Source organism: Streptomyces sp. PsTaAH-137, from assembly GCF_003259365.1.
Taxonomy (GTDB): Bacteria; Actinomycetota; Actinomycetes; order Streptomycetales; family Streptomycetaceae; genus Streptomyces.
This window is the reverse complement of the sequence record NZ_QLLY01000009.1, coordinates 235994-289672: the sequence shown is the minus strand read 5'-3', so window position 1 is coordinate 289672 and position 53679 is coordinate 235994. Positions and strand designations below refer to the sequence as shown.

Sequence of the window (53679 nt, the reverse complement as noted above, 5' to 3'; positions counted from 1 at the left end):
ACGACGGGATCTTCGGACTGTCGACCTCGGAGGCGGCGGAGCTGACGGGCAAGGTCCGCGGCGAGCTGCGGGTCGCCGGATGACGCTCGCGCCGTCCCGTCGTCCGTGCGCGCTCCGGAGATCCCGATCCTAATCGTCAACAAAAATGTTTCCACGATCGCTGTGCAGATTGTTAACAGTCTCGTAGCGTGTGCGACGCCGCGGTCCTGAGGCCTCGGCCACACAACTCGGCACGCGATGAGGAGACTTCATGCAGCGACTCTCTGCGCCCACGGGACGTCCCGCCCCCAGACATCTGCTGCGAGGTCTGGCGCTCGTCGGCTCGCTCGCCCTGACGGCGATCGCGACGCCGGTGTCCTTCGCGGTCGCGTCCACCTCGTCCTTGGAGCGGGGTCGGGGCGCGGATCCGCAGGACGCGGCGCTGGCGTTCGACCGGAGCGCCTACACGACGATCACCGTCACGGTCGACGGACAGCCCGTGAACGTGCGCTGGTACAAGGAGATCTGCTACGTCGCCGACCCGGTCGCCGCCGCGCCCCAGCAGACCGGGATCGGTGGGAGCACCACCATCGACAACACCCGTTGCGGCTACCAGAGCATGAACGTGTTCGTGCCCGAGAGCGCCTTCGGCGATCAGCGCGCGCCCGTCTATTTCGCGGTGAACAACGGCGGCTGGATGGCCAGTTACCTCAAGGCGAGCGTCACCGCCGGGGCCGCCTACGACAGTTCGACGAGCAATGTGGGTGCGGCCCTGAAGGCCGGTTACGTGTTCGTGGACGTCGCGAACCGCAGCCGCGGCCTTGTCGGCGCGGACGGCTCCTCACCGGGCAAGGCGCCGGCCGCGGCGGTCGACGCGAAGGCGGCGGTGCGCTATCTGCGGCTCAACGACGCCGCGATGCCGGGCAGCGCCGAGCGGATCGTCGTCAACGGCACCAGCGGCGGCGGCGCGCTCTCCTCCATCCTGGGCGCGTCCGGCAACGACAGCGCGTTCGACCCCTATCTCGCGGCGATCGGCGCCGCCGGGATCGACTCCAAGGGGCGTAGCACCCTGCGCGACGACGTGTTCGCGGTGAACGCGTACTGCCCGATCACCGATCTCGGCAACGCGGACGTCGCGTACGAGTGGCTCTACAACGTTCTCGGCACCCGGGACGCGACCGGCTCCGACGCGCGGGCGGCGGACGCGGCGGCGATCGCGGCCAAGTTCCCGGCGTACGAGAAGAGCCTGGGCCTGCGCAATCCGGACGGCTCGAAGCTGACCGCCGCGACCATGCTCGCCACCATAAAGAAGGAGGTCGTCCGCTCGGCGGAGACCTACCTCAAGGCCGATCCGACGCACACGATCCCGGCCCTGGGCGAGAACTTCGTCATCGTCTCCGGCGGCCCCGGCGGGTCCACCACGAAGTCGTACGTCAATGACTGGCTGGACGTCGACAACACCAGGAACAAGGTGCGTTCGGTCGACATGACGACGTACCTGAAGTTCGTCGCCACCCAGGCCACGCTGAAGTCGACGCCCGCGTTCGACGGGGTCGGCGTGTACGGCAACACCACGAGCGGCACCGAGACCAACCTGTTCGGCCCGTACACCCAGAAGTACCTGAACTACACCGAGTTCAGCTGGGACCACAACGACGTCGCGGGCGACGGGAGCGGCCTGGACGACACCGGACTGACCTGGAAGCAGTACACCGCCAGGAAGAGCACCACCGTCGACGACCAGCTCCACCTGATCAACCCGATGGACTTCATCGGCACCGAGCATGCCGACACGGCGCCGAACTGGTACGTCCGCAACGGCACCCGGGACCGCGACACCTCGTTCATCATCGGCATCAACCTGGACCGCGCGCTGGAGGCTGACCCGCAGGTCGGGAACGTGAACTTCCAGCTGGCCTGGAACCAGCCGCACGCGGGCAACTACGACGTGCCGGAGGCCATGGCCTGGATCGCCAAGGTCGTCGAGCGGGCCGGTGACCCGCTCGGCTCCGGCCGCCGGTGAGCCGCACGCGACGGTGACGGGACGGGTACAGGCGCTCGGCCGGGCAGTCCGGCGGGCGCCTGCCCTAACTGGGAGTACATCCCCGGGCGCGGCACCGTGCCGCTGCTCCGCGAGGCGGTCGGGTTCAGAGCGGAGCCTGCCGTCCGGTGCGGGGCATCGGGACCCCCACCGTCCGCCCGCCCGGCGCCCCTCCGCATACTTCCCGGATGGATGCACCACGGGCCGCACGCGCCACCTGGCACAACACCACGCACGACTGGGCGAACACCGTCGACGTCCGGCATCTCGCGGGCATCCGCCGGGATCCGGGCCGATACGCACCGGGCGGCATGCTGCATCTGGTGCTGGAGGTCCTCGCCTACGCGGCGGACGAGGCCGAGAGCAGGGGCGGCGGGCGTTGCCGCGTCACCGTGCACCCGGACGGCTCCGTCTCCGTCGTGGATGACGGGCGGGGTACCGACACACGGGTCGACGACCGGGGCGAGGTCGTGAAGAAGCCGGTCATGGCGACCAAGGATCTGCGCTTCTTCGACGACGAGGATGCCCCGAAGCTGCCCGACGGCCGTCCTCGGCGGGGCATGTCCACCGTCGCGGCACTCAGCACCTGGCTCGTCCACACCAACCGCCGCCTCAACGGGTCCTGGACCCAGCGCTACGAACACGGCGTCCCCGTCACCGGGCTCCAGCCGGTCCCGGGCGACGGGACGACCGGTACCAGCGTCCGTTTCCTGCCCGCCAAGCCGCTGCTTCCGGGGGACGGTGCAATGGTTCGTGAGGTGGCGCGGCTCGCCGGTTCCTGGCCGCATCTCCGTGTCACGGTCGACCAATAGCCGGACAGGATCGGGCGGACCCGCTCACAAGGCCATGCCGTAGACGATGGTGAACAGCGTGCCGAGCGAGCCGATGATGAACACCCCCGTCAGCCCGGCGATGATGAGGCCCTTGCCCTGCTCCGCGCTGAACGTGTCGCGCAACGCCGTCGCGCCGACGCGCTGCTTGGCGGCGCCCCAGATCGCGATCGCCAGGCAGAGCAGGATCGCCACGGCCATCACGACCTGGACCATGGTCTTGGCCTCGGTCCCGAGGGAACCGAAGGGTCCCCAGTCGGGGGCGATTCCCCCGATGATCGTGGTGATGTCGCCCTTCTCGGCCGCGAACAGCATGGCGTCCTCCGCATGGTTGATGCCGTCGTGACTGTCATGGTCTCTGGTCGGCGCCGCGTTTTCCATGGATGCGCCGACTCCCTCAGGAGGAGCGCCGCCGATCGCGCTCGCGCGCGGATCGATTTCCGATCAGGACCAGGGCCAGGACGAGTACAAAAAGCGCTGAGAACGCGATGTGCACGACGCTGTCGCGGTCGACGATGCGCCACACCAGCAGGCCGATGCCGACGAGCAGCGCGGGCCAGCAGAACTTCGCGGTCCATGCGGCTCCGGGCCTGCTCCACGCCGGCGCGGTCGACGTCCGTAACTCCTTCATGCCCGCCCACCTCCTCGTCTGCGAGTGCCCGCTCCGTCCGCGGGCAACCCGCGATCCCGCCGTCGCCCGCCCGCTCCGCCGCCCAAGGGCCGCCCCCTCCCCTGCCGCTAGGCCATCGACACGCGCAAGACAAGGAGAACAAGGTCACATGTGTGTCACCTGCTGCTCTTCTGCGGGCTGCCTTAGCATCCGAGCATGACGGTCCTGCCTGACGACGGGCTCTCCCTGGCAGCCGAATTCCCTGACGCGACGCATGATCAGTGGCAGCAGCTTGTCGCCGGTGTCCTGCGCAAGTCGGGCAGGGAAGTCTCGGCCGGCGAGGCGGAGGACGCCCTGTCCACCACGCTCGAGGACGGGTTGCGCGCGCGCCCGCTCTACACATCGAACGACGCCGCTCCCCCGGCCGGCCTGCCCGGCTTCCCGCCGTTCGTCCGCGGCGGCCGCGCCGAGGGGAACACGGCCGGCGGCTGGGACGTGCGCCAGCGGCACGGGTCGTCCGAGTCCGCCGCGGTCCTCACCGACCTCGAGAACGGCGTGACGTCGCTGTGGCTGACGATCGGCGACGCCGGCGGCTTCCCCGTGTCGGCGCTGCCCGCCGTGCTCGACGGCGTCCTCCTCGACCTGGCCCCCGTGGTGCTCGACGCGGGAGCCGACCAAGAAGGCGCCGCGCGGGAACTGCTGCGCCTGTACGAGCACCGGGGCGTCGCCGCCGACGCGGCCCGCGGCAACCTCGGCGGCGACCCGCTGGGGCTCGAAGCGCGCACGGGACGCTCGTACGACAGCGAGCCGGTGGTCGAACTCGCCCGGCTCTGCGCCGAGCGGTACCCGGGGCTGCGCGCGCTGACCGTGGACGCCCTGCCGTATCACGAGGCCGGTGGCTCGGCCGCACAGGAGCTGGGCGCGTCGCTCGCCACGGGCGTCGCCTACCTGCGGCACCTCACCGAGGCGGGGCTCGACGTCCAGCAGGCTCTCGCGCAGGTCGAGTTCCGGTACGCGGCCACCGCCGACCAGTTCCTCACCATCGCCAAGTTCCGTGCGGCGCGCAGGCTTTGGGCGCGGGTCGCCGAGGCCTGCGGGGCGCCGAGGAGCGGGGCGCAGCTCCAGCACGCGGTCACGTCCACGGTGATGACGACGCGCCGCGACCCGTGGGTGAACATGCTGCGGTCCACGGTCGCGACGCTGGCGGCCGGGGTGGGCGGCGCCGACGCCGTCACCGTGCTGCCGTTCGACGACGCGCTCGGCGTGCCGGACGCGTTCGCCCGCCGTGTCGCCCGCAACACCTCCACCATCCTGATCGAGGAGTCCCACCTGGCCCGGGTGATCGACCCGGCGGGCGGCTCCTGGTACGTGGAGCGCCTGACCGACGAACTCGCCCACGCCGCCTGGGAGTTCTTCCAGACGATCGAGCGCGAGGGCGGCCAGGCGGCCGCGCTGCGCTCCGGACTCGTCGGCGACCGGCTGGCCGAGACGTGGTCGGTGCGCGCCCACCGCCTCGCCGAGCGCCGCGAACCGGTCACCGGTGTCAGCGAGTTCCCGCATCTCGCCGAGAAGCCCGTGGTCCGCGCCGCCGCGGCACCGAGGCCGTCCGGCGGGCTGCCCCGCGTACGGCGTGACGAGGCGTTCGAGGCGCTGCGGGCCCGCTCCGACGCCCACCTCGCGGCCACCGGCCGGCGGCCCCGGGTGTATCTGGCGGCGCTGGGCCCCGCAGCCGCGCACACGGCCCGTGCCACCTTCGCGGCCAATCTGTTCCAGGCGGGCGGCATCGAACCGGTGACCGACGGCTCCTTCGAGGAGAGCGGGGCGCGGGAGGCGTGCCTGTGCTCCAGCGACACGGTCTACGCGGAGCAGGCCGAGGACGCCGCGCGGTCCCTGCGGGAGGCGGGCGCGAGCCACGTGTTCCTCGCGGGCCGTCCCGGTACCTCCGCCGCCCCCGACAGCTTCGTCTTCGCCGGCTGCGACGCCGTAGAAGTGCTCAGCGCCACGCTCGACCGCATGGGAGTGTCCCGATGACCGCCCCTGGCACGTCCGGAGTCCCCGACTTCTCCTCGCTCGGTCTCGGCAGCCCCGCGCCGGGCACCTCCGCGCAGGAGTGGCGCAGCGCCCTCAAGCGCGCGGGCGACGGCGCCGACCCGCTGTGGGAGACGCCCGAGGGCATCTCCGTCAAGCCGCTGTACACGGGCGAGGACCTGGAGGGCCTGGACTTCCTCGGCACGTACCCGGGTGTCGCCCCGTATCTGCGCGGCCCCTACCCGACGATGTACGTCAATCAGCCCTGGACGATCCGCCAGTACGCGGGATTCTCCACGGCCGAGGAGTCCAACGCGTTCTACCGGCGCAACCTCGCCGCCGGTCAGAAGGGCCTGTCCGTCGCCTTCGACCTGCCGACGCACCGCGGCTACGACAGCGACCACCCGCGCGTGACCGGTGATGTCGGCATGGCGGGCGTCGCGATCGACTCCATCTACGACATGCGGCAGCTCTTCGACGGCATCCCGCTCGACCGGATGACCGTGTCGATGACGATGAACGGCGCGGTGCTGCCCGTGCTCGCGCTGTACATCGTGGCGGCCGAGGAGCAGGGCGTACCGCCGGAGAAGCTGGCCGGGACCATCCAGAACGACATCCTCAAGGAGTTCATGGTCCGCAACACCTACATCTATCCGCCGAAGCCGTCGATGCGGATCATCTCCGACATCTTCGCGTACACCTCGCAGCGGATGCCGCGCTACAACTCGATCTCCATCTCCGGGTACCACATCCAGGAGGCGGGTGCGACGGCCGATCTGGAGTTGGCGTACACCCTCGCCGACGGTGTGGAGTACATCCGGGCGGGCCGGGAGGCGGGGCTCGACGTCGACGCGTTCGCGCCGCGCCTGAGCTTCTTCTGGGCGATCGGGATGAACTTCTTCATGGAGGTCGCCAAGCTGCGCGCGGCGCGCCTGCTGTGGGCGAAGCTCGTGAAGCAGTTCGACCCGCAGAACACCAAGTCCCTCTCGCTGCGCACCCATTCACAGACGTCGGGCTGGTCGCTGACGGCGCAGGACGTGTTCAACAACGTGACGCGTACGTGCGTGGAGGCGATGGCGGCGACGCAGGGCCACACCCAGTCGCTGCACACGAACGCGCTCGACGAGGCGCTCGCGCTGCCCACCGACTTCTCGGCGCGCATCGCCCGCAACACCCAGCTGCTGATCCAGCAGGAGTCGGGCACGACGCGGGTGATCGACCCGTGGGGCGGCAGCGCGTACGTGGAGAAGCTGACGTACGACCTGGCGCGCCGGGCCTGGCAGCACATCCAGGAGGTCGAGCAGGCGGGCGGCATGGCGAAGGCCATCGACGCGGGCATCCCGAAGCTGCGCATCGAGGAGGCGGCCGCGCGCACCCAGGCGCGGATCGACTCCGGACGGCAGCCCGTCATCGGCGTCAACAAGTACCGCGTCGACTCGGACGAGGAGATCGAGGTCCTCAAGGTCGACAACTCGTCGGTGCGGGCCCAGCAGATCGCCAAGCTGCGCCGGCTGCGCGAGGAGCGGGACGAGACGGCCTGCCGGGACGCGCTCGACGCACTGACCCGGGCCGCGGGCGGTGACGGCAACCTGCTGGAGCTGGCCGTCGACGCGGCGCGGGCGATGGCCACCGTCGGCGAGATCTCGGACGCGCTGGAGAAGGTCTACGGCCGCCACGCGGGGCAGATCCGTACGATCTCCGGTGTGTACCGCAACGAGGCAGGGGAGTCCGCGAACGTGGACCGCACGCGCGGCCGGGTCGACGAGTTCGCCGAGGCCGAGGGGCGCCGGCCGCGCATCCTCGTGGCCAAGATGGGGCAGGACGGGCACGACCGCGGCCAGAAGGTGATCGCGACCGCCTTCGCCGACCTGGGCTTCGACGTCGACGTCGGCCCGCTGTTCCAGACCCCGGGCGAGGTGGCACGGCAGGCCGTCGAGGCGGACGTGCACATCGTCGGGGTGTCGTCGCTGGCCGCCGGTCACCTCACCCTCGTACCGGCGCTGCGCGAGGCGCTCGCCGAGGAGGGGCGCGAGGACATCATGATCGTGGTGGGCGGGGTGATCCCGCCGCAGGACGTGCCCACGCTCCTGGAGATGGGCGCGGCCGCCGTCTTCCCGCCCGGCACCGTGATCCCGGACGCCGCGCACGACCTGGTGGCACGCCTCGCGGCGGACCTCGGGCACGACGACCAGTGAGCCGGTGACGGTGTGGCCATCGATCTCGATACGTACGTCAAGGGCGTCCTGGGCGGGAAGCGGGCGCTCGTCGCGCGGGCGATCACCCTCGTCGAGTCCACGCGCCCTCAGCACCGGCGGCTGGCGCAGGAGTTGCTGACGGAGCTGCTGCCGTACAGCGGCCGGGCCCGCCGGATCGGTGTCAGCGGCGTGCCGGGAGTGGGGAAGTCGACGTTCATCGACGCGTTCGGCACCCTGCTCACCGGGCACGGTCACCGGGTGGCCGTGCTCGCGGTCGATCCGTCGTCCAGCCGCACGGGCGGTTCCATCCTGGGCGACAAGACGCGGATGGAACGCCTCGCGGTCGATCCGGCCGCGTTCGTGCGCCCCTCCCCCACGGCCGGGACGCTCGGCGGTGTCGCCAAGGCGACCCGGGAGTCGATCGTCGTCATGGAGGCCGCCGGTTACGACGTGGTCCTGGTGGAGACGGTCGGCGTGGGCCAGTCGGAGACGGCGGTCGCGAACATGGTCGACACGTTTCTGCTGCTGTCGCTCGCGCGGACCGGTGACCAGTTGCAGGGCATCAAGAAGGGTGTCCTGGAGCTGGCCGACGTCATCGCGGTGAACAAGGCGGACGGGCCGCACGAGCGGGATGCCCGGTCGGCGGCCCGGGAGCTGTCGGGCGCGCTGCGGCTCATGCACGGCAAGGACGCGTTCTGGACGCCTCCGGTGCTGTCGTGCAGCGCCCGGGAGGAGAGCGGGCTCGACGAGGTCTGGGAGCGGATCGAGCAGCACCGCACGCTCCTCGACTCGACGGGCCGGCTCGCCGAGCGGCGCCGTACGCAGCAGGTCGACTGGACCTGGACGATGGTGCGCGACGAACTCCTCGGCCGGCTGCACGCCGATCCGGCGGTACGGGCCGTGACCCCGGGTCTGGAGCAGCGGGTCCGGGACGGCGGCCTCACCGCGACGCTGGCCGCCGAGCAGATCCTGGACACGTTCCGAAACGGAGAGGCCCAGGTCGGGGAGTGACGCTGCCGGTCACCCGGTCAGGCAGCAGTCCCCGCATTTCCCGCCGCCCGGGGCGCGGTAGAGCAGACAGCAGCTGTTGCGGCGGAACGTCAGCCGGGGCCCGGTGATCCGGCCGGTGCCCCGCAGTCGGCCCGTCTCCAGGAGCTCGCGGACCAGGCGGGTGAGCGGGCCGCGCAGGGCGGGCCGGGTGCGCAGGAGTTGTGCCGCCGAACCGACCAGCGCGGACGCGGAGTTGCCGGCCAGCAGGCCCGGCGCCACCTTGACGGTGAGGCCGTCCTCGACGTCACGCAGCACGCCGTCGACCTCCGCGTGGAGCGCTTCCACGGGTGACGGCAGCCGCGCCGCGAGCCGTCCCCGCGGTGCGGTCAGCCGCAGGTCCGTCCCCTCACCGGACCACTCCACGGCGCTCATCGTCGGCACGATCCCGTGCAGGAGTGCGCAGGCGAGGACCGGTGACCACAGGCGGGCCGCGAGTCCGAGGTGCGCGACGGAGGCGCCGACCCGCAACTCGGCCGTCCCGAAACGGTCGTTGACGACTCGGGCGCGGGCCGCGAACCCGTCGCGGAGACCCCAGCCGCCGTCGACGTGATCGCGGGGCGCGGCGGTGTCGAGGGCGAAGAATCCGCCGAGCCGCGCCACGTCGCGCAGCGCCTCGGCGACCTGCTCCGGGCGGGCCTCGTCCGTCATGAGGGGGTGGGGGTGCGACGCGGCGGCTCGATCAGGTAGAGGTCGAGGATGTCGGGCCGGGGCGCGACACCCGGGCCTCCCGCCCGTACCCAGTCCGCTATGTCCTCGGTGGCGTCGCGGTCGTTGACGAGTCCGAGCCACACGGGCCGGGCACCCGCCGCGCGGCCGGCTGTCGACGGCTGCACGACGACGACGTTGGCCTGCTCGCAGACGTCGAGGCATTCGGAGATCCGCACCGGGGCGATCTCGCGCAGCCGCGCGGTCTGTGCCGCGTGGTCGGCGTCGACCTTGACGGTGCCGCAGCAGCAGTCGCGGCAGACCACCACCCGGCACGGGACCGTCCGGTCCGCTGACGCCACGGTCTCCTCGGCGAGCCGTTCAGGCATGCCGTGTCCTTCCTCTCGCCGGGGAGTTCCGCCCCGGGGTGCTTCGAGGAGGCGACAGCGTGAGTCTCCTGGCTCTCGGGTCCGCGCTCGTCCCGGCCTTCCCACCCGCGCGGGGCAGTGGCTCGTCGGGATCCGCTCGCCGATCACAGTGGCGGTACCGCACCGGATTCGCACCGGTTTCCTCGGGCGGCTGCCGCCCATGTCCACGGTCATCATGCCATCCGGCCGGACCTCGCGACCGGCCCGCCCGGGCTGCCTCACAGATGGGCCGCGTAGAACCGGGCGAGCCGGTCGACGGCGGCGTCGACGTACCGGGGTTCGTCGTACATCTCGTAGTGGCCGGCGTCTTCGATCACCATGAGGTCGACGGGGTCGGGCGCCAGCTTCCACAGCCGCATCCCCGTGTCGTACGAGCCGGTGTTGCCGACCCGTCCGGCGAGGACGACCTGGAGCGGCTGGGTCATGAGCTGGTCGACCAGGTGGAACGCGTCATAGCCGAGGAGCAGTGAATCGCCGCGCGCGAGACGGCGGTTGGTGGCGTGTGCGTTGCCGCCGCGCTCGGTGCGGTAATAGGTGACGGCCTGGACGGTGTCGATGTCGGTGAGGCCGGCCGCCTCGGCTTCCTCCAGAGTGTCGGGCAGCCAGTTCACCCGGGTCTGCTCGCCCATGCGGGACTCCACGGTACGCGCCTCGGCCAGGGTGTCGAGAGCGGCGGCCGGGCCGCCCGGCTGGAAACTGCGGAAGGACGCGCCCATGTTGACGGGGACGACCGTGCCGACCGCCTTGATGCGATGGTCCGTGCGGGCGGTGTGCACGGCGTAGCCGCCTCCGGCGCAGATGCCGAGGACGCCGACGCGCTGCGCGTCGACCCGGGGCATCGCGCCGAGCGCGTCGATCGCGTAGGAGATGTCCTCGCCACAGCGATAGGGATCCTCCAGGTCGCGGGGTTCTCCCCCGCTCTGCCCCTGGTGGGCGGGGTCGAAGACGAGCGCCGCGATGCCGCGGGCGGCGAGGCGGGACGCGTAGGCGGCGCCGATCTGCTCCTTCACGCTGCTGCCGGGGGTGGAGAGCACCACGGCGCGCAGGGGCGCCGATCCGTCGGTGTCGTCGGTGTGCTCGGTGTCGTCGGGGAGATGGAGGTGGGCGGCGAGCTCGATCGGCCCGCGCGGGATCGTGACGTGCTGAAGCATGAAAGGGCATCCTTCGTCAGGCTGCTGTGCGAGTCCTAGGCGGAGTCGGTACGCCACAGCTTGTCCGGGTCATCGCCCGCTTCGTCCAGGATGATCTGGGCGTCGCGCCGGCCGAGCTTGATGGCTTCCCTGGTGAACTCCGGTTCGAAGAACAGGTAGCTGAGCAGTTCGCCCCGGCTCGCTCCCGGGCCCAGGAGCGCGGCGAGGAACATCAGGTCGGGGTTGGTCAGGCGGCGGACGCCACGGAAACAGGTGTCCAGGACGTACTCCGCCTTTTCGCCGAGCTGATCCCCCTGGCCGGGCATCGGGCCTCCGAAGAGGTACTCGACGACGGTGTACGGGCGTCCGCGCGGGCTGATCCGTTTCGCCCCGGACTCCAGCAACTCGTCCACCTTGCCGAGCGTGCGGCTGTCCTCGACCATGCGATCGCCCATCAGACCCGTGAGGATCTGCGCGACGACGTCCTGGACGGACGGCACGGGTTCGTCCCCGCAGTCCGGAAGGCGGGGCAGGTCGCGCAGGGGTGTGGTGGCGACGATCACGACCCGGCGCGCGCCGAGCGAGATCGTCGGCTTGATGGGGGCGTTGAGGCGTACCCCGCCGTCCATGTACCAGCAGCCGGCCGGTTCGATCCTGACGGGCGGGAACGCCACGGGAATCGCCGCGGACGCCATCACGTGGTCCACGTCCAGGGCGGTCCGGGTGTAGTCGACGGCCCGGTCGGTGTCGGACGCCGGCAGCCCGGCCGCCGCGTGTCCCTCGGCGAAGATCTCCGTACGGCCGCTGCCGCAGGCCGTGGTGGCCACGGCCACGCCCCGGACCGCGCCGGTCGCCGTGTTGGCGTGGAGCTGGTCCCAGTCCACCTTCGTCCGCAGGGTGGTCCGCAGAGGGCTCGTGTCGAGCAGGCCCGCCAAGGGCGCGCTGGACGGGTTCAGTACGCGCGTCAGGCACTGCCGGAAAATCATGGGCAGGGCTGTCAGCAGAAACGGCCTGAAGACCTGATTTTTCGTCAACTCCTCCCAAGCGGCGACCACTTCGTCGGCGGCCTGCTGCGCGGGCAGATGGGCGCGCGCGGCGAAGAGCACCGCGTTGAGCGCACCGGCGCTGGTGCCGGTGAACAACGTCGGCCGCTGCCCGCGCCTGTCGAGCTCCGGCAGCAGGGTCGCCAGCATGCCGGCCTCGTACGCGCCCCGCGCGCCGCCCCCCGCGAGCACGACGCCGATGTCACCGCCGACCGGGGCCGGCGCGGCGGGTTCGTCCTCGGACATCGCCCCTCCCTGATCGACGTCGCTCAGGTGCGGCCGAGGCAGGTACTGCCGTGCGCCACCGGCCGCCTGGTCGATGCCACTACGGCCGGCGGAACGGTGCAACGGCGGAACCGGCCAACCAAAGTCAGAGGCGACTCATGGATGCCATCGCGTAGAGCAGTTCGACGGCGGCCGTCGCGTCGCCCTGTTGGCTCGTGGCCGCTTCCCGTGGTGAGAGGTGACCCGCCGCGACGCGGCAGAACTCCACTTCGGGCAGGACGATGTGGCTGACGCAGTTGTCGGGTCCGGCCGGGCCGTCGGCAGCGTCCAGCGGCAGGTACCAGTCGCCGCCGCTCTCGCCCTCGATCTCCAGGCGGACGCTGCGCGGCGACGCCCCCGGCTGCGTGAGGGGCAGCGGCGGGGACGCCAGTCCCGCCTGTCTGCGCGCGGCCAGGATCGCCGGGAGCATCTGCACGGCGACCCCGATGAGCGTCCGCAGATGTTCGGGCACGGGCGGCGGGTACGGATAGTCGACGGCGTCCGCGATGTCGGTGGCGTGGATCCACGTCTCGAACGCCCGGTCGAGCAAGGCGAGCCGCAGGGGCAGGACGACGTCCTCGCCGTAGGGCACGGCGATGTCCGCCACTCCGTTGCCGCTGAACGAGCATGTGCGGATCAGTTCGTAGGCGTGCTCCCGCCACGCGCGGCGGATCCGTTCCGGGCTCTCGCCGTCGGACGCGCCCGACTCCGTACGATCCTGCGCCGCCTGCTGCCACAGCGCCTTGGTCCGCGCCTCCGGATCCGACGGAAGGTCCTGGGCACCCCGCACCGGGTCCGGCAGACCGAGCGAGCGGGACACCGATCCGTCCACCGCGAGGAGGTGGCCGAGCACCCCGGACACGGACGTCCGGTGGGTGGCGGAGTCGTCGCCCTCGAACCATTCCAGCTGGACCGGGGACTTCCACTCGTCGTCGCTCATGTCCGCCAGCAGCGCGCCGAGGCGGGCGGTCTCGGCGTCGTACGGCTGCGCGTAGTCGGGCACGGCGACCTGCGGCGGGCGCGCGCTCAGGCACGAGCCGAGGACCTCGGCACGCAGGGTGGGTGCCAGGTCGAGGTCCATGTGGGGGTGCAGCAGTTCGAGGGAGGTGCGCAGCCGTGCCGCCTCCTCGGCGCAGGGCTCGCACGCGGCGAGGTGCGCGTCGACCTCCGCCGTCTCCGCCGCGGAGCAGGCTCCCAGCGCCCAGGCCCCGAGCAGTTGCTCAAGGCGGGAGTGCCCGTCGAAGTCACCACTCATCGTCCGTCCTCCCCGGTGGTGGCATCGGTTCCGGCCAGCATGGTCAGCCCGTGCCGGAGTCTGCTCAGTATCTCGTCCTCCGCGACGCCGAGTTCGGCCGCGGCCTGGCGGTAGTCCATCTTCTCCGTGTGGACGAGGTGGATCGCGACGCGCACGCCCCGGTTCATGGCGCCGAGGGCGGAGTCGGCCCGCTCGACCCGGTCCGCCGAGAGGCGGGCGAGCGTCTCCGGCCCGGCCTCGTGGCGGTCGAGCGCCGCCATGACGAGCCAGGTCCCGAGGCGGTACCGCCCCGGGTCGAAGGACCGGGGCTGCTGCCACAGGTGCGTGAAGACGCCCACCACGAGATCCCGGGTGGCCTGTTCGTCGCCGGTCAGCCGCGCCGCTACTGAATGCAGCATGCGGGCGTACCGGTCGTAGACCTCGCCGAGCACCGCGGCCTCACCGCGGACCAGGCGAATCTGGACCTGCCGTTCCCACCGCGCCGCGTCGTCGACCGCGTCGGCCATGCCCCTCCTCGTGTCGCTCACGTACTGCCGCACACGCCAACGTACCCAGTGAATGTTGTCATGCGACAACCCGACGGCGCATGAACTGTATTGATCGGAAAGGAAGTTCCGACGGATCGTTCCTGATCTGTTCAGGGACCCGTGCCGGTCGGCGGCCGCCACCACCCGCTTGACGTATTCCGATATGGGAATACGATGACGGGCATGGCACGAGCAGCGACGACGTCGGACGTGTTCAACGCGATCGCCGAGCCGCAGCGCCGAAGCATCCTGGCGCTGCTGCGGACGGGCGAGCGGCCGGTCACCGACCTGGCCCAGGAGCTGGGGATGAGCCAGCCGGGGGCCTCCAAGCACCTGCGGGTGCTCCGGGAGGTGGGCCTGGTGCGGGTCCGCGAGGCGGGCAAGCAGCGCCTCTACGGCCTGGACGCACGCGGACTGCGGCCGGTCCACGAGTGGGTCGGCGGTTTCGAGCAGTTCTGGACCGAGAGTTTCGACCGACTGGACGTCTACGTGCAGGACCTCAAGCGGACACAGCAGGAGGATTGACCGATGGCAGGGGCACAGCACGACATGCGGGTGGAGCCGGAGACGGCCGACAGGGAGATCGTGATCTCGCGGTCCATCGACGCCCCACGGGAGTTGGTGTTCGAAGCGTTCACCGAGGTCCGGCATCTGTCGCGGTGGTGGGGTCCGGAGGGGTTCACCACCACCACGCACTCCTTCGAGTTCCGCGAGGGCGGGGAGTGGAACTTCGTCCTGCACGGGCCGGACGGGACCGACTACTCCGAGTGGATCCGCTGGCGGCGGATCGTCCCGCCGGAGCGGATCGAGCTGCTGCACGGCGAGCGCCCCGACGACCCGAACGCCTTCGAGTCGGTGCTGACCCTCGCGGCGGACGGCGCGGCGACCCGGATCGTGATGCGCACGGTGTTCCCCACCAAGGAACTGCGCGACGAGGCGGTCGAGAAGTACCACGCGATCGAGGGCGGCCGGCAGACCCTGAGCAGCCTGGCGGACTACGTCACCGAGACCGTCCGGAAGGGGGCGGAGGGCTGATGGCCGGGAAGGTGTTCTTCAGTGTGTCGATGTCGCTGGACGGGTTCATCGCACCCGCGTCCCTCGGGGAGCTGATGGGACGACAGTGGATGGAGCTACAGCAGTGGATCTTCCCGCAGCGGCACTTCCGGGAGAACCTGAAGCTGGGCGAAGGCGGCGAGGAAGGGCGCGACAACGACATCGTGCGGGAGACGTTCGAGCGCACCGGTGCGAGCGTCATGGGCAAGAACATGTTCGACGCCGGAGAGAAGATGTGGCCGGAGGAAGCGCCCTTCCACACACCGGTCTTCGTCGTGACGCACGAGAAGCGTGATCCCTGGGAGCGGCCGGGCGGGACCGTCTTCCGCTTCGTCAATGACGGCATCGAGAGCGCGCTCGACCAGGCCCGCGAGGCGGCGGGCGACCGTGATGTCCGCATCGCGGGCGGCGGCGCGACGATCCTGGAGTACCTGAACGCCGGTCTCGTCGACGAGTTCTCGATCGCGCTGTCGCCCGTGCTGTTCGGCTCCGGAATTCGCCTCTTCGAGGGCGTGGACGCGTCCAGGATCGCGCTGGAGCAGATCCGCTCGGAGCCGTCGCCGCGGGCGACACACCTGACCTACGGCGTGCACCCGCGGTAGCCGCGCCGCCGGGGCCGCCTGCCCGGTCAGTCGAGGCAGAACTCGTTGCCCTCGATGTCCTGCATCGGGATGCACGACTCGTTCTCCCCGTCGGCGTACAGGGTGGTCACGTGGGTCGCGCCGAGTGCGACGAGCCGCGCGCACTCGGCCTCCAGGGCGGCGAGGCGCTCGGCGCCGACGAGGCCGGTGCCGACCCGCACGTCGAGGTGTACGCGGTTCTTGACGGCCTTGCCCTCGGGGACGCGCTGGAAGTACAGACGCGGGCCCTCGCCCGAGGGGTCGACGCAGGCGGACCACGCGTCGCGCTTCTCGGGCGGCTCCGAGTTCCTGAAGTCCTCCCAGGTGGCGAACTCCTTGGGCGGCCGGGGCATGACGTACCCGAGCACCTCGCACCAGAACCGGGCGACGCGCTCGGGTTCCGCGCAGTCGAAGGTGACTTGGAACTTCTTGATCGCCGACATCGGCGCACCATACCAACGGCCCGCCCCGGTCACACCCGAATTAGGGTGCCTCACAGTCCGGCCAGGGTGGCCTGCAACTGACCGGACGTCAGAACCGGCCCTGGCAGAGCCAGTTCGGGCGGTACGGGACGCAGGCCCGCCAAGAGCAGGGCGAGGGGGCGGCGCCAGGCGTCGTCGCCGGCCCCGGCGGTGAGCGCGGGGACGGCGCGGCCCAGTGCGGCGAGCGCGAACAGGACGTCCTCCACGACGACATCGGGCCGGACGACTCCCTGCGCCTGCCCGCGCCGCAGGAGTTCGTCCAGCGTCCGGTGGTTGTGCGCGTGGACGGCCTCCAGCGCCGCGACACCCTCCAGGCTCGTCGTCATCAGGTCGTTCGTGCCGCGGTCCCCGGCGAGCACCGTGAAGACGACCTCCAGATAACCGGTGAGACCCGCCCAGGCGTCGGCGGCCGTGCGCGCCTCCTCGCCGGCGGCCATCGTGCCGCTCAACTGGTCCCGGAAGACCGCGTCGACGAGGTCGGCGCGGCGCGCGAAGTGCCGGTACAGCGTCGCGTTGCCCACGCCCGCGCGGCGGGCGACGACATCGAGCGGCGCCGCGAGGCCCTGCTCGCGGAACACCTCGCGCGCGGCCTCGACGATCAGCTCACGGTTGCGCCGCGCGTCCCGCCGCCGGTGCGCCGTACCGGATGCACCGTCGGTCATGTCGTTCTCCTTCGCCGTTCTCCACACCACATCCGGGGAGTGGTCCCCGGTAATGATGCTATCGTCCCAGCGAACCGGGGAGCACTCCCCGTTTAGCGAAGGGTGAGCCATGGGAGACGAGGGCAGGGCACTGGTGCTGGGCGGCGGCGGGCCCGTGGGCGGGGCGTGGCTGGTCGGCGTCCTGGCCGGGCTGGCGAGCGCCGGAGTCGATCCGACCGACGTCGACCTGACGGCGGGCGCGTCGGCGGGCGCCGTCTTCGGCGCCCGGCTCCTGTCCGGCCGGTCGCCGCAGGAGCTGTACGAGCGTCAGCTCGCCGGCGCGGACCGCATCGACCTCGACGTCACGACCGGCCAGACGCTCCGGTTCCTGTGGGCGGCACTCGGGTCGAGGGACCCCGAGCGCTCCGTGCGCCGCCTCGGCCGGGCCGCGCTGCGCGCGCGGGCCGTCCCGGAGTCCGCGGTCCTCGACACGGTGCGGATCCTGCTGAGCGGCGTACAGGACTGGCCGGAGCGCCCGCTGCGCGTCGCGGTCGTGGACGCCGCCTCGGGAGAGCCGGACGCCTTCGGCCGGGAGTCGGGGGTCACGCTCCTCGAAGCGGTCGCCGCCAGTTGCGCCGTCCCCGTGGTGTGGCCGCCCATCACGGTGGCCGGCCGGCGGTGGATGGACGGCGGCTGCCGCTCGACCGCACCGCTGGAACTGGCCCGCGGTCACCGGCGCGTGCTGGCCGTGGTCCCCCTGCCGTCCGCGGTCGGACCGCACCCGCACGCCGAGCGGCAGGCGGCCGCGCTGACGGCGGCCGGCAGCCACGTCACGCTCGTCACGCCCGACGCGGCGGCACGCCGCGCCATGGGGAGGGACATGACCGCGGACCACCGCAGGGCCGGCGCCGCCCGCGCCGGTCACGCGCAGGGCAGGACGCTCGCCGCGTCCGGCTCGATCGACGACCTCCTGACCGCCTGAACCGAGGAGCGACCCCATGTCATCGGCACCCACGCTGGAAGAACTTGCCCCCGCCGGGCACGATCCGGCCCGCGACCCCTACCCCGTGTACGCGGCGCTGCGGGCGCGCGGCCCGGTCCATTGCGTGCTCGTTCCCGGGAGCGGCGAGAGCTGGCTCGTCGTGAGCCGGGACGCGGCGCGTCAGGCGCTGACCGATCCCCGGCTGAGCAACGACATCCGGCACTCGGCGACCTGGGACACCGACGGCGGTCACGCCCTCGGGCGGAACATGCTGCAGAGCGATCCTCCGCACCACACGCGGCTGCGCGGCCTGGTCGCCGGGCACTTCACCCCCGGGCGGATCGCCGCGCTGCGCCCGCGCGTCGAAGCCCTCGCGGACGCGCTTCTCGCCGATCTGCCCGAGCAGGGGACCGTCGACGCGGTCCACCGGTACGCGCTGCCGCTGCCGGTCGCCGTGATCTGCGAACTGCTCGGCGTGCCCGAGGGCGGGCGCGACGCCTTCCACGCCTGGTCGCGGGAGCTGGTGATGCCCACCTCGGAAGCGGCGGCGACTGCGGCCGGTGCGCAACTCGCCGGGCTGATAGGCGACTTGGTCGCGCGGAAGGCCGCCGATCCCGACGGCACACTTCTCGCCGAACTGCCCGTGGCGGGGCAGGACGGCGGCCTCGCCGCCGATGAACTCATCGGGATGGTCTTCCTGCTGCTCGTCGCGGGGCACGAGACGACCGTCCATCTGATCTCGGCGACCCTGTTCGGTCTTCTCACGCACCCCGACCAGCTGGCGATGGTGCGGGCGGATCCCTCACTCACGGCCGCCGCCGTCGAGGAGACCCTGCGCCATCGGGCACCGGTCCACTCCACCGCGTTCCGGTTCGCCTCGGAGCCGTTGGAGCTGGCGGGGACGTCGATCGCGGCAGGCGACGCGGTCCTGGTCAGTCTGGCGGCGGCGTCCCGGGACCCCGCGCACTACTCCGACCCCGACCGTTTCGACCTGCGTCGCACCGGTCCCGCGCACATCGCGTTCGGGCACGGGCTGCATCACTGCCTGGGAGCGCCCCTGGCCCGGATGGAGGCCGAGACGGCGCTGCGGCGCTTCCTCGCGCGCTGTCCGGAGGTCGCGTTCGCCACGGACCCGGCGACGCTCACCTGGCGCAGCAGCACGCTGCTGCGCGGCTTGACCGATCTTCCTCTGCGGCTGGGGCGGCGGTGACGGGGTCTGACAGAGGGTGTCGTTCACCGCAGTGACAGTGCGGCGGTGATCGTCTTTCCCTCGGGGCCGAGCTCCACGTCCAGGCGGGAGCAGAGCCGCTGGATCACCACCATGCCGTACCCGCCGGGGCTTCCCTTGCGGGTGCGCACCCGCTGCGGTGCGGTCCGGCTCGCGTCGCTCACCCGCAGCCGGAACTCGTCGTCCACCACCTCGGCCTCGAGCCGTGTGGCCCCGCCCGCGTGCACGAGGGCGTTGGTCACCAGCTCGCTGACCACGAGCAGCGCGTCCTCACTCAGCTGCCGGGCCCGCGCCGGTGGCAGTCCAGGACCCGCCTCGGCCAGTGCCGCGCGGACCGCCACCCGGGCGTCCGCACAACTGATCTCATCCGTTTCCAGTGCCTGGGCCGCGCTCATATGGTCGTAGGTCCTTTCCCGTACATGTCGCACCTCGTGCCGCCACAGTTCTCGCTTTCCCCGCACCCGTCCGTCCAACACTCGCCGGATCCGGTCGCTCCGGACGGGAAAAGGGGATCTGCTGATCACACCTCCAGGAACCTGTGGGAAGGTCAGCGGATGGTTTCCGACAGACAGAGAATCGACGTCACCCGGCAGGACCGGGTGACCGTGGTCTCCTTCCGTGACGACATGGACCTCACGGACGAGGCCGAGGCCTATCTCGCCCTCTCCGGCGCGCGCGGGGACACCGGCACCACCGGTACGCTCCTCGACCTCGCCGGCCTCACCTTCGCCGACAGCACGACGCTGAACGTGATCCTGCGCGCCTACAACGAGCACCAGGCGGTGCCGAGGCCCTTCGTGCTGAGCGGCCCCTACCACCCGGCCGTCGACAGGCTCTTCGAGATCACCGGCGCCGGTGAGGCGCTGGAGATGACCGACAGCCGCGCCGAGGGCCTGCGGCGCGTCCACGAACTCCAGGGACGACTCGGCAGCGACCAGGCCTCGACACCCGACGCGCAGTGACTCCGCAGGGCGGGCGCGAGCTGACGTCTCCCGTCGAGCTGTGCCGTCCCGACGGACGCTTGAACCCGGACGCGGTCGGCTGGACGCGGCGCCCCCTGCACACCGCCAATCTGCGGGGCTGGGGGCGGGTGAAGCGCTGGGAGTACTGGGGCATCGTCACTCCGGAGCACATCGTCGGCATCGTGGTGTCGTCGCTCGACTACGCGGGGGTGCACGGGCTCTACGTCCTCGACCGGGCGACCGGGCGGGAGACGAGCACGGACGCCGTGGTGCCGTTCGCGCGGGGCACGGCACTGCCCGTACGCAGCGGTGAGGGCGAGGTGCGCGCCCATGGCGGCGGTCTCCAGATCGACATCGCGCAGTCCGCGGACGGCTCCGCGATCCACGCGACGGGCCCCGGTGTGCGGCTCGACGTGGAGGTGCCACTGCCGCCGGGGCACGAGTCGCTCGGGGTGGTCGTGCCGTGGAGCGACACCCGGTTCCAGTACACCGTCAAGGACATCGGCCGGCCGGTGTGCGGCACTCTGAGCCTGCACGGGCGGAGCTACGAGGTGGGCGGTCCCGAGGCGTTCGCCGTGCTCGATCACGGCCGCGGCAAGTGGCCGTACTCGATCACGTGGAACTGGGCGGCGGGCAGCGGGCCCGGCCGGGCGATCCAGCTGGGTGGCCGATGGACCGACGGCACGGGCAGCACCGAGAACGCCCTGTTCGTCGACGGCCGCCTGCACAAGATCGGCGAGGAACTGCGCTGGAGCTACGACCGCTCGAACTGGCTTGCGCCGTGGCACATCGGCGGCGAGCGGGTGGACATCACCTTCCGCCCGTTCCACGAGAAGGCCGCCCGCACGAACCTGGGTGTCGTCGCGAACGAGACGCACCAGTGCTTCGGCCACTTCAGCGGCTGGGCGCTCACCGACGACGGCACCAGGACGGATCTCGACGGACTGGTCGGCTGGGCCGAGGAAGCCCGGAACCGCTGGTAGCGGACGGGTCGACTGGGCCGTACGGGTGCATATCCTGACACCTCATCACATGAGGCACTGTCGCGTTGTCATACGGTCATGACGATCGAACTCATCGCCCGACGGCCCATGCCCTCCCATCCCCGCCGCAGCGACGGCCAGGACCCGCTGCCCGCCCCCGAGGAACGCGGCAGGCTGCGCCGCGCGTGGCGGCTCAGCGAGGAGCAGGTGGCCGAGGCGTTCGGGGTGACGGCGGCGACGGTCCGCTCCTGGGAGGCCGGGCGCTCCGCACCGCGCGGGCAGCGCAGGGCGGCGTACGCGGCGTTCCTCAGCGGCCTCGCGCACGGCCTCGTGCCGGGACCCTCCTGCACCGGCACTCCCCCGCCCGCGGAACCACCGGCACCCCGCACTCCGCGTGCTCGACGTACTCCACGTACTCCACGCGCACGATCGGGCTCGGCCGCCGCGGCGAGCGCCGTGTCGACCGTGCTGCGCGGGGCCGCGCCCTCGGCGCCCGGACGGCCCGTGGGGCGGGCGCCCGATCCGGTGTCGCCCGCGCGTCTGCGCAGATTCCGTTGGACGACGGCGGCCGTGGGGATGTGGATCGTGTGCGGCCACCTGATGGCCACCACTCCTCTCCCCCATCCGTAGTCCGCAGTCCGCAGTCCGCAGTCCGCAGTCCGCAGTCAGAGGACGAAGACGCTCCGCGCCGTTTCCGTGGGGTACGTCTCGCCCGGGTAGACGAGCCATTCCACCTGCCCCGTGCAGTCGGGGCCGGTGTGGACCTCTGCGATGGCGTCGGTGTTGTTGACGACGGACGAGGGGAAGCGGTCGACGGCGTAGCACCCGCTCGGGTCGACGTGATTGACCCCGTCGACGACCAGGATGCCCTCGGCCGCGGAGGCCGAGCCCGGTACCGCGACGGCCAGGGTCGCCGCGGCCGCCAGCGCCCCGAGGGTCAGAGCGGTGCGTCGCATCATGGTGGATCCTCTCCATGGCGCGGGTCGCTCGTATCGCCACCCGCTGACACCACGGAACGTACCGGATCACACACACTCCGTAGCGGGCGTACGGGAGTGATCACCGGGAACGGAACGCGCCGTCCGCCTCACCCCAGCGAGGCGACCGCCGCCCGCAGCTTCGCCAGCGCCTCCAGAACGCACCGGGCCAGCTCCTCACCGCCGCCGCGCTCCCCCTCGGACCACTGCGCGAGTCCCCGCTTGAACGCGAGAACCCCCAACTCCCCCGCCACGGCGGCGACTTCGCCGGGGATCCGGCGCGCCTCCAGGGCCTCGATCATGGCAGCCGTGAGGCTGACGATCTTGAGCGCGTCGCGCTCCTGCAACTCGGTGCTGGCGGCGACGGCGGCCTTCACGCGCGGGGCGAGCTCACGATTCTGCGGACCCATGGCGCCAGACGCGCGCTCCAGACCCGCGGCGACGGCCTCCAACGGACTCGCACCGGCGGGCGCCTCCGAGATGCCCTCGACGAGCAGCCGGCTCAGCGTCTCCTGACCGGCCACCAGCAGATCGCGCTTGTCGGGGAAGTACCGGAAGAAGGTGCTCTTGGTGACCCCCGCGCGCTCGGAGATCTGCGCGACGGTCGTGGCGTCGTAGCCCTGCTCGGTGAACAGGTCGACGGCGGCCACGACGAGCCGTTCGCGTGAACCTGCTTCCCACCGTGCCATGCCGCCATCCTACGTGATGGGAGTCTTGTCCCATCACCGGTGTACGGTGATGGGACAAGACTCCCATCACTTGGGGTTCCATCACTTTGAGGAGAGACCTCATGCGCGTCTTCGTCACGGGCGGCACGGGCCTGATCGGCTCCACCGTCGTCGCCGAGTTGCTCGGCAACGGTCACTCCGTCCTCGCGCTCACCCGCTCCGAGACCTCCGCGGCGGCCGCCGAGGCCGCCGGCGCTCAGTCCCTGAGGGGCGGGCTCGCCGATCTGGACGTGCTGCGTTCCGGTGTCGCCGAGACCGACGGGGTCGTCCACCTCGCGTTCAGCAACGACTTCAGCAGCCCCGAGGCCCTGGCCCGGGGTGTCGCCGAGGAGAGTGCCGCGCTCGCCGCCCTGGGCGACGCGCTCGTCGGCAGCGACCGGCCGCTGGTCACGGTCTCGGGTACGCCGGTCGCGGCGGGCCGCCCGTCCACCGAGGCGGATCCGCTGCCGACGGACGGCCCCGTGGGCGGCCGCAGCGTCGCGGTCATGCGGGCGCTCGGTCTGGCCTCGCAGGGGGTGCGCAGTTCGGCGGTGCGGCTGCCGCGCACGGTCCACAACGAGGGCACGGGCGGTTTCGCGGGCCTGCTGACCAACATCGCGCGCCAGAGCGGCGTGTCCGGCTACCCGGGCGACGGCGCCCAGCGCTGGCCGGCCGTGCACGCGCTCGACGCCGCCGTCCTCTTCCGCCTCGCCCTGGAGCAGGCGCCGGCGGGCAGCGCCTGGCACGCCGTGGCCGACGAGGGGGACGCGGTGCGGGACATCGCCGCGGTCATCGGACGCCGACTGGACGTTCCGGTCCGGTCGGTGCCGACGGAGACCTACGGCCCGCTCGGCACGATCTTCGAGACAGACCAGCCGTCCTCCAGCGCCCACACGCGCGAGGCGCTCGGCTGGGAGCCCAGGCACCCCGCCCTGCTGGCGGACCTGGAGAAGATCCAGCCCTGACAGGGTTCCGGCGGGCGCGGGCGGTGCCGCCCGCGCCCGCCGGCCGAGTCCCGGTTACGCGTCCACGGCGGCGGGCTCGCGGGTACGGGTGTCGGCGGCCGGTGCCAGCAGAATGGCACCGGCCACGAACACGAGGACCGCGACCATCGCCGAGCGCAGGCCGTAGTGCTCGCCCAGGAAGCCCAGGGCCGGCGGGCCGACCAGGAACGCCACGTACCCGATGATGGCGACGAGGGAGACCCGGGCCGTCTGGTCGGGGCCCGAGTCGCCGGCCGCGGACAGGGCCACCGGGAAGCCGAGCGAGGCCCCGAGGCCCCAGAAGAGCACGGCGATCGCGGCCACGACGGAACTGTCCGAGAAGATCACCAGGACGAGCCCGACGGCACCGGAGACGGCGCTCGCCCGGACGACCGCCACCCGCCCGAAGCGGTCGAGGAAGTAGGAGCCGCAGAAGCGGCCCGTGGTCATCGCCGCGGCGAACCCGACGTAGACGAGGGAGCCCGCCGCCGCGTTCAGGCCGTGGCCGTCGACCATGAGCAGCGGCAGCCAGTCGTTCGCCGCGCCCTCGGCCAGGGCCATGGCCAGCACGATGGCGCCGATCAGCAGCAGCCGGTGGTCCTTCCAGACCTGCGGCCGGGAGCGCCGCACCTTCTCCGGCGTCGCCCGCTCGGCGCTGACGCCGATCCCGACGGGCACGGACCGCAGCGCGTACAGCAGCAGCGCGGTGGCCACGACCGCGACGACGGCGAGGTGCCAGTGGGCGGGTACGTCGGCGGCCGTGGCCGCCATTCCGACGAGTCCGCCGACCACCGTGCCGAGGCTGAAGCAGCCGTGCAGGGTGGGCAGGACCGCCCGGCCGGTGATGCGCTCGACGTCGGCCCCGTCCACGTTGATGGCCACCTCGCCCGCTCCCGTGCCGGCGCCGAACAGGCACAGTCCCGCGGTGACCAGGGGCGCGGAGGCGAGGACGCTGCCCGCGCCGATGACGACGACGGCGGCGACGATCAGCCAGGTGCCCAGGGCGATCACGGGCCGGGTGCCGAAGCGCGACACGAAGCGTCCGGAGCACAGGATGCCGGCCATGGCCCCGACGGAGAGGCCGAAGAGGACGAGACCCATCTGGGCCGTCGACACGCCGAGTTCGTCGCGCACGTCCGGGGTGCGGGTGACCCAGGAGGACATGGCGATGCCGTTGAGGAAGAAGAAGAGGTACAGGGCCTGACGGCGCCGGCGCACGGCAGGGTCTATCAACAGGGGCTCCGCAGGAGTTCGGAAAGAATGGACAGGCAGGCGACGCATCCCGCCCCCACCGGGTATGCACAAATGTACATACCCGGTGGGGCGGAGAGAAGAGAAGGCGGACGACGACGATGACCGGTAGCAACCGCGGCCCCAATGACCCCCGGCGGCGCGAGCGGATTCTCGACGCGGCCCTCGACGTCATCGCCGAACACGGCGCGATCAAGGTCACCTTCCGCCGGATCGCCGCGGCGGCGGGGGTCCCGCTCGGCTCGCTCACCTACTACTTCGACGACATGCAGCATCTGCTCACGGAGGCCTTCACCCGGCTCGCCGAGACCGTCTCCAGCCGCTACGGGGCCCTGCTGGCCGCGGCACGCACTCCCGAGGAGGCCCAGGAGGCCGTCGTGGAGATCATCTGCGGCAAGGTGTGGGGCTCCGACCGCAATCTCCTGCTCAGCTACGAGCTGTACGCCTTCGCCACCCGCCATCCCGAGCTACGCGAGGTGATGCGCTCCTGGATGCAGGCCAGCCGCGACTCCCTCGCCCGGCACTTCGACCCGCTCACCGCCCGCGCCCTGGACGCCCTGGTGGAGGGGTTCTCCATCCACAACTCCGTCGACGCCCGCCCCACCGACCGCGCGGGCATCGCGGCAGTCGTCAGCGCCGTCGTCGCACGCCCCGCCACCCCCGGCGTCGTCTAGGGTCGACACTACGATGAACAGCAACAACGCGTCCCCCGCCCCGCCCGCGAAGGCCGACAAGGCAAGCGTGCGGCGGCACAATCTGAGCCTGGTGCTGCGCACCGTCCACGACGAGGGCGAGGCGACCCGGGCCGGGGTCGCCGCACGTGTCGGGCTGACCCGGGCCGCGGTCTCGTCGCTCGTCGACCAGCTCCTGACGGAGGGGTTCCTCAGCGAGTGGGGCAAGACGTTCAGCGGGCAGGCGGGCCGCCCCGGGACCGTCCTGAAGGTGGCCCGCAGCGGCCCCGCGGGGCTGGGCGTCGAGATCAACATCGACTACGTCGCCGTGTGCGTCGTCGACCTCGCCGGCACGGACCGGGTCCGGCTGGTCGAGCGGATGGACAACCGCGGCACGGCGCCGGCCGCCGTCCTCAACCAGGCCGCCCGGATCGCCGCGCGGGCCGTCGCCTCCGCCACGGAACAGGAACTCCGTCCGGTGGCGGCCGAGTTGGCGCTGCCCGGTCTGGTCTCCGGCGGCGCGGTGCGGCAGGCGCCCAACCTGGGGTGGAACCGGGTTCCGGTCGAGGGCCTGTTCGCCCAGGCGCTCAGCGCGCTGCGGCCCGAGCACCGCGCTCTTCCGGTGAGCGCGGACAACGAGGCCAATCTCGCCGCGATGGCCGAGCTGTGGTTCGCCACGGCCGACGACGACCGCGCGCCCGTGAACAGCTTCGTCTACCTCACCGGCGAGATCGGTGTCGGCGGCGCGCTGGTCCTGAACGGTCAACTGCTGCGCGGCGCGCACGGGTTCGCGGGCGAGATCGGGCATCTGGTGGTCGACCCCGACGGGCCCCCGTGCAGCTGCGGTGCGCGCGGCTGCCTGGAGCAGTACGCGGGTCAGGCGGCGCTGTTGCGGGCGGCGGGCCTGGACGAGAAGGCGGGCGCGGCCGGCGTCGCGGAGCTGGAGGCGCGGGCGCGGGCCGGTCAGCCGCGGGCGCTCCAGGCCCTGGAGGAGGCCGGGACGCGGCTCGGCCGGGTGCTGTCGGGCGCGGTGAACCTGCTGGACCCGGACGCGGTGATCCTGGGCGGCGCCTTCCGCGAGCTGAAGCCCTGGCTGGCGCCCGCCGCCGACGCGGAGCTGACGGCGCGGGTGGTGTCGGGTCTGTGGACACCCGGCAGCGGGCGGCTGCGGGCCTCGTCCTCGTCCGGCGACGCGGCGCGGGGTGCGGCAGCCCGCGTGGTGCGCGACGTGCTGGCCGACCCGGCGGCGTACGCGGAGTCCGGGACAGGCTGAACGGCGGCGCTGTGGGCGCCGCCGCCATTGCCGTCGACTCCCCCTCCCTCAGCCGATGCTCTCCTTCAGCCGCGCGACATTGGCCCGCACATCGCCCTTGGCCAGATCGCTGCCGATGCTGACCGTGAAGGCACCGGCGGCGAGCCACTCGGCCGCGTTGTCGACGGTGACGCCGCCGGTCGCCACGATCCTGGCGCCGGGCAGGACGGACAGCAGCGACTTCAGGTAGGCGATGCCGCCGATGTTCGCGGGGAAGAGCTTCGCCACCCCGCGCCCGGCCGGGATCCGCAGCTCGCTCGGGGTGAATCCGCCCTCTACCAGGAGCCGCCCCGCCGCGTCGGCCACGGGGCGGACCTCCGGCACCTGGAAGGGGCTGACCAGGAAGTGCGCCCCGGCCGCGAGGGCGCGCTCGGCGATCTCGGGCGAGGTGACGGTGCCCAGGCCCAGGGTGACCTCGGGCGCCTCGCGCGACCAGGTCTCCACCAGCTTCTCCCAGCCGGGTGTGGTGGCCGTGAACTCGAAGGCGGTGATGCCGGATTCGACCAGGGTGCGGGCCATCCGGTCGGCCGTGTCGGCGTCGGCCTCGCGTACGGTCGGGGTGACGCGGGCCAGGCGCAGCCGTTCGATGACGGCGGGGACGTCGGTGACGGCAGGGACGGCGGGGTTCATCGGTGTCTCCGTACGGTGTTCGCTCATGCCGGGGCCGCGATGCGCGCGAGCGCGTCCAGGGTGGATTCGGCGTCGGTGCCGCTGGCGCGCAGCACGATGGCGTCGCCGCAGCGGATGTTGAGGGTCATCAGGGACAGGACGCTGCGCGCGGGCACCTCGGTGCCGTCCTCGCGGGCGACGGTCACCTCGGCGGCGGCGCGGGCGGCGGTCTGGGCGAAGGCGGCGGCGGGGCGGGCGTGCAGGCCGGCCTCCTCGGTGACCACCAGGCGGCGCTCGACGACGGTCATCGGGTTCCTCCCCCGAGCAGTGCGGTCAGTCGGTCCACGAGTTGGTCCTCCTCGTCGGGGCGCAGCGGGCGCGGGTCGATGAGCAGTCGGCCTGTCACCGCGAGGTGGTCCCGCAGGTGGACGCCCGTGGCGGCGAGTTCGGCCGCGAGGGTGGAGGCGTCGCGGCCCGCGGCGGCCGGGTCCACGGTCAGTTCGGTGCGGTGGATGGCGCGGCCCGCCTCGTCGCCGACGACCCGGGTGGTGACGCCGGGCAGGTCGGCGAGGCGCGCGGCCAGCTTCTCCATGCGCTCGCGGTGTCCGACGGGCACCGCGGTGCCGTAGTCGCGCAGCGCCTGGACGAGGCCGAACAGGGTCTCCTTGCCGACCTTCATGGGGCGGGCGATGCCGCCGTACTGCGCGCGGCAGGCGGCGATCCGTGCGGCGCTGCCGCAGATCATGCCGGAGGCGGGACCGCCCACGGCCTTGCCGCCGCTGTAGACGACCAGGTCGGCGCCGGTGGCGGGCCAGCGCTTCAGGTCCTCCTCGGCGGCCGCGTCGACGATGACGGGGATGTCGTGCCGGCGCCCCACCTCGATCGTCTCCGCGAGGGTGACCATGCCCTTCTGCACGGCGTGGTGGGACTGGACATAGAGGAGGGCGGCGGTGCGCGGGCCGATGGCGCCCGCCAGGTGGTCGGCGGTGACCTTGTTCGCGGAGCCGACCTCGACGGGACGGCCCCCGCCGAGCGCGACCATCTGGCGGATCGGGGCGCCGAAGTAGACGGAGTGCCCGCGCGGCAGGATCACCTCGCACGGCGCGTCGCCGGCGTCGGGCAGCGCCTCGACCCGGCTGACGTCGGTGCCCGCGATCACGGACGCGACCGCGATGGCGACGCCCGAGGCCGCTCCGGTGGTCGGGCAGCCGGCCTCGGTGCCGGTGGCGCGGGCGATCTCCCGGCCGACGGCGTCCAGCAGGTCGTCCATGACGACGTGCTGGCGGGCCGCGTCGCCCATGGCGGCGATGACGCCGTCGCCGAGCACGCTGCCGCCGAGGGCGGTCATCTTGCCGCTGGCGTTGATGGCGGGCGGTACGCCGAGGTCCTGATGGAGGGTGGGCACACGGTCTCCTTGCGCTGCGGGTACGGGAGCGGGGGCGGTCACTTGCCGGGGATGGGGAAGAAGAGGCCGGCGAGCATCGCGCCGATGATGGCGCCGCCGGTGAGCGGCTTCTGCCACTTGTAGAAGACGAGGGCGCCGATGGTGGAGCCGAGCCCCACGGGCAGGGACGCGGTCGCGGCGGAGATGATGACGAGGGGGCCCAGATAGCGTCCGGCGGAGTTGCCGGCGCCCATCATCACGTCGGCGCCGAAGGTCGAGGTGCCGCCCGTGGAGTTCACCGTGGCGCGCCGGATGACGATGATGGCGATGCCGATGATGCCGCCGAGCAGCGCGCCCACCGGGACCGCGAGCCAGAAGTGCTGGAGCGGGGCGGTGAATCCGGCGCCGAGGAGCATGGCGGGGATGCCGATGCCCACACCGGTCTGCAGGGATCCGCCGATGTCGAGGATGCCGACCATGGGGCCCTCGATGATGCGGGCGAACAGGAAGCCCGCGCCGAACGCCGCCGCGGCGCCGTAACTGCCGTTCTCCATACCGGCCTTGAGCATCGAGGCGACGGCGACGTCGTTGAACACCCCGGTGTCGTAGACGTAGTAGAGGTGGGTGCCGGTGAAGATGCCAGCCGCCAGGCAGGCCACGAAGACGGGGAAGGCCCACTCGGCGAGCCAGAAACTGCCTTCACCCGGCACCCTGCTGAGGAAGCCGCCCTTGGTCTCGGGCGCGCCGGAGTTCTGCGCGGGTATGCCGCCCGCGGCGGCGGTGGATGTGTCGGTCATGTCGCTGCCTGCCTCACTGGGGCTTGGTGCCGGTCGCGTCGTGGAACTGCAGGAGCCAGTGCGGGACGTGCACCTTCATCTGCTCCAGCAGGGTGATGTCGACGCCGCGCAGGAAGGTGCTGGCCACGAAGAGCACGATGACGACGCCGGCCAGCGACTTGGTGACCTTGGTCCAGCCGAGGTCGTCGACGCCCTTGGCGATGACGATGCCGAGCACGATGCCGGGGACCGCGTTGCCCATCACGAGGTGGCCGAGGCCGCCGAGGACGGTGCCCCAGGCTCCGGCGCGGCGGCCCGCGTCCACGGCCGCCATCCAGAAGATGATCGGCATGACGGGGTTGATCAGCCACTCCGACGCCGGGCCGAGCACCTGGGACGCGACCTCCTGGAGGGAGTGCGGGATGGAGGCGGCCGTCGTGTTGAGGAGGGTGACGAGGAGCATGCCGACGACGGTGCCGGTCAGCGCCATCCGGCGCGGGTTGTGCAGTGTCGCGTCGAGGTTGCGGTTCTTCGCCATGGCGACCGCCGCCGACCAGTGCGGCACGATGCGGTGGTCCACGTCCGAGGTCAGCGCGCCGGTGCCGACCGCGCTCGACCAGGCGTTGAAGAGGAAGCCGAGGCCGAAGGAGAAGTGGGCGACGGGGTCGTTCTGGCAGGCGTTGAGCTCGCCCAGGGTGCGGAAGGCGCCCATGCCCTGGACCTTCGGCGCGTGGAACATGCGGGCCACGCCCGCGCTCGCGCCGAAGCCGATGAGACCGCCGATGACGAGCGACTCCAGGAGGACGGTGAGGGTTTCGTTCATCGGGTCACCTCATGTGCAGGGCGTGCTGGAGCGACGAGAGCCGCTCCTCGCGCACCGTGAAGTCGACGGCGTCCAGGTCGAGTGAGGCCACCTGGACCTCGATGCGCAGCGTGATCTCGAAGCGCCGGCGGGTGCGCGGGAAGAGCAGGCCGAGGAACCGCTCGGTCCAGCGGTGCTCCACCGCGGAGACCACGTCGAGTTCCAGGGGCTCCACGCGGAAGTCGACGCCGTTCGTGCGCTTCGCGACCTCGGACTGCACCTGCCCGATGGCGGTGGCGAACGCCTTCTCCCGGGTGGGTCCCGAACCGCTGAGCCGCAGGGTGTGCCGGGACTGCTTCACGAGGCCTCCTTGGCGAGCTTCTTCAGCAGCGCCTCGGTGACCTTGAAGCCGAGCTCCTCGCTGTCGAGGAACCCGAAGCCGAGGACGGTGCGGCCCTGTTCCACGGCGGTGACCCCGGCCTGCGCCGAGCGCATGCCGAACTCGATGTCGTGGCCGTACTTGGCCTTGGCGGTGACGGCTCCCGCGCCGCCGCTCCCGCAGAAGGAGATGCCGAGCTGCGCGCCCTCGGCGTCCATCACGTCGCCCACCTTCATGTCGGCGCCGGGGCCGGGGATGAGGATGGGCTCGCCGCCCGCGGCGCGTACGCCGTCGGCGACGGCCTGCCCCTTGCCGAGCCGGTGTCCGATCACGATCTTGACTGTCATGGCGGTGCTCCCTGGTGTGTCGGTCATGCCTGAGGTGTCATGCCTGAGGTGTCATGCCTGAGGTGTCATGCCTGCGCTGTCATGCCTGCCGGCCGGTCTGGTGCTGAAGCTGCGCCGCCGCCTCGAAGTGCAGGGCGAGCAGCAGGATCTCGGTGTCGCGCGCGGAGAATCCGCGGGGCTCGCAGTACGCGTCGACGAGGGTGCGGACGGCCGCCATGCGCCCGGGGGCGATCTCGGCGCCGAGTTCCTCGTCGAGCGCGTCCAGGTGCTCGTCGCCGCGGACCCGCCGGACGAAGGCGAGGGCGTGCACGGCGAGCGCGAGCGAGCGGACGTCGTCGAAGCCGATGCCGCACGTCTCCGCGTAGACCTGGGCGAGCGGCAGGAGTTCGGCCAGGTCGGCGCGGTCGGCGTCGGTGACGGGCTGGGCCGAGTCCCGTACGGTCGTCGCGAGTCGCTCGATGAGGGGGGTGGTCATGCACGGGCCTCTCGGTGGTTCGGTGGGTGGTTCGTGTCGTACGGCGCGCCGGTCCGCGCGGGTGGCCCCGCTCAGGGCGCGCCGTCGACGGTGAGCGGGCGTCCGGCGCGTACCACGGCGGCGGCGCTCAGGCGGGTGGTGCCGGTCCGGGTGGCGCCGTCGGCGTCGGTCAGCGTGACGGGGCCCTCGGTCGGCCGCAGCAGCGTGAGGTCTGCCGCGGAACCGGCCCGGAGAGTGCCCAACTCGTCCTCCATGCCGACCACTTGGGCGGCGTGCAGGGTCGAGCAGCGGATCGCCTCGTGCGGGGTCAGGCCGAGGGCGACGAGTTTGGTGAGGGTCTCGACGAGGGAGTGCACCGGTCCCTCGACGTTGCGGTGGTGCAGGTCGGTGCTGATGGTGTGCGGGGTGAAGCCGGCGGCGAGGGCGCGTTCGGCGGTGGCGAAGCTGAGGCTGGCGCTGCCGTGTCCGACGTCGAGGCGGACCCCGCGGGCCACGGCGGCGCGTGCCTGGGCTTCGCTGCCGAAGAGGCCGCCGGGCTTGCCGTGGAAGGCGTGGGTGACGACGTCGCCGTCGCCGAGCAGGTCGAGTACGTCGCCGAGGTGCGGCGGTTCGTTGCCGACGTGGACCATCACCGGGCGGCCGACGCGGCCGGCCACGCGCTTGGCGGCCCGCAGCGGTTCGAGGCCGGAGTCGCCGAGGACCGACGCGCTCATCCGGATCTTGAGGCCGCGGACCCGGTCGGGGTGGGCGCGCAGCAGCTTCTCCGTGGCCGCCTCGTCGATGTCGTCGGGGCCGTGCGAGAGTTCCCGCCGTCCGTGGACGAGGCCATGCCGGGAGATGTTGAGCCAGCTCAGGACACGCGTGTCGGCCGGGCCGACAACGTTATCGGCGAAGTCGTCCCAGTGGTCGCTGCCGCAGCTGCCCGCGTCCACCACGGTGGTGACGCCCTGGCGGACCCCGATCTCGTCGGGGGGCACGCCGAGGTAGGTGCCGGGGGCGTAGACGTGCGTGTGCAGGTCGATCAGGCCGGGGGCGACGAGCAGTCCGGAGGCGTCGAGGGTTTCCTCGCCGGCGAGGGTTCCGGGGGCGCCGACGGCGGCGATGCGTCCGTCACGGACGGCCAGATCGCCCGGCGCGGGTGCGGCGTGCAGGGGATCGGCCAGCAGGCCGCCCGCCACGACGAGATCGAATCGTTGCGGGTGCACGGAGGAAGTTCCGTGTCCAGCCATGGACGGCCGCCTTTCACGAGCGTGAGAGTGGGTGCGTGGAGCATCCGGTCGCGCGGCACCGGGCACCCAGGCGCCGCGCCACAACCGAAGGACGCCACCCCGTTCCGTGGAGTAGAATGGCGTTCCGCTGTGCGGATCGATTGGCAACATAGTCCGCTTCTCCACGGAGGGTCAATGGAAGCGAGCAAGCCCGCGAATTCCGTCGCCAAGGCGCTGCATGTGCTGCATGCGGTGGCCCGCGCCGACGGGCCGCACCGGCTGGGCGACATCGCGGAGCGCTCCGGCGTCCCCAAGGCGACCGCGCACCGGGTCCTCGCGACCTTCGTCGAGGAGGGGTACGTGACGGCCGACGGCGACGGACGCTATGGCTGTGGAGTCCAGCTGCGCGCCCTGGCCGCCCAGGTCCTCGCGGACGACGCCGTGGGCATCGACGCCGTGCTGCGCGCGCTGCAGCAGCGGCTCGGGCAGGCCGTCCATCTGGCGGTACTCAGCGGGGACCACGCGACGTACACGCACAAGGTCGACCCGGGCCACGCCTACCGGATCGCGACCGACGTCGGCACGCCGCTCCCGCTGCACGCCACGGCCGCGGGCAAGGCCCTGCTCGCCCATCTGCCGCCGGCCGAGGCGGCGGACATCCTCAACCGCACCGGCCTGCCCGCCCGCACCCCGCGCACCCACACCGACCGCGCTGCGCTCGTCGAGGAGCTCGCCGCGATCCGCGCCGCCGGGTACGCCACCGACTACGAGGAGGCGGACGAGTCGATCTGCTCGCTCGCCGCGCCGGTGCTCGACGCGGACGGCACCGCGGTCGGCGCGGTCTCCGTCTCGTCGCTCACCTTCCTGGTCACCGAGGTCCAGTTGACCGAGTTCGCGCCGGCCGTCCGGCAGGCCGCGCAGGACGTGTCACGGCGCCTGTGAGCGCAACGACCCTCGTCCGGACATGCCGATGCCCGGCGGAGTGTTCCGCCGGGCATCGTGTGCCGAGTCCACCTGTCACACGCGGTGGGCCTCGATCAGCTTCCGGTACCAGTGGTAGCTGTCCTTCGGGGTGCGCTCCTGGGTGTCGTAGTCGACCCGGACGATGCCGAACCGCTTGGCATAGCCCAGCGCCCACTCGAAGTTGTCGAGCAGCGACCAGACGTAGTAGCCGCGCACGTCGACGCCCGCGTCCATGGCCGTGCGCAGGGCGGTGAGGTGGTCGTGGAGGTACGTCACCCGGTCCGTGTCGTGGACGGCGCCGTCGGCGGCGACCTCGTCGTACTCCGCGGTGCCGTTCTCCGTGATGTGGATCGGCGGCAGCGCGTCGCCGTAGCGCTCCTTGAGACCGGTGAGGAGCTGGGTGAACGTCTCGGGGACGACCGGCCAGTTCATGGAGTTGCGCCGCACATCGGGCCAGGGGCGCTCCGCGTACCGGTTGTCGGTGGCGACGCGGACGGCCGGGTCGGGCTCGCGGTGCGGGGCGTCGGCGACGAGGGTGGGCCGGTAGTAGTTGACGCCGAGGAAGTCCAGCGGCTGCGCGATCAGTTCGAGGTCGCCGTCGAGCCGGAAGTCCTGGCGGGTGATCAGCTCGCCCCAGGTGTCCTCGTCGGACTCCGGGTAGCGGCCCGCGAGGATCGGGTCGGTCCACACCAGGTTGTGCTGGGTGTCGGCGCGCAGCGCGGCGGCGCGGTCGGCGGCCGAGTCGGTGGCCGGGACGTTGAAGTCCGGGTTGAGGGTGATGCCGACCTCGCGCACCCCGGCCGCGCGCAGCTCCTTGACGGCGAGTCCGTGGCCGACGAGCAGGTGGTGGGCTGCGGCGAGGGCGGGGGTGCCCTCCTGGGCGCCGGGCGCGTGGCGGCCGACCGAGTAGCCGAGGAACGCGCTGCACCAGGGCTCGTTGAGAGTGATCCAGCGCGGGACGCGGTCGGCGAGGTGCCCGGCCACGATCGCCGTGTACTCGGCGAACCGCTCGGCGGTCTCGCGCACCCGCCAGCCACCACGGTCCTCCAGGGCCTGCGGCAGGTCCCAGTGGTAGAGGGTGGCGGCGGGCTCGATGCCCGCTTCGAGCAACTCGTCGACGAGGCGCGAGTAGAAGTCCAGGCCCTTCTGGTTGGCCGGACCCTGTCCCGTCGGCTGGATGCGCGGCCAGGCGATGGAGAAGCGGTACGACTCGACGCCGAGGTCGCGCAGCAGCGCCACGTCCTCGGGGTAGCGGTGGTAGTGGTCGCAGGCCACGTCGCCGGTGTCGCCACCGTCCGTGCGGCCGGGCGTGTGGCTGTAGACGTCCCAGATGGACGGGCCGCGGCCGTCCTCGTTCGCCGCCCCCTCGATCTGGTACGAGGCGGTGGCCGCGCCGAACACGAAGCCTTCGGGGAATACGGGCAAGTCACTCATGAGAAGCCTTACTTGACGGATCCGCCGGTGATACCGGCAGCAATGTACTTCTGGGCGAGAACGAGCAGCACGGCGGCCGGGATCGCCGACAGGACGGACGCGGCCATGACGGAGCCCCAGTCGCCGACGTGGGCGCCGATGTACTGGTAGATGCCGAGCGTGACGGGCTTGACGTCGTCGGTGGTGTTCAGCGTGAGGGCGAACATGAAGTCGCTCCACGCGTACAGGAAGGAGAACAGGCCGGCCGTGATCAGGGAGTTGCGGCTCATCGGCAGCACCACCTGGACGAAGGTGCGCAGCTTGCCCGCGCCGTCGACCTCGGCTGCCTCGATGACCTCCTTGGGGATCGCCACCATGAACGAGCGCATCAGGACGATGGCGAAGGGGATGCCGAGCGAGGCGTCGGCGAGCATCAGGCCGAAGTAGGAGTTGACCAGGCCGAGATCGACGTACGCGCTGTAGAGGGCGTTGGCGATGACGATGCCCGGGACCATCTGCGTGATGAGCGTGCCGAAGACGATGGACTTGGTGCCGGGGAGCCGGAACTGGGCGAGTCCGTACGCGGCGGGCGCGGCGACCGCGAGACAGATGACGACGGCGCCGAGCGCGACAGCGAGCGAGGTCAGCAGGTGGCCGCCCTGCTCGCTGATGGCGGACGAGAAGCCGGACAGGTCGATCGAGTGCGGCACGGGCGAGACTTCGAGGAGTCCCGACTCGGGCTGCAGCGCCGTGTTGATCATCCAGTAGAGCGGGAACAGCATCACGAGCAGGATGACGATGCCGGCGACGGTGGCGCCCCAGCGGCGCTTCGGCGCGCTGGACGTGCTGGACGCGGTGGCTGTTGCCATGCGGGTCACTTCCCCTCGGAGCGGTTGGCCCGCAGGTAGAACACCGCGAAGACGGCGGAGATCAGGATCAGGACGTTGCCGACGACGGCGCCCGCGCCGAAGTCGAGCTGGACGAAGGAGTTCTGGTACGTGAGCGTGCCGAGGGTCTGCGTGGAGTCGGCGGGCCCGCCGTCGGTGAGGGCCAGGATCAGGTCGAGGATCTTCACCGTCGACATGAAGCCGAGGACGAGCACGACCGTGATGACGGGCTTGAGCAGCGGCAGCGTGATGGAGCGGAAGGTGCGCCAGGCGGAGGCGCCGTCCAGGGACGCGGCCTCGTACAGCTCCTTGGGGATCTCCTGGAGTCCGCCGTAGAGGATCACCATGTTGAACGGGATGCCGATCCAGATGTTCACCATGATCACGGAGAACAGGGCCATGCCGGGGCTGGTCAGCCACGGGGTGTGGCCGCCGAGGCCGAGGGTGTCGAGGAAGGAGTTCAGGACGCCCGTGTCCTGGTCGAGGATGCGGCGCCAGACGATGCCGGAGACGACCATGGGGACGAGCCAGGGCAGCAGGATCAGCGAGCGCAGGAACCCGTTGAGGGGGAACCGCTTCGTGAAGAAGACGGCGAGCGCGAGGCCGATGCCGAACTGGCCGATCAGCGAGCCGATCGTGAAGACGATGGTGTGCCACAGCGCCTTGCCGAAGAGGTCGTCGTGGAAGACCTTGCTCCAGTTGTCGGTGCCGTTGAAGGGCGACTTGCCGTCGAAGAACGTGGACGGCGAGAAGTCCTGGAAGCTCATCACGACGTTGCGGACGAGCGGGTAGCCGAAGAACAGCAGCATGAAGACGACGGCGGGGGCGATGAAGCCCCACTGGGAGAGCCTGCGGCGGCGCCGCGTGTCGCGCTTCTTCACCGGGGTGGCGGGGGCCGGCCGGGTGGCGGGGGCGGCGGAGGCCGTGGTGGTCGACATGTTCGTGAAACCCCTCAGTTCCCGCTCGTGGCGCGCGCCTGCGCCTTCTTCAGCGCGTCCGCGCTGTTCTGACCGGTGAGCGCGGACTGGAAGGCGCTCTGCAGGGCCAGTGACACGGACGACCAGCCCGCTCCGACCTTCGCGGTGCGCGAGCGGGCGGTGGCCACCTGGTCGGCGAGCGCGTCGAGTTCGGGCACTTCCTTGCGCCAGATCGCGGCGGCCTTCTCGTTGGCGGGCACCATCCAGCTGTTGCGCGCGTAGGTGATCTGCTCCTTCTCGGAGGACATGCACCCGATGATCTTCGCGGCGGTCTTCTCGCGTGCCGTGTCGCCCGTCTTCGGGACGGTGAGGACGGCGCCGCCGAGCGGGCCGACGGAGTCGTCGCCGGACTTCGGCACCGGGATCTGCGCGATGCCCCAGTGCAGGGACTTCTTGGTGTTGAGGGTCTCGACCTGCCACGGACCGTTGATCATCATGGCGGCGTTGCCGGCCATGAACTGGTCGTTGACGTCGGCCTGCGTCCAGTTGACCGTGGACTTGGACAGCGAGCCGTCCTTGAGGAGGCCCTTCCAGTAGTCGAGGGCCTCGGCGACCTGCTTGCTGTCGAGGTCGGTCTCGTCGCCGCCGTTGGACCACATGAACGGCGTGAACTGGAAGACGCCGTCCTCGGCGCCGCCCGCGCTCAGGGCGATGCCGTACTGCTTGCCCTGGGTGAGCTTCTTCGCGGTCTCCTGCATCTCGGCCCACGTGGTGGGGACGTCGAGGCCGGCCTTCTTCAGGACGTCCTTGTTGTAGAAGAGGGCGAGGGTGTTCACCGTGCGCGCGGCGCCGTAGTACGTGCCCTTGTAGGAGCCGAAGTCGACGATGCCCTTCGGGATGTCCTGCGTGGACAGTCCGAGCGACTTCAGATCGACCAGACCTCCCGCCTCCGCGAACGTCGGCATCTCGGAGGCGTCGAACTGGATGACGTCCGGGAGCGACTTCGACGACGCCATCCGCAGCGACTTCGTCATGACCTGGGAGGCCGGGACGCTCTGCTGCTCGATGGTGATGCCCAGCTTCGCGCTGCACCGCTTCAGGGTGGCGGCGTCCCAGCCGTGGTACGAGTCGTCGGTCGAGGAGTTGAGGACGGTGTAGACGTCGTCGTCGCGCTGGCTTCCGCAGCCCGCGAGGGCGGCGGAGGCGACGAGGACGGAGACAACGGTGAGCGGGATCACGGCCCGCCGGCGTGCTGCTGTCACGGTCATTGCCCTTGCCTGGGGAGGGATGGCCGGCCCGGCGGAACGCCCGTGTTCCGCCGGGGGTGTCACTGCGTGAGGCGTACGGGTCCGGCCGGGCCGTACGCGGAGACCGGGCGAGTCGCCCGGGGTGCTCAGCGGGCGCCGAGCAGGTGGTCCATCGCGAGCTGGTCGAGCCGCTCGAAGGCCATCGAGCGGGTGGCCGCGGCCTCCACGTCGAACTCCTCGAACGCGCTCCTGTCGGCGAGGAGGGCGGCGAGACCGTCGGCGGCGGTGGGCTGCGCGAGCTGGTCGAGACGGGAGTCGAGCAGCGCCCTCTGCACCTCGGGGTCGGCGCGGAAGGCCGCGGCGCGCTCCTTGAGGATCAGGTAGTTGCGCATGCAGTTCTTGGCGGACTCCCACACGCCGTCGAAGCCGTCGGTGCGCACCGGCTTGAAGTCGAAGTGGCGCGGGCCCGCGTAGTCGGAGTTCTCCAGCAGGTCGACCAGCCAGAACGCCTGGCGCACGTCACCGGCGCCGAAGCGGAAGTCCTGGTCGTACTTGATGCCGGTCTGGCCGTTGAGGTCGATGTGGAAGAGCTTGCCCGCCCACAGCGCCTGCGCGATGCCGTGCGGGAAGTTCAGGCCCGCCATCTGCTCGTGGCCGACCTCGGGGTTCACGCCGACGAGTTCGGGGCGCTCCAGGCGCTCGATGAAGGCGAGGGCGTGGCCGATGGTGGGCAGGAGGATGTCGCCGCGCGGCTCGTTGGGCTTGGGCTCGATGGCGAACTTCAGGTCGTAGCCCTTCTCGGTGACGTAGTCGCCGAGCAGGTCGAAGGCTTCCTTCATCCGGTCGAGGGCGTCGCGGACGTCCTTGGCACCGCCGGACTCGGCGCCCTCGCGGCCGCCCCACGCGACGTACGTCTTGGCGCCCAGCTCGGCCGCGAGGTCGATGTTGCGGATCGTCTTGCGCAGCGCGAAGCGGCGGACGTCGCGGTCGTTGGCGGTGAAGCCGCCGTCCTTGAAGACGGGATGGGTGAAGAGGTTCGTGGTGGCCATCGGGACGGCCATGCCGGTCTCGTCGAGCGCCTGCTTGAACCGCTTGACGATCGCCTCGCGCTCGGCGTCGGTCGAGCCGAAGGGGATGAGGTCGTCGTCATGGAACGTGACGCCGTGCGCGCCGAGTTCGGACAGACGCCGCACCGACTCGACCGGGTCGAGCGCGGGGCGCGTGGCGTCGCCGAACGGGTCATTGCCCCGCCAGCCCACGGTCCACAGACCGAACGTGAACTTGTCTTCAGGGGTGGGGGTGAATCCGCCGGACATGGTGCCGTCCTTGGGTCGATCGTTTGTTTTCTGACATGACTAATACGTCATTCGGCCGCTCGGCGCCAGACCCAACGGCGAAACTCACACTTCACCGATCGGCAACGACCTGCTGTTACAAGGAATCGAAGCGCTTGCGCGACGTCACACCCCGCAACCCCTTGTTCTTTTGTTTTCTGTACGATCAAATGCGTCATACAGGCGCTTTGAGTCGAGTCCGGCTTCACGGCGCAGGCAAGATCACCAACACGTTGAAGGGGTGAGGGGGCTTCATGGCCGTCGTGATCGGCGTGGACAGCTCCACGCAGTCCACCAAGGCAGCCGTCACGGACGCCGCCACCGGCCGGATCCTCGCCGTCGGCCGCGCTCCGCACGTGGTCACCGGCGAGCACGGCGCCCGCGAGACCGAGCCGGACGTGTGGTGGTCGGCGCTGCGCGACGCGGTGGCGAACGGGCTCAAGGAGGCGGACATCGCCCCCGAGGCCGTCACCGGGATCGCCGTCGCCGGACAGCAGCACGGCCTCGTCGTGCTCGACGCGGACGGCCGCCCGCTGCGCCCGGCCGCGCTGTGGAACGACACCCGCTCCGCACCGCAGGCCGCCGCGCTGACCGAGGAGTTCGGCGGCCCGGACGCCTGGCTCGCGCGCACCGGTTCCGTACCGGTCGCCTCGCTCACCGCGACGAAGTGGCGCTGGCTGCGCGAGCACGAGCCGGCCCGCCCGATCGCCGCCGTCCGGCTGCCGCACGACTTCCTGACCGAGCGGCTGTGCGGGCAGGCGGTCACCGACCCCGGCGACGCCTCCGGCACCGGCTGGTACTCCACGGCGACCGGCGCCTACGACCCCGAGGTGCTCGGCCTCCTCGGCCTGCGGCCCGAGCTGCTGCCCGCGGTCGCCGCGACCGGGGGCACCCGCGCCGGCTCACTGACCGCGGCGGCCGCGAAGGCGCTGGGCCTGCCCGAGGGCATCGCGGTGGCCGCGGGCACCGGCGACAACATGGCGGCCGCGGTCGGCCTCGGCCTCGGCGGCGCGGGCCTCCTGGACCACCCGGTGGTCAGCCTCGGCACCTCGGGCACCGTCTTCACCGCCACCCGCACCCGCCCGGCCTCCCGGGATCTCGCCGGGTTCGCCGCGACCGACGGTACGTATCTGCCGCTGGCCTGCACCCTCAACTGCACGCTCGCCGTCGACAAGGTCGCCGCCCTGCTGGGCCTGGACCGCGAGGACGCCGAGCCCGGCGGCGGCGCCGTGCTCCTGCCGTACCTCGACGGCGAGCGCACCCCGGACCTGCCGCACGCCACGGGCCTGCTCACCGGCCTGCGGCACGCCACCAGCGGGCGACAGCTGCTGGGCGCCGCGTACGAGGGCGCCGTGTTCACCGTGCTGCGCGCCCTGGACGCCCTGCTGCTGGCCTGCGGTCTCGACCCGGACGACCCCGAGGTCGCCGCGCGCCCGCTCCGGCTGATCGGCGGCGGCGCCCGCGGCCGCACCTGGGTGGAGACGGTGCGCCGGCTCTCCGGACGGCCCGTGCTGCTGCCCGAGTCCGGCGAGCTCGTCGCGCTCGGCGCCGCCGCGCTCGCCCGCGCCGCCGCCACCGGCCTCGACCCGGTCGCCGTCGCCACCGCATGGGACACCGGCCGGGGCAGACCGCTGCCGGCCGTGCCCCGCGACCAGGTGACCTGGAACCGGCTGGCCCACGTCCTGGACGAGGCGTCGCCCGCCCTGCTGACCTGAACCGCCCCGCACGACCGCGCACCATCCCGCACCACCCCCCGCACCCCCAAGGAAGATGATGAAGTTCACCGACGGCTTCTGGCTGATGCGCGACGGGGTCGATGCCTCGTACGCCACCGAGGTACGCGACGTCCGCGCCGGCGACGACCGCTTCACCGCGTTCGCCGCGGTCAAGCGGGTCGAGCGGCGCGGTGACACCCTCAACGCCCCGCTCCTGACCGTCGACTGCTTCTCCCCCGCCGAAGGCGTCATCGGCGTCACCGTCACGCACCTGGCGGGCCGCAGGCACCGCGGCCCCGACTTCGCCCTGCCCGGCGCGGACACCGGCGTCGGCCGGGTGCGCCGCGACGGCGACGTCGTCGAGCTGACCAGCGGCGCGCTCGGCGTCCGCCTGGACACGGGCGCGCCGTGGACCCTGTCGTTCCGCGACCCGGAGGGCCGCGAGGTCGCCTCCGTGGGCCGCAAGGGCACCGCCTTCCTCACCACGGGCGACGGCGCCCACCACATGGCCGGCCAGCTGTCCCTCGGCGTCGGCGAGCAGGTCTACGGGCTCGGTGAGCGCTTCACGCCGTTCGTGAAGAACGGCCAGGTCGTCGACATGTGGCAGGCCGACGGCGGCACGAGCAGCGAGCAGGCGTACAAGAACATCCCGTTCAGCCTGCACGTCTCCCCCACCGGCGCGTACGGCGTCTTCGTCGACCACCCGGGCAAGGTCAGCTACGAGATCGGCTCGGAGTCCGTCGGGCAGATGCAGTTCAGCGTCGAGGACCAGACGCTGACCTACTACGTCGTCGCGGGCCCCGAGCCCAAGGACGTGCTGCGCCGCTACACCGCGCTCACCGGCCGTCCGGCGCTCCCGCCGGCCTGGTCGTTCGGCCTGTGGCTGACCACCTCGTTCACCACGCAGTACGACGAGGCGACGGTGACGAAGTTCGTCGACGGCATGGCCGAGCGCGACATCCCGCTGTCCGTCTTCCACTTCGACTGCTTCTGGATGCGCGAGTACCAGTGGTCGGACTTCGCCTGGGACCCGGACGTCTTCCCGGACCCGGTCGGCATGCTGGCCCGGCTCAAGGAGCGGGGCCTGAAGATCTCCGTGTGGATCAACCCGTACATCGCCCAGAAGTCCGCGCTGTTCGACGAGGCCGCACAGCTGGGGTACCTGGTGCGGACCGCCGAGGGCGACATCTGGCAGTGGGACCTGTGGCAGGCCGGCATGGGGCTCGTGGACTTCACGAACCCCGACGCGTGCGCCTGGTTCCAGGCGAAGCTGAAGGTGCTCCTCGACCAAGGAGTGGACTGCTTCAAGACGGACTTCGGCGAGCGCATCCCCACGGACGTGGTCTGGCACGACGGGTCCGACCCGGAGCGCATGCACAACTACTACACGCACTTGTACAACAAGGTCGTCTTCGACCTCCTGGAGAAGGAGCGCGGCAGCGGCGAGGCCGTGCTGTTCGCGCGGTCCGCGGCGGCGGGCGGGCAGCAGTTCCCGGTGCACTGGGGCGGCGACTGCTGGTCGTCGTTCGGCGCCATGGCCGAGTCGCTGCGCGGCGGTCTGTCCTTGTCGCTGTCCGGCTTCGGGTTCTGGTCGCACGACATCGGCGGCTTCGAGGGCACCCCGGACCCGGCGGTCTTCAAGCGCTGGCTGCAGTTCGGCCTGCTCTCCTCGCACAGCCGGCTGCACGGCTCGTCCTCGTACCGCGTGCCGTGGGAGTTCGGCGACGAGGCGGTGGACGTGGCCCGGCAGTTCACCGAGCTCAAGCACCGCCTGATGCCGTACCTGTACGGGGCTGCCGTCGAGGCCCACCGCACGGGTGTCCCGCTGATGCGCCCGATGCTGCTCGACTTCCCCGGGGACCCGACCGCCCGCGTCCTCGACCGGCAGTACATGCTCGGCCCGGACCTGCTGGTCGCGCCGGTGTTCTCGGCCGACGGCGACGTGGAGTACTACCTCCCCGAGGGCACCTGGACGCACCTGCTCACCGGTGAGCAGGTGCAGGGCCCGGCCTGGCGCAGCGAGCGGCACGGCTTCGACAGCCTGCCGGTGTACGTGCGGCCCGGCGCGGTGCTGCCGCTCGGCGCGGACACGAGCCGCCCCGACGGCGACTGGCTGGCGGACCTGTCCCTGCTCGTCGCGCCCGGCGGCGCGGAGCACGGCACGGTGACCGTGTCGGTCCCCGACCACCAGGGCCGGGAGGCGGCCACGTACGAGGTCGTGCGGGACGCGGCGGGAGCGGTGACCGTGACCGCGCCACAGGGCCGGGACGTTCCCTCGGTGGTGCGCTCCGTGCGGTAGCGGACCCCCAGCGGCCGAGCGCCGTCCGGAGCACATGGCTGCTCCGGGCGGCGCTCGTGTTTCTACGGACGCCCGTCGGCGGGGCGCGAGGGCTCCAGGTGGGCGAGCCACGAGGTCAGGAGGGTTTCGAGGGAGGCCGCTTCGGCGGCGGTCAGGAGATCCACCAGGCGCCGTTCGTTGTGCATGTGCTCGGTGAAGGCCCGGTCGATGAGGTCCTGTCCCGGTCCGGTGAGGGCGACGATCCGGCCCCGCTGATCGTCGGCGGAGCGCCGCCGGGTGACCAGTCCGGCCTTCTCCAGGCGGTCGATCCGCTTCGTCATCGCGCCGGTGGTGACCATGGTGTGCGCGGCCAGTTCACCGGGCGCCCGCTCGTACGGCTCGCCCGCCCGCCGCAGGGCGCACAGCACGTCGAACTCTCCTTCGCTCAGGCCGTACCGGCCGTACACGAGGCGCAGTTCCTCGCCGAGCCGGTCCGCGAGGCGGTGCAGGCGGCCGATCACCCCTTGGGGCGTGACGTCGAGCTCGGGGCGCTCGCGCCGCCACTCGTCCTGGATGCGGGCCACACGGTCCTTCGGCTGCTGGTCGTCCATGCCTCCCATATTAACTTCCCGGGAAGCTATATTAGCTTCCATGGAAGCCAATCTTCGGTGGGTGGCGCTCACCGCTGTCGCCCCGGTGGCCTGGGGCGCCAACTACTACGTGACGCGGTCCTACTTGCCCGCGGACAGTCCGCTGTACGGCGCCGCGCTGCGGGCCCTGCCCGCGGGCCTCGTCCTGCTCGCCCTGCGCAGGCAGCGGCCCCGCGGCGCGTGGTGGTGGCGCTCCGCCGTGCTGGGCCTGGTCAACGTGAGCGTGTTCTTCACCCTCGTCTACGCCGCTTCCCAGCTGCTGCCCGCGAGCGTCGCCTCGACCGTCATGGCCGCCTCGCCGCTGACCATGATGTTCCTGGCCTGGCCACTGCTGGCCGAGCGGCCGCGGGGCGCGCATCTGACCGGCGCGGTGATCGGGCTCGGCGGCGTGTGCCTGATGCTGCTCACCGGGGCGGTGGCGGCGAGCGTGCCGGGCGTGCTCGCCTCGGCGACGGCCGTGCTCGTGTCGTCCTTCGGGCATCTGCTGACGAAGCGCTGGAGCGACGGCACCGACCTGATCGCCACGACCTCCTGGCAGCTCGTCGCCGGCGGCCTGTTCCTGCTGCCGTTCGCCGCCGTCACGGAGGGCGCGCCGCCGGCGCTCTCCCCCTCCGCGCTCCTCGCCTTCGCCTTCGTGTCCCTGGTGGCCACGGCGCTGGCGTTCACCGCCTGGTTCACGGGCCTGCGCCATCTGCCCGCGGGCACCGTGGGACTGATCGGCCTCCTCAACCCCGTCACGGGCGTGCTCTGCGGCGTCCTGATCGCCGGGGAGGAGCTGACTGGCCGCCAACTGTGCGGGCTCGCACTGGTCCTGACGGGCGTGCTCCTCGGCCGTCCGGCCCGTGCGGCCCGCGCCGGACGCTCCCCCTCCGTGGCTCCGGACCCGACAGCCGTGTCTCAGGTCAGCTCGTCGGCGAGCAGATCCATCAGCAGCCCGTCCTCCCAGCGACCGGTGCGGTGATTGCGCCAGTAGGAGCGCATCACCCCTACGGGCTTGAACCCGACCTTGCCGTAGCAGCGGATCGCCACGGTGTTGGCCGCGGCGGGGTCGATGGTCAGCCGGTGATGACCCTTCTCCTCCACGAGCCACCGGGCCAGCGTGCGCACCGTGTCGGCCCCGAGCCCTTCCCCGTGGTGCTTCGCCGTCAGGAAGAGGTCGATGCCGGCCCGGCGGAACTCGGGGTCGTCCTCCTCGTCGTACTGGACGAGGCCGATGACCTCTCCCTCGCGCACGACCGCCAGCTTGCCCTCGTAGTCGTCCGGGGGCGGCCACCACGCGGCGACCTCCGGTTCCCGGACGATCCGGTCCAGGATCTCCGTGTCACCGTCGGTCACCGGGCGCAGCACGACCTTGTTCCCACGCAACTCCATGCTCCCATTCTCCACGGGGAGCCGGATCAACGGGCGCCCGCCGCACGGGAGATGAGCCCGGCCACCTCCACCGATGCCTCTGCGTAACCCTGTGGCCAGTGCCATAATCACGGAGACCTCTACGGCCTCACCGGGAGCGGCATGGTCTCCGGTGAACCGGTCCGCGATCCGATCCACGCTGGAGCCAGGCATGACGGCACATTCCTCCCCGAGCCGCATCGACACGAGCAGGCCGCATCCGGCCCGCGTCTACGACTGGCTGCTGGGCGGGAAGGACAACTACCCCGTCGATCAGGAAGTGGCCCAGAAGCTGCCGCCGCAGGCGCGGGACAACGCCATGCGGAACCGTGCCTTCATGCACCGCGCCGCCGCCTGGCTGGCCGGTACCGGCGTCGACCAGTACCTGGACATCGGTACGGGCATCCCGACCAAGCCCAACCTGCACCAGATCGTGCAGGCTATCCTGCCGTCGGCCCGCGTCGCCTACGTCGACAACGACCCGATCGTGCTGCGGCACGCCGAGGCGCTGCTGGTCAGCAGCCCGGAGGGCGCGACGGACTACATCGAGGCGGATGTCCGGCGGCCCGAGGCGATCCTCGACCACGCGCGCACCTTCCTGGACTTCAGCCGCCCGATCGCGCTGTCGATGATCGCGCTGATGCACTTCATCACCGACGAGGAGGACCCCTACAGCCTCGCGCGGACCCTCGTCGACGCACTGCCGTCGGGCAGCTACCTCGTGCTCTCCCACGGCACGACCGACGAGCACCCGCATCTCGTCAAGTCGGTGCAGTCCACGTACAAGAAGGGCGAGATTCCGCTGCGGATGCGGACCAAGGCCGAGGTGGAGCCGTTCTTCGAGGGACTGGAGATGGTGGACCCGGGTCTGGTCACGGCCACGTACTGGTACAAGGACACGCCCGCGCCCACCCCGGAGCTGAGCGGCTTCTACGTCGGCGTGGCGCGCGTCTCCTGACCAGCCGCACGGCGTTCCGGACGGCCGGGGCGCCGGGTCCGCGGCCCCGGCCTGTGCCAGCATGGGCGGCTCCCCCGCCCCCTGGCACCGGCAGAAAGAGGCCCCGATGGACGAGCGTGAACTGACCCACTTGCGCCGCTGTGTGGAACTGGCCACCGAGGCGCTGGAGGCCGGTGACGAACCCTTCGGGTCGGTGCTGGTGGACGGCGCGGGCACGGTCCGGGCGGAGGACCGCAACCGGATCACCGACGGTGACGCCACCCGGCATCCGGAGTTCGAGCTGGCCCGCTGGGCGGCCGAGAACCTCACGCCGCAGGAGCGGCAGGACGCCACCGTGTACACCTCCGGCGAGCACTGCCCGATGTGCTCGGCCGCGCACGCCTGGGTCGGTCTCGGCCGGATCGTGTACGTCGCCTCGGCGGCCCAGCTGACCGAGTGGCTGTCCGCATGGGGCCGCCCCCAGGCGCCGGTGCGCGCGCTGTCCGTGCAGGAGGTCGCGCCGTCGGTGCAGGTCGAGGGGCCGGTCGACGCGCTGGTGCCCGTCGTGCAGGCCCTGCACCGCCGTCTCGCCGACCGGGCCTGAGCCCTGGCCCGGCCTCAGGCCAGGCCGAGCTCCCGCTCCCCCAGCGCCGTGAAGTACCGCTCCACCTGGTCGGGCGTGACCTCGGCGAGCGTCGCGGGGCGCCAGTGCGGGTCGCGGTCCTTGTCGATGATCTGGGCCCGGATGCCCTCCGGAAGGTCGTGCGTGTCCAGGGCCGCGCACGACACCCGGAACTCCTGGTCGAGGGCGGCTTCCAGGGAGTCGAGTCGGGCCGCGCGGCGCAGCGACTCAAGCGTCGCCTTGACGGCCGAGGGGGACTTGGCCAGCAGTGTCTCGGCGGCTTCCTTGGCGGCGGGTTCGCCGCAGGAGAAGAGCCGGTCGACGATCTCCTCGACGGTGTCGGCCGCATAGCAGGCGTCGATCCAGGACCGCTCCCCCGCGAGCGCGCCCTCGGGGGCCGGCCGGGCGTGGCGCGCGACGGCGTCGGGCGCCGGTTCACGGGCCAGATCGGCCAGGAGGTCCGGCAGCGCGTCCGACGGGACGAAGTGGTCGGCCAGGCCGCACAGCACCGCGTCGGCGCCCTGGGCCGCCAGGCCGGTCAGGGCGAGGTGGGTGCCCAGCTCGCCCGGCGCGCGGGCCAGCAGGTACGTGCCGCCGACATCGGGGACCAGCCCGATGGAGACCTCCGGCATCGCGACCTTCGACCGTTCGGTGACGACACGGACGGCGCCGTGCGCGGACAGGCCGACGCCACCGCCCATCACGATGCCGTCCATGAGGGCGACGTACGGCTTCGGGTAGTGCGCGATACGGGAGTCGAGGCGGTACTCGGCGCGCAGGAACGCCTCCGACGCGGTGTGGTCACCGCTGCGGGCATCGGCGTGGAAGAGGCGGATGTCGGCACCGGCGCACAGCCCGCGCTCGCCCGCCCCGTCGAGCACGACGGTCCGCACGGCGGGATCGTGCTCCCAGGCGTCGAGCGCCGCGGCGAGGCCGTCGATCATGGCGGGGGTCAGGGCGTTCAGCGCCCTCGGCCGGTTGAGGGTGATGCGCGCGGCGTGTCCGTCGACGGCGGTGAGCACGGGGGCGGCGTCGGGGGTCAACACGAGTCCTTCCGGTGAAGATCACGGCTGGCCCATCTCTATCACCCGCGTCGTACGGCGGCCGGGCGCCCCCTGCCGGGACGGCTCGCCGTCACCCGGTGCCGGTGGAGCCGTCCGCGTCGAAGGTCTCCAGCAGGATGTCGACGACCTCGTCCACCTCGGCCTCGGCCAGTTCGTCGAAGGCGCCGGAGTGCCGGGCCAGCAGCACCCCGGAGACCGCCGCGACCAGGATGTCGGCGCGCAGTCCGGGGCGGTCCCGGCCCTCCCGGGTGAACCGGTCCCGCAACGGCTCCACCAGACGGTCGTGCAGGGCCGCCCGGGTGGCCTCCTGGGCCGCTTTGTCGCTCAGCGGTTCGACGGCGACCCGCAGCAGCGGCACCGGCCCGCGTCGCTGAGCGCGCCGGGCCACCTCGCGCAGGCGGGGTTCGGTGAGCAGGTCGTCCGGGCGGTCGTCGCCGTGCTCGGCCCGCAGCACCTCCACGTACAGCAGCGGTTTGCTGCCGAAGTAGCGGGCGATCAGGGACGGGTCGACGCCGGCCCGTTCGCCGATCTCGCGGATGGTCGTACGGTCGTAGCCGCGCTCGGAGAAGAGGGTGGTGGCCGCCGCGAGCAGGGCCTCCCTGCTGCGGGCGGAGTTGCGCGCCGTGCTCACGGGCGGGCCTGGGCGGACGGTGCCGGGTCGGCCGCCACGGCGGGTGCCGCCTGGACCGCCGCGACGACGGACGGGCGCGGCCGGGGGCCGCCGCGGGTGAGGGCGACGGCGATGATGCCGGTGACGGCGAACGCGGCGCAGCCGACGAGGCCCGCGGTGCGGTAGCCGTCGTTGGTCGGCAGGCTCGCGCCGGGGGCGGTGGCGGACTGGAGGATGACGGCGCTGAGCGCGCTGCCGGTCGAGTATCCGATGTACTTCACGACCTGATTGAAACTCATGGCGCTGCCCGTTTCGCTCGCGGGCACTCCGGCGACGATCAGGCCGGGGGTGACCGCGAAGGTGACGCCGACGCCCAGTCCGGCGAGCGCCATCATCGTGCCGATGCCCCACAGGCTGGAGCGGGCCAGCAGGAAGCAGACCAGGGAGCCGAGCGAGAGCAGGCAGCCGAGCGGGAGCATCCGGCCGGGCGTGGCCGCGCTGCCCAGCATCCGTACCAGGCGCCCGGTCAGGAGGCTCGCGGCGGAGAACGGCACGAGGAGCAGCCCGGTGACGACGATGGACGCGGAGAAGCCGTATCCGGCGGAGGTCGGGGTCTGGACGTAGCGGGTGACCAGGGCGATGAGGAGGTAGGTGCCGACGCCGCCGACCATCGTGGTCAGGTTGGCGACGAGGACGCCGCGGTCCTTGACGAGGCGGACCCGCACCAGGGGGTGGGTGCTGCGCAGCGAGTGGCCGATCCAGGCGGCCAGCAGGACGACGGCCGCGGCGGCCAGCGCGAGCAGCCCCGCCGAGGTCCAGCCCCAGCGCTCCCCTTCGGCGAGGGTCAGCAGCAGGGCGGCCATGCCGCCGGTGAGCAGCAGCGCGCCGGGGACGTCCATCGGGACGCTGGGGCGGTGCGGGGCGCGGGGCACGACGATCAGCGCGGCGGTCAGGGCCGCGGCGGCGGTGGCGGCCGCGAACCAGAAGCCCGCGTACATGCCGAGGTACTCGGCGAACATGCCGGTGATCGGGTAGCCGAGCCCGATGCCCGCGGCGGTGGTCAGGGAGAGCGTCGCCACGGCGGAGCGGGCCTTGGTGTCGGGCAGCGCGTCCCGGGCCGTGGCGATGGCGAGCGGGACCAGTCCCATGCCGACGCCCTGGAGGGCCCGGCCCACGAGCAGGCAGGCGAACCCGGCGGGGAGGGCCGCCAGCACGCTGCCGACGAGGACGAAGCCGAGCCCGCCGAGGATGACCCGCTTGCGGTGCGGGCCGTCACCCAGGCGTCCCATCACCGGCGTCGCCACGGCGCCGACGAGCATCGTCACCGTGAGCGCCCACTGCGCGGTGGCGACGGACACGTGGTCCTCGGCGGCGATGGTCGGGATGAGCGGGGCGCCGAGGCTGCTCACGACGGCCACGAGCATGCCGAGCGAGACGAGGACGGGCACCAGGGCCCGCGGGTGGCGGAGCGCGGGAGCCGCCGTGTCGGGGGTGGACACGGACGCCGGTATGGAGGGCTGCAAGGAGGGCTTCCCATTCTTGTCATCAAGCGATGTCATTGCATGATGACATGAGGACGGCGCCGTCCTCACCGCTCGACGCCGTGATACCTGCCTCAGTGCCGTGCGCCAACGGGAACGCACCGCTTGACCGATGCCGGTACGGGGTACCAGGGGTCCATGATCACCGACACCTCCACGCCCTCCGGCGGCTACACCCGGCCGGACATCGACGTACCGGCGCTCACCCGGGTGCTCGACGGCGAGTACGCCGAGATCCGCGAGCTGGTCCGGACGAACCTCGTGAAGCACGCCTCCGTTCTCGAAGAGGCCGAGGAGCTCGACATCGAGGCGTTCCGTGAGCGGGTGCGCGAGCTCGCCGTCGCGCTGGCGGCGACGGGCCAGACGGGCATGGGCTTCCCGAAGGAGTACGGGGGCGGCGGCGACATCGGCGCGTCGATCGCCGCGTTCGAGACGCTCGCGTTCGGCGATCTGTCGCTGCTGGTGAAGGTGGGCGTGCAGTTCGGTCTGTTCGGGGGTGCGATCCTGCACCTCGGCACCGAGCGCCACCATCGGGCCTATTTGCCGAAGCTGATCACCGGCGAACTGCTGGGCTGCTTCGCGATGACCGAGACCGGGCACGGCTCGAACGTCCAGGCGCTCGGCACGGTGGCGACGTACGACGCGGACAGCCGGGAGTTCGTCATCACCACGCGGGGCGAGGCGGCCCGCAAGGACTACATCGGCAACGCCGCCCGCCACGCGGAACTGGCCGTCGTCTTCGCCCAGCTCGAAGTGGGCGACAAAGCCAAGGGCGTGCACGCCTTCGTCGTGCCGGTCCGGGTCGACGGCGCACCGGCGCCGGGCGTCCGGATCGAGGACGACGGCCGCAAGATGGGGCTCAACGGCGTCGACAACGGGCGGATCTCCTTCGACGGGGTGCGGGTGCCGCGGGAGGCGCTGCTCAACCGGTTCGCCGACGTCACGCCCGAGGGCGTCTACGAGAGCCCCATCGAGAACCCGGGCCGCCGCTTCTTCACCATGCTCGGCACGCTCGTGCAGGGCCGGGTCAGCGTCGGCGGCGGCGCGATCAACGCGGCGAAGGTGGCCCTGGCGATCGCCACGAAGTACGCCGTGCGCCGCCGCCAGTTCGACGCGGCCCCGGACACCGAGGAGCAGTTGCTGCTCGACTACGGGATGCACCAGCGCCGCCTGCTGCCGCTCGTCGCCCGTACCTATGCCCTGCACTTCGCCCAGGACGTGGTCCGCACCCAGCTCCACGAGGTCTTCTCCGGGCGGACGGACGACGAGCAGGCGCGGCGCGAGCTGGAGTCGCGGGCGGCGGGCACGAAGGCGCTCGGCACCTGGCACGCCACGCGCACCATCCAGGAGTGCCGCGAGGCGTGCGGCGGCGCGGGATATCTCGCCGTCAACCGGTTCGCCGCCCTCAAGGCCGACAGCGACGTCTTCACCACGTTCGAGGGTGACAACCACGTCCTCCTGCAACTCGTGGCCAAGGGGCTCCTCACCAACTACGCGCACGAGTTCGAGGACATGGACCAGCTCGGCATGGTGCGGTTCGTGACCGGGCAGGCCGTCGAGACGGTCATCGAGAAGACCTCGGTGCACAAGCTCCTGGAGCGGGTCCGCGATCTGCTGCCCGGCGGTGACGAGTGGGACCAGGAGGCCGGGCTGCTCGACTCGGAGTACCAGCTCGCCATGGTCCGCTTCCGCGAGGAGCACATGCTGGCCGGTCTGGCCCGTCGCCTCAAGCGCGGGATGGACCAGGAGCGCGAGCCGGGTGTCGTCTTCTCCCATGTGCAGGACCACGTCATCGCGGTGGCGCGCGTCCACGTCGAGCGGCTGGTCCTGGAGGCGTTCGTCGAGCGGGTGCGGACACTGCCCGACGACGACAACAAGGTCGCGCTCGGGCTGCTGTGCGACCTGTTCGCGCTGTCCACGATCGAGGCCGACCGCGCCTGGTTCATGGAGCACGGCCGGCTCACGATCCAGCGTTCCAAGGCGATCAGCCGTGAGATCAACGGCCTGTGCCGCAAGGTCAGGCCGCTCGCCGTCGATCTCGTCGACGCCTGGGGCATCCCGAAGGAGATGCTGCGCTCGCCCGACCTGGTGGGCTGAGCCCGGTCGTACCGGCTCAGACCAGTCCGGTCACCGTCACCGTGACGTGGGCCCGGACGGCCTGGTCCGGGAGCGCCGCCGCGAGGTGCTCCTCGGCCGCGCGGCGGGCGGCGCGGGCGACGTCCACGGTGCGGGCCCGCCCGCGCGCGACGAGCTGGATCTCGACGCGCCACGGCCCGGTGCCGTCGGCGGGCCCGGTCAGCCGTACCCCTGCCGACGACGGAGCCGGGTCCGCGGGCGCCGAGCGGGACAGCGCGGTGCGCAGCCGGCCGGCGAGGTCGGGCTTGAGAAAAGCGACGTCGGGCAGGTCCGCCACGGCCCGGGCGATGCCCTCGGAGAGGGTGCCGGGCAGGGTGTGCTGGGTCATCGCCTGCCGCCTTCCTGATCGTCGGTGCTGTGGGTGAGGTCGGTGATACGGATGTCCACCGACGCGATCTCCATGCCGAGGCGCCGGTCCGCCGTGTCCCGTACCCGGACACGGACGTCCTCCGCGAGGTCCGGGAGGTTGGCGTCGGCTGGAGCGTGGATCTCCAGGCGCACCTCGACACGGTCGGCGGCCGCGCCGTCGGCGGGCCGCAGCCGGCAGGAGCCGGCCTGGACGCCGGGCACCGTCTCGGCCGCCTCCCGCAGGGTCCGGGCGGCCACCGCCTCCATGACCCACAGGTCCTCGTCCGGTTCGCCGAGCGGCAGCGGGCGACCGGGACGCAGTTCGAGGCGGACCACGTCCATGACGCGCCGGGTCAGCGTCGACGCGTCGTATCCGGCTTCCACGGGCTCCTCGCGCAACTCCCGGACGGCCGTCTCCAGCCGGTCGAGGTCGCCCACGGCCTCCCGGCAATGGGGGCAGGTGCGCAGGTGGGGATCGTCGGACTGCTCCTCCCACAACTCCCAGACCCGGGACAGCGGCCGGCCGCAGTCGAGCCGCTCGTCGTCCGCCAGGTCGTCCTGCGGGTTGGGCGGTTCTGTGTGAGCGGTCATCGCCAGGCCCCCATCGCTTGTGTCAGACAGCGTCGTGCACGGAAGACGCGGGCGCGGACAGCCTCCTGGCTGATACCGACCGCGTCCGCGATGAATTCGTAGGACCGGCCGTCCAGTTCGCGCAACACCCAGCAGGCGCGCTGTTCGGCCGACAGCTGGTCGAGGGCCTGGCTCAGTTCC

The 53679-nt window shown here is 72.0% G+C and carries 60 protein-coding genes and 1 riboswitch (2 of these 61 only partly in view); of the genes, 24 read left to right on the top strand and 36 right to left on the bottom strand.

Features of this window, described 5'->3' with window-relative positions:
• The 3 genes from K377_RS21835 to K377_RS21825 all read left to right on the top strand — a co-directional run.
• Positions 1-83 carry the final stretch of a hypothetical protein gene (locus tag K377_RS21835; protein WP_111665133.1) on the top strand. It extends 703 nt beyond the left edge of the window, so 83 of the gene's 786 nt are visible here — the last part of the coding sequence; its start codon lies beyond the left edge, outside the window; its stop codon occupies positions 81-83.
• A 167-nt stretch (positions 84-250) separates the two neighbouring features.
• A complete protein-coding gene (locus tag K377_RS21830; protein WP_111665132.1) occupies positions 251-2002 on the top strand; it encodes a subtype B tannase in 1752 nt (583 codons plus the stop codon).
• Between the two features lie 206 nt (positions 2003-2208).
• Positions 2209-2832 carry an ATP-binding protein gene (locus tag K377_RS21825; RefSeq protein ID WP_111665131.1) on the top strand — a complete coding sequence of 208 codons (624 nt, stop codon included), beginning with the start codon at positions 2209-2211 and terminating at the stop codon, positions 2830-2832.
• Positions 2833-2856: 24 nt separating this feature from the next.
• Here K377_RS21825 and K377_RS21820 read toward each other — a convergent pair whose 3' ends face one another.
• Entirely contained in the window at positions 2857-3165 is a 309-nt protein-coding gene (locus K377_RS21820; RefSeq protein ID WP_111665221.1) for a hypothetical protein, read from the bottom strand.
• An 82-nt stretch (positions 3166-3247) separates the two neighbouring features.
• Positions 3248-3481: a hypothetical protein gene (locus tag K377_RS21815; RefSeq protein WP_111665130.1), complete on the bottom strand. Its 234-nt coding sequence runs from the start codon at positions 3479-3481 to the stop codon at positions 3248-3250.
• A gap of 195 nt (positions 3482-3676) precedes the next feature.
• On the opposite strand from K377_RS21815, the gene K377_RS21810 reads away from it, so the two are divergent.
• Genes K377_RS21810 through meaB form a run of 3 tightly spaced genes read left to right on the top strand, consistent with a single transcriptional unit; the run spans position 3677 to position 8694 of the window.
• On the top strand, positions 3677-5491 hold the full coding sequence (locus K377_RS21810) for a methylmalonyl-CoA mutase family protein (protein WP_111665129.1): 1815 nt from the start codon (positions 3677-3679) through the stop codon (positions 5489-5491).
• Positions 5488-7683, top strand: a complete 2196-nt coding sequence (gene scpA / locus K377_RS21805) for a methylmalonyl-CoA mutase (protein WP_111665128.1) — start codon at positions 5488-5490, stop codon at positions 7681-7683. The genes K377_RS21810 and scpA overlap by 4 nt, the downstream gene beginning before the upstream one ends.
• Positions 7684-7695: 12 nt before the next feature.
• Positions 7696-8694: a methylmalonyl Co-A mutase-associated GTPase MeaB gene (meaB, locus tag K377_RS21800; RefSeq protein WP_111665127.1), complete on the top strand. Its 999-nt coding sequence runs from the start codon at positions 7696-7698 to the stop codon at positions 8692-8694.
• Positions 8695-8703: 9 nt separating this feature from the next.
• Here the strand turns inward: meaB and K377_RS21795 are convergent, their stop codons facing one another.
• The 6 genes from K377_RS21795 to K377_RS21770 all read right to left on the bottom strand — a co-directional run bounded on the left by K377_RS21795 (position 8704) and on the right by K377_RS21770 (position 14004).
• Positions 8704-9381 (bottom strand): (2Fe-2S)-binding protein, encoded by a 678-nt coding sequence (locus K377_RS21795; RefSeq protein WP_111665126.1) that lies wholly within the window; start codon positions 9379-9381, stop codon positions 8704-8706.
• Positions 9378-9767, bottom strand: coding sequence for a (2Fe-2S) ferredoxin domain-containing protein (locus K377_RS21790; protein ID WP_111665125.1), 390 nt, complete (start codon positions 9765-9767; stop codon positions 9378-9380). Before K377_RS21790 ends, K377_RS21795 begins: the two co-directional genes overlap by 4 nt.
• A gap of 61 nt (positions 9768-9828) precedes the next feature.
• Positions 9829-9951: riboswitch (cobalamin riboswitch) on the bottom strand.
• Positions 9952-10024: 73 nt separating this feature from the next.
• Positions 10025-10957 (bottom strand): alpha/beta hydrolase, encoded by a 933-nt coding sequence (locus K377_RS21785; RefSeq protein ID WP_111665124.1) that lies wholly within the window; start codon positions 10955-10957, stop codon positions 10025-10027.
• Between the two features lie 35 nt (positions 10958-10992).
• Positions 10993-12225: a patatin-like phospholipase family protein gene (locus K377_RS21780; protein WP_111665123.1), complete on the bottom strand. Its 1233-nt coding sequence runs from the start codon at positions 12223-12225 to the stop codon at positions 10993-10995.
• A 124-nt stretch (positions 12226-12349) separates the two neighbouring features.
• A complete protein-coding gene (locus K377_RS21775) occupies positions 12350-13498 on the bottom strand; it encodes an anti-sigma factor (protein WP_111665122.1) in 1149 nt (382 codons plus the stop codon).
• Positions 13495-14004, bottom strand: a complete 510-nt coding sequence (locus tag K377_RS21770; RefSeq protein ID WP_111665121.1) for an RNA polymerase sigma factor — start codon at positions 14002-14004, stop codon at positions 13495-13497. The genes K377_RS21775 and K377_RS21770 overlap by 4 nt, the downstream gene beginning before the upstream one ends.
• A 204-nt stretch (positions 14005-14208) precedes the next feature.
• Between K377_RS21770 and K377_RS21765 the strand changes: the two genes are divergently transcribed.
• The 3 genes from K377_RS21765 to K377_RS21755 are packed head-to-tail and all read left to right on the top strand — an operon-like array spanning position 14209 to position 15680.
• On the top strand, positions 14209-14550 hold the full coding sequence (locus K377_RS21765) for a helix-turn-helix transcriptional regulator (RefSeq protein WP_111665220.1): 342 nt from the start codon (positions 14209-14211) through the stop codon (positions 14548-14550).
• Between the two features lie 3 nt (positions 14551-14553).
• Positions 14554-15060, top strand: a complete 507-nt coding sequence (locus tag K377_RS21760; RefSeq protein WP_111665120.1) for an SRPBCC family protein — start codon at positions 14554-14556, stop codon at positions 15058-15060.
• Positions 15060-15680 carry a dihydrofolate reductase family protein gene (locus K377_RS21755; protein ID WP_111665119.1) on the top strand — a complete coding sequence of 207 codons (621 nt, stop codon included), beginning with the start codon at positions 15060-15062 and terminating at the stop codon, positions 15678-15680. The genes K377_RS21760 and K377_RS21755 overlap by 1 nt, the downstream gene beginning before the upstream one ends.
• A 26-nt stretch (positions 15681-15706) precedes the next feature.
• Here the strand turns inward: K377_RS21755 and K377_RS21750 are convergent, their stop codons facing one another.
• Complete coding sequence (locus K377_RS21750; protein ID WP_111665118.1) at positions 15707-16141, bottom strand: VOC family protein; 435 nt, start codon at positions 16139-16141, stop codon at positions 15707-15709.
• A gap of 50 nt (positions 16142-16191) precedes the next feature.
• Positions 16192-16842, bottom strand: a complete 651-nt coding sequence (locus K377_RS21745; RefSeq protein ID WP_111665117.1) for a TetR/AcrR family transcriptional regulator — start codon at positions 16840-16842, stop codon at positions 16192-16194.
• Positions 16843-16951: 109 nt separating this feature from the next.
• On the opposite strand from K377_RS21745, the gene K377_RS21740 reads away from it, so the two are divergent.
• Both K377_RS21740 and K377_RS21735 read left to right on the top strand, forming a co-directional pair.
• A complete protein-coding gene (locus K377_RS21740; RefSeq protein ID WP_111665116.1) occupies positions 16952-17803 on the top strand; it encodes a patatin-like phospholipase family protein in 852 nt (283 codons plus the stop codon).
• 16 nt (positions 17804-17819) lie between these two features.
• The gene (locus K377_RS21735) at positions 17820-19013 is read left to right on the top strand and encodes a cytochrome P450 (RefSeq protein ID WP_111665115.1); all 1194 of its coding nucleotides are present in this window, start codon (positions 17820-17822) and stop codon (positions 19011-19013) included.
• A gap of 23 nt (positions 19014-19036) precedes the next feature.
• Here the strand turns inward: K377_RS21735 and K377_RS21730 are convergent, their stop codons facing one another.
• A complete protein-coding gene (locus K377_RS21730; RefSeq protein ID WP_111665114.1) occupies positions 19037-19426 on the bottom strand; it encodes an ATP-binding protein in 390 nt (129 codons plus the stop codon).
• 159 nt (positions 19427-19585) lie between these two features.
• On the opposite strand from K377_RS21730, the gene K377_RS21725 reads away from it, so the two are divergent.
• From K377_RS21725 to K377_RS42735, 3 genes are all read left to right on the top strand, one after another.
• A complete protein-coding gene (locus K377_RS21725) occupies positions 19586-19993 on the top strand; it encodes an STAS domain-containing protein (protein ID WP_111665113.1) in 408 nt (135 codons plus the stop codon).
• On the top strand, positions 19990-20976 hold the full coding sequence (locus K377_RS21720) for a DUF2804 domain-containing protein (RefSeq protein ID WP_111665112.1): 987 nt from the start codon (positions 19990-19992) through the stop codon (positions 20974-20976). The genes K377_RS21725 and K377_RS21720 overlap by 4 nt, the downstream gene beginning before the upstream one ends.
• A gap of 78 nt (positions 20977-21054) precedes the next feature.
• On the top strand, positions 21055-21606 hold the full coding sequence (locus tag K377_RS42735) for a helix-turn-helix domain-containing protein (RefSeq protein WP_181512615.1): 552 nt from the start codon (positions 21055-21057) through the stop codon (positions 21604-21606).
• A 35-nt stretch (positions 21607-21641) separates the two neighbouring features.
• Here the strand turns inward: K377_RS42735 and K377_RS21710 are convergent, their stop codons facing one another.
• Entirely contained in the window at positions 21642-21935 is a 294-nt protein-coding gene (locus K377_RS21710) for a hypothetical protein (RefSeq protein ID WP_111665111.1), read from the bottom strand.
• Between the two features lie 128 nt (positions 21936-22063).
• Complete coding sequence (locus K377_RS21705; RefSeq protein WP_111665110.1) at positions 22064-22642, bottom strand: TetR/AcrR family transcriptional regulator; 579 nt, start codon at positions 22640-22642, stop codon at positions 22064-22066.
• Between the two features lie 101 nt (positions 22643-22743).
• On the opposite strand from K377_RS21705, the gene K377_RS21700 reads away from it, so the two are divergent.
• On the top strand, positions 22744-23625 hold the full coding sequence (locus tag K377_RS21700) for an SDR family oxidoreductase (protein WP_111665109.1): 882 nt from the start codon (positions 22744-22746) through the stop codon (positions 23623-23625).
• Positions 23626-23679: 54 nt separating this feature from the next.
• On the opposite strand, the gene K377_RS21695 is transcribed toward K377_RS21700, so the two are convergent.
• Positions 23680-24876, bottom strand: a complete 1197-nt coding sequence (locus K377_RS21695) for an MFS transporter (protein WP_111665108.1) — start codon at positions 24874-24876, stop codon at positions 23680-23682.
• 119 nt (positions 24877-24995) lie between these two features.
• On the opposite strand from K377_RS21695, the gene K377_RS21690 reads away from it, so the two are divergent.
• Positions 24996-25568, top strand: a complete 573-nt coding sequence (locus K377_RS21690; RefSeq protein ID WP_111665107.1) for a TetR/AcrR family transcriptional regulator — start codon at positions 24996-24998, stop codon at positions 25566-25568.
• 13 nt (positions 25569-25581) lie between these two features.
• Positions 25582-26838, top strand: coding sequence for an ROK family transcriptional regulator (locus K377_RS21685; RefSeq protein ID WP_111665106.1), 1257 nt, complete (start codon positions 25582-25584; stop codon positions 26836-26838).
• A gap of 48 nt (positions 26839-26886) precedes the next feature.
• On the opposite strand, the gene K377_RS21680 is transcribed toward K377_RS21685, so the two are convergent.
• The 9 genes from K377_RS21680 to K377_RS21640 form a co-directional block, all read right to left on the bottom strand.
• Positions 26887-27507, bottom strand: coding sequence for a bifunctional 4-hydroxy-2-oxoglutarate aldolase/2-dehydro-3-deoxy-phosphogluconate aldolase (locus K377_RS21680; protein WP_111665105.1), 621 nt, complete (start codon positions 27505-27507; stop codon positions 26887-26889).
• Positions 27508-27530: 23 nt separating this feature from the next.
• Positions 27531-27794, bottom strand: coding sequence for an HPr family phosphocarrier protein (locus tag K377_RS21675; protein ID WP_111665104.1), 264 nt, complete (start codon positions 27792-27794; stop codon positions 27531-27533).
• On the bottom strand, positions 27791-28891 hold the full coding sequence (locus K377_RS21670; protein ID WP_202454714.1) for a DgaE family pyridoxal phosphate-dependent ammonia lyase: 1101 nt from the start codon (positions 28889-28891) through the stop codon (positions 27791-27793). Before K377_RS21670 ends, K377_RS21675 begins: the two co-directional genes overlap by 4 nt.
• A gap of 38 nt (positions 28892-28929) precedes the next feature.
• Positions 28930-29667 carry a DUF4310 family protein gene (locus K377_RS21665; RefSeq protein ID WP_111665103.1) on the bottom strand — a complete coding sequence of 246 codons (738 nt, stop codon included), beginning with the start codon at positions 29665-29667 and terminating at the stop codon, positions 28930-28932.
• A gap of 13 nt (positions 29668-29680) precedes the next feature.
• Complete coding sequence (locus K377_RS21660) at positions 29681-30469, bottom strand: DUF4311 domain-containing protein (protein ID WP_111665102.1); 789 nt, start codon at positions 30467-30469, stop codon at positions 29681-29683.
• Between the two features lie 4 nt (positions 30470-30473).
• On the bottom strand, positions 30474-30809 hold the full coding sequence (locus K377_RS21655; protein ID WP_111665101.1) for a DUF4312 family protein: 336 nt from the start codon (positions 30807-30809) through the stop codon (positions 30474-30476).
• Positions 30806-31174 (bottom strand): SFCGS family glycine-rich protein, encoded by a 369-nt coding sequence (locus K377_RS21650; protein ID WP_111665100.1) that lies wholly within the window; start codon positions 31172-31174, stop codon positions 30806-30808. The genes K377_RS21655 and K377_RS21650 overlap by 4 nt, the downstream gene beginning before the upstream one ends.
• Before the next feature lie 79 nt (positions 31175-31253).
• Positions 31254-31649: a hypothetical protein gene (locus tag K377_RS21645; RefSeq protein WP_111665099.1), complete on the bottom strand. Its 396-nt coding sequence runs from the start codon at positions 31647-31649 to the stop codon at positions 31254-31256.
• A 71-nt stretch (positions 31650-31720) separates the two neighbouring features.
• On the bottom strand, positions 31721-32854 hold the full coding sequence (locus tag K377_RS21640; protein WP_161195000.1) for an amidohydrolase/deacetylase family metallohydrolase: 1134 nt from the start codon (positions 32852-32854) through the stop codon (positions 31721-31723).
• 198 nt (positions 32855-33052) lie between these two features.
• Here K377_RS21640 and K377_RS21635 point away from each other — a divergent pair, with 198 nt between their 5' ends.
• Complete coding sequence (locus tag K377_RS21635) at positions 33053-33799, top strand: IclR family transcriptional regulator (protein ID WP_111665097.1); 747 nt, start codon at positions 33053-33055, stop codon at positions 33797-33799.
• A gap of 75 nt (positions 33800-33874) precedes the next feature.
• On the opposite strand, the gene K377_RS21630 is transcribed toward K377_RS21635, so the two are convergent.
• The 5 genes from K377_RS21630 to xylA all read right to left on the bottom strand — a co-directional run bounded on the left by K377_RS21630 (position 33875) and on the right by xylA (position 39600).
• A complete protein-coding gene (locus K377_RS21630) occupies positions 33875-35254 on the bottom strand; it encodes a GH1 family beta-glucosidase (RefSeq protein WP_111665096.1) in 1380 nt (459 codons plus the stop codon).
• A gap of 8 nt (positions 35255-35262) precedes the next feature.
• Positions 35263-36102 (bottom strand): carbohydrate ABC transporter permease, encoded by an 840-nt coding sequence (locus tag K377_RS21625; RefSeq protein WP_111665095.1) that lies wholly within the window; start codon positions 36100-36102, stop codon positions 35263-35265.
• 5 nt (positions 36103-36107) lie between these two features.
• On the bottom strand, positions 36108-37058 hold the full coding sequence (locus K377_RS21620) for a carbohydrate ABC transporter permease (RefSeq protein WP_111665094.1): 951 nt from the start codon (positions 37056-37058) through the stop codon (positions 36108-36110).
• Between the two features lie 14 nt (positions 37059-37072).
• Positions 37073-38299, bottom strand: a complete 1227-nt coding sequence (locus tag K377_RS21615; RefSeq protein WP_258395094.1) for a sugar ABC transporter substrate-binding protein — start codon at positions 38297-38299, stop codon at positions 37073-37075.
• 131 nt (positions 38300-38430) lie between these two features.
• Positions 38431-39600 carry a xylose isomerase gene (gene xylA / locus K377_RS21610; RefSeq protein ID WP_111665092.1) on the bottom strand — a complete coding sequence of 390 codons (1170 nt, stop codon included), beginning with the start codon at positions 39598-39600 and terminating at the stop codon, positions 38431-38433.
• Between the two features lie 272 nt (positions 39601-39872).
• Between xylA and xylB the strand changes: the two genes are divergently transcribed.
• Together xylB and yicI are read left to right on the top strand one after the other, a co-directional pair.
• Complete coding sequence (gene xylB, locus K377_RS21605; RefSeq protein WP_111665091.1) at positions 39873-41333, top strand: xylulokinase; 1461 nt, start codon at positions 39873-39875, stop codon at positions 41331-41333.
• A 58-nt stretch (positions 41334-41391) separates the two neighbouring features.
• The gene (yicI, locus tag K377_RS21600) at positions 41392-43632 is read left to right on the top strand and encodes an alpha-xylosidase (protein WP_111665090.1); all 2241 of its coding nucleotides are present in this window, start codon (positions 41392-41394) and stop codon (positions 43630-43632) included.
• A gap of 62 nt (positions 43633-43694) precedes the next feature.
• Here yicI and K377_RS21595 read toward each other — a convergent pair whose 3' ends face one another.
• Positions 43695-44222 (bottom strand): MarR family winged helix-turn-helix transcriptional regulator, encoded by a 528-nt coding sequence (locus tag K377_RS21595; protein ID WP_111665089.1) that lies wholly within the window; start codon positions 44220-44222, stop codon positions 43695-43697.
• Between the two features lie 40 nt (positions 44223-44262).
• On the opposite strand from K377_RS21595, the gene K377_RS21590 reads away from it, so the two are divergent.
• Entirely contained in the window at positions 44263-45222 is a 960-nt protein-coding gene (locus K377_RS21590) for an EamA family transporter (RefSeq protein ID WP_111665088.1), read from the top strand.
• On the opposite strand, the gene aac(6') is transcribed toward K377_RS21590, so the two are convergent.
• A complete protein-coding gene (aac(6'), locus tag K377_RS21585; protein ID WP_111665087.1) occupies positions 45159-45632 on the bottom strand; it encodes an aminoglycoside 6'-N-acetyltransferase in 474 nt (157 codons plus the stop codon). The genes K377_RS21590 and aac(6') overlap by 64 nt on opposite strands.
• 190 nt (positions 45633-45822) lie before the next feature.
• Here aac(6') and K377_RS21580 point away from each other — a divergent pair, with 190 nt between their 5' ends.
• Together K377_RS21580 and K377_RS21575 are read left to right on the top strand one after the other, a co-directional pair.
• On the top strand, positions 45823-46608 hold the full coding sequence (locus K377_RS21580; RefSeq protein WP_111665086.1) for an SAM-dependent methyltransferase: 786 nt from the start codon (positions 45823-45825) through the stop codon (positions 46606-46608).
• Between the two features lie 106 nt (positions 46609-46714).
• Positions 46715-47191, top strand: a complete 477-nt coding sequence (locus tag K377_RS21575; protein WP_111665085.1) for a nucleoside deaminase — start codon at positions 46715-46717, stop codon at positions 47189-47191.
• Between the two features lie 14 nt (positions 47192-47205).
• Here K377_RS21575 and K377_RS21570 read toward each other — a convergent pair whose 3' ends face one another.
• The 3 genes from K377_RS21570 to K377_RS21560 form a co-directional block, all read right to left on the bottom strand.
• On the bottom strand, positions 47206-48252 hold the full coding sequence (locus K377_RS21570; RefSeq protein ID WP_111665084.1) for an enoyl-CoA hydratase/isomerase family protein: 1047 nt from the start codon (positions 48250-48252) through the stop codon (positions 47206-47208).
• A 91-nt stretch (positions 48253-48343) separates the two neighbouring features.
• Positions 48344-48904 carry a TetR/AcrR family transcriptional regulator gene (locus K377_RS21565; RefSeq protein WP_111665083.1) on the bottom strand — a complete coding sequence of 187 codons (561 nt, stop codon included), beginning with the start codon at positions 48902-48904 and terminating at the stop codon, positions 48344-48346.
• Positions 48901-50382 carry an MFS transporter gene (locus K377_RS21560; protein WP_258395093.1) on the bottom strand — a complete coding sequence of 494 codons (1482 nt, stop codon included), beginning with the start codon at positions 50380-50382 and terminating at the stop codon, positions 48901-48903. Before K377_RS21560 ends, K377_RS21565 begins: the two co-directional genes overlap by 4 nt.
• Before the next feature lie 180 nt (positions 50383-50562).
• Between K377_RS21560 and K377_RS21555 the strand changes: the two genes are divergently transcribed.
• Positions 50563-52521, top strand: a complete 1959-nt coding sequence (locus K377_RS21555; RefSeq protein ID WP_111665081.1) for an acyl-CoA dehydrogenase — start codon at positions 50563-50565, stop codon at positions 52519-52521.
• Between the two features lie 16 nt (positions 52522-52537).
• Here the strand turns inward: K377_RS21555 and K377_RS21550 are convergent, their stop codons facing one another.
• The 3 genes in view from K377_RS21550 to K377_RS21540 are tightly spaced (each overlapping or abutting the next) and all read right to left on the bottom strand, a layout consistent with a single transcriptional unit that may run on beyond the window.
• Positions 52538-52888: a hypothetical protein gene (locus K377_RS21550; protein ID WP_111665080.1), complete on the bottom strand. Its 351-nt coding sequence runs from the start codon at positions 52886-52888 to the stop codon at positions 52538-52540.
• Positions 52885-53499: an Asp23/Gls24 family envelope stress response protein gene (locus tag K377_RS21545; RefSeq protein ID WP_111665079.1), complete on the bottom strand. Its 615-nt coding sequence runs from the start codon at positions 53497-53499 to the stop codon at positions 52885-52887. The genes K377_RS21550 and K377_RS21545 overlap by 4 nt, the downstream gene beginning before the upstream one ends.
• Positions 53496-53679 carry the end of an RNA polymerase sigma factor gene (locus tag K377_RS21540; protein WP_258395092.1) on the bottom strand. 401 nt of this gene lie beyond the right edge of the window, so 184 of the gene's 585 nt are visible here — the last part of the coding sequence; its start codon lies off the right edge, out of view; the stop codon is at positions 53496-53498. The genes K377_RS21545 and K377_RS21540 overlap by 4 nt, the downstream gene beginning before the upstream one ends.

What these genes read in the sequence shown, in the direction of transcription:
- K377_RS21830 (WP_111665132.1), top strand. Translation starts at nt 251, where the DNA reads ATGCAGCGACTCTCTGCGCCCACGGGACGTCCCGCCCCCAGACATCTG.
- K377_RS21825 (WP_111665131.1), top strand. Translation starts at nt 2,209, where the DNA reads ATGGATGCACCACGGGCCGCACGCGCCACCTGGCACAACACCACGCAC.
- K377_RS21820 (WP_111665221.1), bottom strand. Translation starts at nt 3,165, where the DNA reads ATGCTGTTCGCGGCCGAGAAGGGCGACATCACCACGATCATCGGGGGA.
- K377_RS21815 (WP_111665130.1), bottom strand. Translation starts at nt 3,481, where the DNA reads ATGAAGGAGTTACGGACGTCGACCGCGCCGGCGTGGAGCAGGCCCGGA.
- K377_RS21810 (WP_111665129.1), top strand. Translation starts at nt 3,677, where the DNA reads ATGACGGTCCTGCCTGACGACGGGCTCTCCCTGGCAGCCGAATTCCCT.
- scpA (WP_111665128.1), top strand. Translation starts at nt 5,488, where the DNA reads ATGACCGCCCCTGGCACGTCCGGAGTCCCCGACTTCTCCTCGCTCGGT.
- K377_RS21795 (WP_111665126.1), bottom strand. Translation starts at nt 9,381, where the DNA reads ATGACGGACGAGGCCCGCCCGGAGCAGGTCGCCGAGGCGCTGCGCGAC.
- K377_RS21790 (WP_111665125.1), bottom strand. Translation starts at nt 9,767, where the DNA reads ATGCCTGAACGGCTCGCCGAGGAGACCGTGGCGTCAGCGGACCGGACG.
- K377_RS21785 (WP_111665124.1), bottom strand. Translation starts at nt 10,957, where the DNA reads ATGCTTCAGCACGTCACGATCCCGCGCGGGCCGATCGAGCTCGCCGCC.
- K377_RS21780 (WP_111665123.1), bottom strand. Translation starts at nt 12,225, where the DNA reads ATGTCCGAGGACGAACCCGCCGCGCCGGCCCCGGTCGGCGGTGACATC.
- K377_RS21775 (WP_111665122.1), bottom strand. Translation starts at nt 13,498, where the DNA reads ATGAGTGGTGACTTCGACGGGCACTCCCGCCTTGAGCAACTGCTCGGG.
- K377_RS21770 (WP_111665121.1), bottom strand. Translation starts at nt 14,004, where the DNA reads ATGGCCGACGCGGTCGACGACGCGGCGCGGTGGGAACGGCAGGTCCAG.
- K377_RS21765 (WP_111665220.1), top strand. Translation starts at nt 14,209, where the DNA reads ATGGCACGAGCAGCGACGACGTCGGACGTGTTCAACGCGATCGCCGAG.
- K377_RS21760 (WP_111665120.1), top strand. Translation starts at nt 14,554, where the DNA reads ATGGCAGGGGCACAGCACGACATGCGGGTGGAGCCGGAGACGGCCGAC.
- K377_RS21755 (WP_111665119.1), top strand. Translation starts at nt 15,060, where the DNA reads ATGGCCGGGAAGGTGTTCTTCAGTGTGTCGATGTCGCTGGACGGGTTC.
- K377_RS21750 (WP_111665118.1), bottom strand. Translation starts at nt 16,141, where the DNA reads ATGTCGGCGATCAAGAAGTTCCAAGTCACCTTCGACTGCGCGGAACCC.
- K377_RS21745 (WP_111665117.1), bottom strand. Translation starts at nt 16,842, where the DNA reads ATGACCGACGGTGCATCCGGTACGGCGCACCGGCGGCGGGACGCGCGG.
- K377_RS21740 (WP_111665116.1), top strand. Translation starts at nt 16,952, where the DNA reads ATGGGAGACGAGGGCAGGGCACTGGTGCTGGGCGGCGGCGGGCCCGTG.
- K377_RS21735 (WP_111665115.1), top strand. Translation starts at nt 17,820, where the DNA reads ATGTCATCGGCACCCACGCTGGAAGAACTTGCCCCCGCCGGGCACGAT.
- K377_RS21730 (WP_111665114.1), bottom strand. Translation starts at nt 19,426, where the DNA reads ATGAGCGCGGCCCAGGCACTGGAAACGGATGAGATCAGTTGTGCGGAC.
- K377_RS21725 (WP_111665113.1), top strand. Translation starts at nt 19,586, where the DNA reads ATGGTTTCCGACAGACAGAGAATCGACGTCACCCGGCAGGACCGGGTG.
- K377_RS42735 (WP_181512615.1), top strand. Translation starts at nt 21,055, where the DNA reads ATGACGATCGAACTCATCGCCCGACGGCCCATGCCCTCCCATCCCCGC.
- K377_RS21710 (WP_111665111.1), bottom strand. Translation starts at nt 21,935, where the DNA reads ATGATGCGACGCACCGCTCTGACCCTCGGGGCGCTGGCGGCCGCGGCG.
- K377_RS21705 (WP_111665110.1), bottom strand. Translation starts at nt 22,642, where the DNA reads ATGGCACGGTGGGAAGCAGGTTCACGCGAACGGCTCGTCGTGGCCGCC.
- K377_RS21700 (WP_111665109.1), top strand. Translation starts at nt 22,744, where the DNA reads ATGCGCGTCTTCGTCACGGGCGGCACGGGCCTGATCGGCTCCACCGTC.
- K377_RS21690 (WP_111665107.1), top strand. Translation starts at nt 24,996, where the DNA reads ATGACCGGTAGCAACCGCGGCCCCAATGACCCCCGGCGGCGCGAGCGG.
- K377_RS21685 (WP_111665106.1), top strand. Translation starts at nt 25,582, where the DNA reads ATGAACAGCAACAACGCGTCCCCCGCCCCGCCCGCGAAGGCCGACAAG.
- K377_RS21680 (WP_111665105.1), bottom strand. Translation starts at nt 27,507, where the DNA reads ATGAACCCCGCCGTCCCTGCCGTCACCGACGTCCCCGCCGTCATCGAA.
- K377_RS21675 (WP_111665104.1), bottom strand. Translation starts at nt 27,794, where the DNA reads ATGACCGTCGTCGAGCGCCGCCTGGTGGTCACCGAGGAGGCCGGCCTG.
- K377_RS21665 (WP_111665103.1), bottom strand. Translation starts at nt 29,667, where the DNA reads ATGACCGACACATCCACCGCCGCCGCGGGCGGCATACCCGCGCAGAAC.
- K377_RS21660 (WP_111665102.1), bottom strand. Translation starts at nt 30,469, where the DNA reads ATGAACGAAACCCTCACCGTCCTCCTGGAGTCGCTCGTCATCGGCGGT.
- K377_RS21650 (WP_111665100.1), bottom strand. Translation starts at nt 31,174, where the DNA reads ATGACAGTCAAGATCGTGATCGGACACCGGCTCGGCAAGGGGCAGGCC.
- K377_RS21645 (WP_111665099.1), bottom strand. Translation starts at nt 31,649, where the DNA reads ATGACCACCCCCCTCATCGAGCGACTCGCGACGACCGTACGGGACTCG.
- K377_RS21635 (WP_111665097.1), top strand. Translation starts at nt 33,053, where the DNA reads ATGGAAGCGAGCAAGCCCGCGAATTCCGTCGCCAAGGCGCTGCATGTG.
- K377_RS21630 (WP_111665096.1), bottom strand. Translation starts at nt 35,254, where the DNA reads ATGAGTGACTTGCCCGTATTCCCCGAAGGCTTCGTGTTCGGCGCGGCC.
- K377_RS21625 (WP_111665095.1), bottom strand. Translation starts at nt 36,102, where the DNA reads ATGGCAACAGCCACCGCGTCCAGCACGTCCAGCGCGCCGAAGCGCCGC.
- K377_RS21620 (WP_111665094.1), bottom strand. Translation starts at nt 37,058, where the DNA reads ATGTCGACCACCACGGCCTCCGCCGCCCCCGCCACCCGGCCGGCCCCC.
- xylA (WP_111665092.1), bottom strand. Translation starts at nt 39,600, where the DNA reads ATGTCCGGCGGATTCACCCCCACCCCTGAAGACAAGTTCACGTTCGGT.
- xylB (WP_111665091.1), top strand. Translation starts at nt 39,873, where the DNA reads ATGGCCGTCGTGATCGGCGTGGACAGCTCCACGCAGTCCACCAAGGCA.
- yicI (WP_111665090.1), top strand. Translation starts at nt 41,392, where the DNA reads ATGAAGTTCACCGACGGCTTCTGGCTGATGCGCGACGGGGTCGATGCC.
- K377_RS21595 (WP_111665089.1), bottom strand. Translation starts at nt 44,222, where the DNA reads ATGGACGACCAGCAGCCGAAGGACCGTGTGGCCCGCATCCAGGACGAG.
- K377_RS21590 (WP_111665088.1), top strand. Translation starts at nt 44,263, where the DNA reads ATGGAAGCCAATCTTCGGTGGGTGGCGCTCACCGCTGTCGCCCCGGTG.
- K377_RS21580 (WP_111665086.1), top strand. Translation starts at nt 45,823, where the DNA reads ATGACGGCACATTCCTCCCCGAGCCGCATCGACACGAGCAGGCCGCAT.
- K377_RS21575 (WP_111665085.1), top strand. Translation starts at nt 46,715, where the DNA reads ATGGACGAGCGTGAACTGACCCACTTGCGCCGCTGTGTGGAACTGGCC.
- K377_RS21555 (WP_111665081.1), top strand. Translation starts at nt 50,563, where the DNA reads ATGATCACCGACACCTCCACGCCCTCCGGCGGCTACACCCGGCCGGAC.
- K377_RS21550 (WP_111665080.1), bottom strand. Translation starts at nt 52,888, where the DNA reads ATGACCCAGCACACCCTGCCCGGCACCCTCTCCGAGGGCATCGCCCGG.
- K377_RS21545 (WP_111665079.1), bottom strand. Translation starts at nt 53,499, where the DNA reads ATGACCGCTCACACAGAACCGCCCAACCCGCAGGACGACCTGGCGGAC.